61 protein-coding genes, 1 tRNA gene and 2 pseudogenes (1 of these 64 cut by a window edge) are annotated in these 56,647 nt (G+C 37.6%); 31 read left to right on the top strand and 33 right to left on the bottom strand.

Features of this window, described 5'->3' with window-relative positions; genetic code table 11:
• The first annotated feature begins 132 nt into the window (after positions 1–132).
• From H6G44_RS11025 to H6G44_RS11035, 4 genes are all read left to right on the top strand, one after another.
• Positions 133–1,338: an AAA family ATPase gene (locus H6G44_RS11025; RefSeq protein WP_190386715.1), complete on the top strand. Its 1,206-nt coding sequence runs from the start codon at positions 133–135 to the stop codon at positions 1,336–1,338.
• The gene (locus tag H6G44_RS20290; RefSeq protein WP_242031731.1) at positions 1,335–1,877 is read left to right on the top strand and encodes a DUF4435 domain-containing protein; all 543 of its coding nucleotides are present in this window, start codon (positions 1,335–1,337) and stop codon (positions 1,875–1,877) included. The genes H6G44_RS11025 and H6G44_RS20290 overlap by 4 nt, the downstream gene beginning before the upstream one ends.
• Positions 1,878–2,005: 128 nt before the next feature.
• Positions 2,006–2,200: a hypothetical protein gene (locus tag H6G44_RS20295; protein ID WP_242031730.1), complete on the top strand. Its 195-nt coding sequence runs from the start codon at positions 2,006–2,008 to the stop codon at positions 2,198–2,200.
• A gap of 137 nt (positions 2,201–2,337) precedes the next feature.
• Positions 2,338–2,742 (top strand): hypothetical protein, encoded by a 405-nt coding sequence (locus H6G44_RS11035; protein WP_242031729.1) that lies wholly within the window; start codon positions 2,338–2,340, stop codon positions 2,740–2,742.
• A 76-nt stretch (positions 2,743–2,818) separates the two neighbouring features.
• On the opposite strand, the gene H6G44_RS11040 is transcribed toward H6G44_RS11035, so the two are convergent.
• Positions 2,819–3,928: a hypothetical protein gene (locus H6G44_RS11040; RefSeq protein WP_190386714.1), complete on the bottom strand. Its 1,110-nt coding sequence runs from the start codon at positions 3,926–3,928 to the stop codon at positions 2,819–2,821.
• A gap of 206 nt (positions 3,929–4,134) precedes the next feature.
• On the opposite strand from H6G44_RS11040, the gene H6G44_RS11045 reads away from it, so the two are divergent.
• From H6G44_RS11045 to H6G44_RS11060, 4 genes are all read left to right on the top strand, one after another.
• Complete coding sequence (locus H6G44_RS11045; RefSeq protein WP_190386713.1) at positions 4,135–4,353, top strand: type II toxin-antitoxin system HicB family antitoxin; 219 nt, start codon at positions 4,135–4,137, stop codon at positions 4,351–4,353.
• Positions 4,350–4,571, top strand: coding sequence for a type II toxin-antitoxin system HicA family toxin (locus tag H6G44_RS20300; protein ID WP_168632642.1), 222 nt, complete (start codon positions 4,350–4,352; stop codon positions 4,569–4,571). Before H6G44_RS11045 ends, H6G44_RS20300 begins: the two co-directional genes overlap by 4 nt.
• Before the next feature lie 85 nt (positions 4,572–4,656).
• Complete coding sequence (locus H6G44_RS11055; protein WP_190386712.1) at positions 4,657–5,709, top strand: dipeptide epimerase; 1,053 nt, start codon at positions 4,657–4,659, stop codon at positions 5,707–5,709.
• A complete protein-coding gene (locus tag H6G44_RS11060; protein WP_190386711.1) occupies positions 5,693–6,739 on the top strand; it encodes a DUF1611 domain-containing protein in 1,047 nt (348 codons plus the stop codon). The genes H6G44_RS11055 and H6G44_RS11060 overlap by 17 nt, the downstream gene beginning before the upstream one ends.
• A 160-nt stretch (positions 6,740–6,899) precedes the next feature.
• Here H6G44_RS11060 and cobM read toward each other — a convergent pair whose 3' ends face one another.
• Both cobM and lgt read right to left on the bottom strand, forming a co-directional pair.
• Entirely contained in the window at positions 6,900–7,739 is an 840-nt protein-coding gene (gene cobM, locus H6G44_RS11065; RefSeq protein ID WP_190386710.1) for a precorrin-4 C(11)-methyltransferase, read from the bottom strand.
• A 123-nt stretch (positions 7,740–7,862) separates the two neighbouring features.
• Entirely contained in the window at positions 7,863–8,738 is an 876-nt protein-coding gene (gene lgt, locus H6G44_RS11070; protein WP_190386709.1) for a prolipoprotein diacylglyceryl transferase, read from the bottom strand.
• A 162-nt stretch (positions 8,739–8,900) separates the two neighbouring features.
• Between lgt and coaD the strand changes: the two genes are divergently transcribed.
• From coaD to H6G44_RS11090, 4 genes are all read left to right on the top strand, one after another.
• Entirely contained in the window at positions 8,901–9,434 is a 534-nt protein-coding gene (gene coaD / locus H6G44_RS11075; RefSeq protein WP_311138839.1) for a pantetheine-phosphate adenylyltransferase, read from the top strand.
• Positions 9,362–10,084 (top strand): DivIVA domain-containing protein, encoded by a 723-nt coding sequence (locus H6G44_RS11080; protein WP_190386708.1) that lies wholly within the window; start codon positions 9,362–9,364, stop codon positions 10,082–10,084. The genes coaD and H6G44_RS11080 overlap by 73 nt, the downstream gene beginning before the upstream one ends.
• 394 nt (positions 10,085–10,478) lie before the next feature.
• Positions 10,479–11,193, top strand: a protein-coding gene (locus tag H6G44_RS11085) for an IS1 family transposase (protein WP_242031727.1) whose coding sequence is annotated in 2 segments (ribosomal slippage) — positions 10,479–11,138 and positions 11,140–11,193 — 714 coding nt in all. Because the reading frame shifts where the segments join, the coding sequence is not laid out codon by codon here.
• Positions 11,194–11,325: 132 nt separating this feature from the next.
• On the top strand, positions 11,326–11,754 hold the full coding sequence (locus H6G44_RS11090; protein ID WP_190386706.1) for a hypothetical protein: 429 nt from the start codon (positions 11,326–11,328) through the stop codon (positions 11,752–11,754).
• Between the two features lie 15 nt (positions 11,755–11,769).
• Here H6G44_RS11090 and H6G44_RS11095 read toward each other — a convergent pair whose 3' ends face one another.
• The 3 genes from H6G44_RS11095 to H6G44_RS11105 all read right to left on the bottom strand — a co-directional run bounded on the left by H6G44_RS11095 (position 11,770) and on the right by H6G44_RS11105 (position 13,764).
• Positions 11,770–12,876 carry a helix-turn-helix domain-containing protein gene (locus H6G44_RS11095; protein ID WP_190386705.1) on the bottom strand — a complete coding sequence of 369 codons (1,107 nt, stop codon included), beginning with the start codon at positions 12,874–12,876 and terminating at the stop codon, positions 11,770–11,772.
• Positions 12,866–13,063, bottom strand: coding sequence for a hypothetical protein (locus H6G44_RS20305; protein ID WP_242031726.1), 198 nt, complete (start codon positions 13,061–13,063; stop codon positions 12,866–12,868). The genes H6G44_RS11095 and H6G44_RS20305 overlap by 11 nt, the downstream gene beginning before the upstream one ends.
• Before the next feature lie 290 nt (positions 13,064–13,353).
• Entirely contained in the window at positions 13,354–13,764 is a 411-nt protein-coding gene (locus H6G44_RS11105; protein ID WP_190386722.1) for a thiol-disulfide oxidoreductase DCC family protein, read from the bottom strand.
• Between the two features lie 160 nt (positions 13,765–13,924).
• Between H6G44_RS11105 and H6G44_RS11110 the strand changes: the two genes are divergently transcribed.
• Positions 13,925–14,641 carry a pirin family protein gene (locus tag H6G44_RS11110; RefSeq protein WP_190386703.1) on the top strand — a complete coding sequence of 239 codons (717 nt, stop codon included), beginning with the start codon at positions 13,925–13,927 and terminating at the stop codon, positions 14,639–14,641.
• A gap of 190 nt (positions 14,642–14,831) precedes the next feature.
• Here the strand turns inward: H6G44_RS11110 and ureC are convergent, their stop codons facing one another.
• The 6 genes from ureC to H6G44_RS11140 are packed head-to-tail and all read right to left on the bottom strand — an operon-like array spanning position 14,832 to position 19,957.
• Entirely contained in the window at positions 14,832–16,538 is a 1,707-nt protein-coding gene (gene ureC / locus H6G44_RS11115; protein ID WP_190386702.1) for an urease subunit alpha, read from the bottom strand.
• Positions 16,539–16,589: 51 nt separating this feature from the next.
• Positions 16,590–16,895 (bottom strand): urease subunit beta, encoded by a 306-nt coding sequence (locus H6G44_RS11120; RefSeq protein ID WP_190386701.1) that lies wholly within the window; start codon positions 16,893–16,895, stop codon positions 16,590–16,592.
• Positions 16,896–16,913: 18 nt separating this feature from the next.
• Positions 16,914–17,570, bottom strand: coding sequence for a DUF4276 family protein (locus H6G44_RS11125; protein ID WP_190386700.1), 657 nt, complete (start codon positions 17,568–17,570; stop codon positions 16,914–16,916).
• Positions 17,567–18,736: an AAA family ATPase gene (locus H6G44_RS11130; RefSeq protein ID WP_190386699.1), complete on the bottom strand. Its 1,170-nt coding sequence runs from the start codon at positions 18,734–18,736 to the stop codon at positions 17,567–17,569. Before H6G44_RS11130 ends, H6G44_RS11125 begins: the two co-directional genes overlap by 4 nt.
• Positions 18,737–18,780: 44 nt before the next feature.
• Positions 18,781–19,083: an urease subunit gamma gene (gene ureA, locus H6G44_RS11135; protein ID WP_190386698.1), complete on the bottom strand. Its 303-nt coding sequence runs from the start codon at positions 19,081–19,083 to the stop codon at positions 18,781–18,783.
• Positions 19,084–19,117: 34 nt separating this feature from the next.
• On the bottom strand, positions 19,118–19,957 hold the full coding sequence (locus tag H6G44_RS11140; RefSeq protein WP_190386697.1) for an urease accessory protein UreD: 840 nt from the start codon (positions 19,955–19,957) through the stop codon (positions 19,118–19,120).
• A gap of 399 nt (positions 19,958–20,356) precedes the next feature.
• On the opposite strand from H6G44_RS11140, the gene H6G44_RS11145 reads away from it, so the two are divergent.
• The 3 genes from H6G44_RS11145 (at position 20,357) to pheT (ending at position 25,271) form a co-directional block, all read left to right on the top strand.
• Positions 20,357–20,821 carry a hypothetical protein gene (locus H6G44_RS11145; RefSeq protein ID WP_190386696.1) on the top strand — a complete coding sequence of 155 codons (465 nt, stop codon included), beginning with the start codon at positions 20,357–20,359 and terminating at the stop codon, positions 20,819–20,821.
• Between the two features lie 47 nt (positions 20,822–20,868).
• Entirely contained in the window at positions 20,869–22,749 is a 1,881-nt protein-coding gene (locus tag H6G44_RS11150) for an ABC transporter ATP-binding protein (RefSeq protein ID WP_190386695.1), read from the top strand.
• An 86-nt stretch (positions 22,750–22,835) separates the two neighbouring features.
• The gene (pheT, locus tag H6G44_RS11155; protein ID WP_190386694.1) at positions 22,836–25,271 is read left to right on the top strand and encodes a phenylalanine--tRNA ligase subunit beta; all 2,436 of its coding nucleotides are present in this window, start codon (positions 22,836–22,838) and stop codon (positions 25,269–25,271) included.
• An 82-nt stretch (positions 25,272–25,353) separates the two neighbouring features.
• Here the strand turns inward: pheT and urtE are convergent, their stop codons facing one another.
• The 5 genes from urtE to urtA all read right to left on the bottom strand — a co-directional run bounded on the left by urtE (position 25,354) and on the right by urtA (position 30,770).
• Complete coding sequence (gene urtE, locus H6G44_RS11160; RefSeq protein WP_190386721.1) at positions 25,354–26,052, bottom strand: urea ABC transporter ATP-binding subunit UrtE; 699 nt, start codon at positions 26,050–26,052, stop codon at positions 25,354–25,356.
• Between the two features lie 55 nt (positions 26,053–26,107).
• Positions 26,108–26,881 carry an urea ABC transporter ATP-binding protein UrtD gene (urtD, locus tag H6G44_RS11165; RefSeq protein WP_190386693.1) on the bottom strand — a complete coding sequence of 258 codons (774 nt, stop codon included), beginning with the start codon at positions 26,879–26,881 and terminating at the stop codon, positions 26,108–26,110.
• Positions 26,856–28,031 (bottom strand): urea ABC transporter permease subunit UrtC, encoded by a 1,176-nt coding sequence (urtC, locus tag H6G44_RS11170; protein WP_242031724.1) that lies wholly within the window; start codon positions 28,029–28,031, stop codon positions 26,856–26,858. Before urtC ends, urtD begins: the two co-directional genes overlap by 26 nt.
• 51 nt (positions 28,032–28,082) lie before the next feature.
• Positions 28,083–29,243 (bottom strand): ABC transporter permease subunit, encoded by a 1,161-nt coding sequence (locus H6G44_RS11175; protein WP_190386692.1) that lies wholly within the window; start codon positions 29,241–29,243, stop codon positions 28,083–28,085.
• 210 nt (positions 29,244–29,453) lie between these two features.
• Complete coding sequence (gene urtA, locus H6G44_RS11180) at positions 29,454–30,770, bottom strand: urea ABC transporter substrate-binding protein (RefSeq protein WP_190386691.1); 1,317 nt, start codon at positions 30,768–30,770, stop codon at positions 29,454–29,456.
• A 237-nt stretch (positions 30,771–31,007) separates the two neighbouring features.
• Here urtA and H6G44_RS11185 point away from each other — a divergent pair, with 237 nt between their 5' ends.
• Positions 31,008–31,277: a YciI family protein gene (locus H6G44_RS11185; protein WP_190386690.1), complete on the top strand. Its 270-nt coding sequence runs from the start codon at positions 31,008–31,010 to the stop codon at positions 31,275–31,277.
• A 55-nt stretch (positions 31,278–31,332) separates the two neighbouring features.
• Here the strand turns inward: H6G44_RS11185 and H6G44_RS11190 are convergent, their stop codons facing one another.
• From H6G44_RS11190 to H6G44_RS11205, 4 genes and pseudogenes are all read right to left on the bottom strand, one after another.
• Positions 31,333–31,524, bottom strand: coding sequence for a hypothetical protein (locus H6G44_RS11190; RefSeq protein ID WP_190386689.1), 192 nt, complete (start codon positions 31,522–31,524; stop codon positions 31,333–31,335).
• Positions 31,525–31,717: 193 nt separating this feature from the next.
• Positions 31,718–33,631, bottom strand: a complete 1,914-nt coding sequence (gene sir, locus H6G44_RS11195; RefSeq protein ID WP_190386719.1) for a sulfite reductase, ferredoxin dependent — start codon at positions 33,629–33,631, stop codon at positions 31,718–31,720.
• A gap of 197 nt (positions 33,632–33,828) precedes the next feature.
• Complete coding sequence (locus H6G44_RS11200; protein ID WP_190386718.1) at positions 33,829–34,839, bottom strand: transposase; 1,011 nt, start codon at positions 34,837–34,839, stop codon at positions 33,829–33,831.
• A gap of 18 nt (positions 34,840–34,857) precedes the next feature.
• A pseudogene (locus H6G44_RS11205) lies at positions 34,858–35,544 on the bottom strand (hypothetical protein); the annotation flags it as partial.
• Between the two features lie 507 nt (positions 35,545–36,051).
• Here H6G44_RS11205 and H6G44_RS11210 point away from each other — a divergent pair.
• Positions 36,052–36,125, top strand: a tRNA-Arg gene (locus tag H6G44_RS11210).
• A 7-nt stretch (positions 36,126–36,132) separates the two neighbouring features.
• On the opposite strand, the gene H6G44_RS11215 is transcribed toward H6G44_RS11210, so the two are convergent.
• On the bottom strand, positions 36,133–36,378 hold the full coding sequence (locus H6G44_RS11215) for a hypothetical protein (protein ID WP_190386717.1): 246 nt from the start codon (positions 36,376–36,378) through the stop codon (positions 36,133–36,135).
• A gap of 64 nt (positions 36,379–36,442) precedes the next feature.
• On the opposite strand from H6G44_RS11215, the gene H6G44_RS11220 reads away from it, so the two are divergent.
• The 5 genes from H6G44_RS11220 (at position 36,443) to H6G44_RS11240 (ending at position 40,715) form a co-directional block, all read left to right on the top strand.
• A complete protein-coding gene (locus H6G44_RS11220; RefSeq protein WP_190386687.1) occupies positions 36,443–37,045 on the top strand; it encodes a DUF3318 domain-containing protein in 603 nt (200 codons plus the stop codon).
• A 75-nt stretch (positions 37,046–37,120) separates the two neighbouring features.
• The gene (locus tag H6G44_RS11225) at positions 37,121–38,287 is read left to right on the top strand and encodes a pyridoxal phosphate-dependent aminotransferase (RefSeq protein WP_190386686.1); all 1,167 of its coding nucleotides are present in this window, start codon (positions 37,121–37,123) and stop codon (positions 38,285–38,287) included.
• 34 nt (positions 38,288–38,321) lie between these two features.
• Entirely contained in the window at positions 38,322–38,969 is a 648-nt protein-coding gene (locus H6G44_RS11230; RefSeq protein WP_190386685.1) for a histidine phosphatase family protein, read from the top strand.
• A 75-nt stretch (positions 38,970–39,044) separates the two neighbouring features.
• Positions 39,045–40,070 carry a glucokinase gene (locus H6G44_RS11235; protein WP_190386684.1) on the top strand — a complete coding sequence of 342 codons (1,026 nt, stop codon included), beginning with the start codon at positions 39,045–39,047 and terminating at the stop codon, positions 40,068–40,070.
• 42 nt (positions 40,071–40,112) lie between these two features.
• Complete coding sequence (locus H6G44_RS11240) at positions 40,113–40,715, top strand: hypothetical protein (protein ID WP_190386683.1); 603 nt, start codon at positions 40,113–40,115, stop codon at positions 40,713–40,715.
• A gap of 149 nt (positions 40,716–40,864) precedes the next feature.
• Here the strand turns inward: H6G44_RS11240 and H6G44_RS11245 are convergent, their stop codons facing one another.
• From H6G44_RS11245 to H6G44_RS11265, 5 genes are all read right to left on the bottom strand, one after another.
• Positions 40,865–42,313: a glycoside hydrolase 100 family protein gene (locus H6G44_RS11245; RefSeq protein ID WP_190386682.1), complete on the bottom strand. Its 1,449-nt coding sequence runs from the start codon at positions 42,311–42,313 to the stop codon at positions 40,865–40,867.
• Between the two features lie 429 nt (positions 42,314–42,742).
• Positions 42,743–43,834: a hybrid sensor histidine kinase/response regulator gene (locus H6G44_RS11250; protein WP_190386681.1), complete on the bottom strand. Its 1,092-nt coding sequence runs from the start codon at positions 43,832–43,834 to the stop codon at positions 42,743–42,745.
• Positions 43,835–43,886: 52 nt separating this feature from the next.
• On the bottom strand, positions 43,887–45,065 hold the full coding sequence (locus H6G44_RS11255; protein WP_190386680.1) for an FtsW/RodA/SpoVE family cell cycle protein: 1,179 nt from the start codon (positions 45,063–45,065) through the stop codon (positions 43,887–43,889).
• Between the two features lie 84 nt (positions 45,066–45,149).
• A complete protein-coding gene (gene proB / locus H6G44_RS11260) occupies positions 45,150–46,259 on the bottom strand; it encodes a glutamate 5-kinase (protein ID WP_190386679.1) in 1,110 nt (369 codons plus the stop codon).
• A gap of 72 nt (positions 46,260–46,331) precedes the next feature.
• Positions 46,332–46,838 (bottom strand): DUF2808 domain-containing protein, encoded by a 507-nt coding sequence (locus H6G44_RS11265; RefSeq protein WP_190386678.1) that lies wholly within the window; start codon positions 46,836–46,838, stop codon positions 46,332–46,334.
• Between the two features lie 613 nt (positions 46,839–47,451).
• Between H6G44_RS11265 and H6G44_RS11270 the strand changes: the two genes are divergently transcribed.
• The 6 genes from H6G44_RS11270 (at position 47,452) to H6G44_RS11295 (ending at position 52,742) form a co-directional block, all read left to right on the top strand.
• Positions 47,452–48,606: a Re/Si-specific NAD(P)(+) transhydrogenase subunit alpha gene (locus tag H6G44_RS11270; RefSeq protein ID WP_190386677.1), complete on the top strand. Its 1,155-nt coding sequence runs from the start codon at positions 47,452–47,454 to the stop codon at positions 48,604–48,606.
• A gap of 147 nt (positions 48,607–48,753) precedes the next feature.
• Positions 48,754–49,047: an NAD(P) transhydrogenase subunit alpha gene (locus H6G44_RS11275; protein WP_015081070.1), complete on the top strand. Its 294-nt coding sequence runs from the start codon at positions 48,754–48,756 to the stop codon at positions 49,045–49,047.
• Entirely contained in the window at positions 49,044–50,447 is a 1,404-nt protein-coding gene (locus tag H6G44_RS11280; protein ID WP_190386676.1) for an NAD(P)(+) transhydrogenase (Re/Si-specific) subunit beta, read from the top strand. Before H6G44_RS11275 ends, H6G44_RS11280 begins: the two co-directional genes overlap by 4 nt.
• A gap of 235 nt (positions 50,448–50,682) precedes the next feature.
• A complete protein-coding gene (locus H6G44_RS11285) occupies positions 50,683–52,203 on the top strand; it encodes a phospholipase D-like domain-containing protein (RefSeq protein ID WP_190386675.1) in 1,521 nt (506 codons plus the stop codon).
• A 129-nt stretch (positions 52,204–52,332) separates the two neighbouring features.
• Positions 52,333–52,539 (top strand): hypothetical protein, encoded by a 207-nt coding sequence (locus H6G44_RS11290; RefSeq protein WP_190386674.1) that lies wholly within the window; start codon positions 52,333–52,335, stop codon positions 52,537–52,539.
• A gap of 38 nt (positions 52,540–52,577) precedes the next feature.
• Positions 52,578–52,742, top strand: coding sequence for a hypothetical protein (locus H6G44_RS11295; protein WP_190484333.1), 165 nt, complete (start codon positions 52,578–52,580; stop codon positions 52,740–52,742).
• Between the two features lie 109 nt (positions 52,743–52,851).
• Here the strand turns inward: H6G44_RS11295 and H6G44_RS11300 are convergent, their stop codons facing one another.
• From H6G44_RS11300 to mazE, 6 genes and pseudogenes are all read right to left on the bottom strand, one after another.
• Positions 52,852–53,172 carry a type II toxin-antitoxin system RelE/ParE family toxin gene (locus H6G44_RS11300; protein WP_039203371.1) on the bottom strand — a complete coding sequence of 107 codons (321 nt, stop codon included), beginning with the start codon at positions 53,170–53,172 and terminating at the stop codon, positions 52,852–52,854.
• A 5-nt stretch (positions 53,173–53,177) separates the two neighbouring features.
• Entirely contained in the window at positions 53,178–53,426 is a 249-nt protein-coding gene (locus H6G44_RS11305) for a ribbon-helix-helix domain-containing protein (protein WP_027401323.1), read from the bottom strand.
• Between the two features lie 439 nt (positions 53,427–53,865).
• Positions 53,866–54,207, bottom strand: coding sequence for a XisI protein (locus H6G44_RS11310; RefSeq protein ID WP_190386671.1), 342 nt, complete (start codon positions 54,205–54,207; stop codon positions 53,866–53,868).
• Positions 54,195–54,611 (bottom strand): annotated as a pseudogene (locus H6G44_RS11315) (XisH family protein). Before H6G44_RS11315 ends, H6G44_RS11310 begins: the two are co-directional and overlap by 13 nt.
• Positions 54,612–54,936: 325 nt before the next feature.
• Positions 54,937–55,296, bottom strand: coding sequence for a type II toxin-antitoxin system PemK/MazF family toxin (locus H6G44_RS11320; RefSeq protein WP_190386670.1), 360 nt, complete (start codon positions 55,294–55,296; stop codon positions 54,937–54,939).
• Complete coding sequence (mazE, locus tag H6G44_RS11325) at positions 55,283–55,513, bottom strand: type II toxin-antitoxin system MazE family antitoxin (protein ID WP_190386669.1); 231 nt, start codon at positions 55,511–55,513, stop codon at positions 55,283–55,285. Before mazE ends, H6G44_RS11320 begins: the two co-directional genes overlap by 14 nt.
• A 380-nt stretch (positions 55,514–55,893) precedes the next feature.
• On the opposite strand from mazE, the gene H6G44_RS11330 reads away from it, so the two are divergent.
• Together H6G44_RS11330 and H6G44_RS11335 are read left to right on the top strand one after the other, a co-directional pair.
• Positions 55,894–56,553, top strand: coding sequence for a DUF488 domain-containing protein (locus H6G44_RS11330; protein ID WP_190386668.1), 660 nt, complete (start codon positions 55,894–55,896; stop codon positions 56,551–56,553).
• On the top strand, positions 56,546–56,647 hold the start of the coding sequence (locus H6G44_RS11335; RefSeq protein ID WP_190386667.1) for a DUF488 domain-containing protein. Its footprint extends 345 nt past the window's final position; 102 of the gene's 447 nt are visible here — the first part of the coding sequence; its start codon is at positions 56,546–56,548; its stop codon lies beyond the right edge, outside the window. The genes H6G44_RS11330 and H6G44_RS11335 overlap by 8 nt, the downstream gene beginning before the upstream one ends.

Here is a 56,647-nt window from a genome sequence, read left to right on the forward strand (position 1 = left end):
AATCAGTTATGTTCATTGGATGGAAGATATTATGAAATGTTGACATTTTTACCCTTGATAATACTAGTATACTTAAATATGTAAAGTTTTGTAACGACATTCAACATTTCTGGAACATGAGAGTTAATTATTATGCGAATTAAGCAAATTTCGGTTAGCGGCTTATTTGGAATTTTTGATCATATAATTCCGTTAAATATGGATGATAGAATCACTGTTATTCATGGACATAATGGTTTTGGAAAAACAGCAATGTTGAGAATTTTAAATGCTTTTTTTAACTCCCGATACCCGGAATTGCGAACTATTCCCTTTAGTAAATTTTGCGTTGAATTTGATAACGGTAGCAATGTTGAGATCATAAAAAATTATGATGATTCTGACAAGGTAAATAGTAATATTGTTTTCAATTTTTATTACCTAAATTTAGACGACATAGATGACGACTTAAAGTCGTTTAGTTATTCATTGCCCTTAAAGGGGATATCACAAGAAGAACCTAATTGGTTAGAAAAATTAAAGAAAAATATCCATATTCGCTTAATACAATCCCAACGTTTGTTAAAATTACCTCTTGTTTATTCCAAATCAGATAAAAAAAGATTTCCAACGTTGTCAACTGTATCTGAATATTCTTATGAACTTGCCACCCTAATGCAAGATAAGTTTAAGGAATATGGAACAATTTCCCAATCTCTTGATAGAAGTTTCCCCATAAGGGTAGTAAAACAACAGTTATCATCAGATATAACAGATGAACAACTGCGTAATCAACTTAATGAACTTGAAGAAACTCGTTCTCGTCTGATAGAAGTAGGTCTTTTAGAGCAAGATGAAGATTCGGAGTTTCAAATTCAACTACAAGATATAGATGAAAGTACAAAAAATACTTTATCCGTATATGTTGAAGATGTAGAAAAAAAGCTCAATGTTTTTACTGAAATAGCCACAAAAATTAACTTATTAAAAAGAATTATTAATAATAAATTTTCTTATAAAGAAATAAATTTTAGCAAAGAAAAAGGGTTCATTTTTACAACGCTTTACAATTCCTCCTTATCTGATTCAAAAACTCTATCGGCCACAGATTTATCATCAGGTGAACAACATGAATTAGTGCTGTTATATGAACTACTATTCAAAGTTGAACCTAATTCCTTAGTTTTGATTGATGAACCTGAATTATCTCTTCATGTAGGTTGGCAAGTGCAGTTTTTAAAGGATTTGCAAGAGATTACAAAGCTTGCTGATTTAGATATTCTCATAGCTACTCATTCACCAGATATTATACAAGACCGCTGGGATTTAACAGTTGAATTGAAAGGTCCGGTAAAATGAGAGAATTTTTAACCGTTGACCGTGTTGCTAACCAAATAAGATTACGACGTAGCACTTATTCAGGAACTTTCTTATTAGTTGAAGGAAGTTCTGATAAAACTTTCTATGAGCAATTTGTTGATAAATTAGGTTGTGAATTAGTCATTACTGCGGGGAAACCTTCTAGTAAACAGCGTGCTATTGCCATTTTAGAAATTTTAGAAAAATCAAATTTTCGGGGAGTTTTAGCAATTGTTGATGCAGATTTTGATCGTCTGCAAAATACATCAGTCACAAGTCCCAATCTACTCCGCACCGATACTCATGATCTGGAAACTATGTTAATACAATCACCTGCTTTAGAAAAAGTAATTAGTGAATTTGGTTCTGAAGAAAAAATTGCCCAGTTGAATCGAGATATTAGAGAAGTATTAATTTCAGTTTGTATTGCAATTGGTTATTTACGTTATATTTCTCAATCTGATGGATTGAACTTGACATTTGAAGGTATAACTTTTAGTAAATTTATTGATGAAAAAATTGGCAATTTAATGAAGTAAAACTCATTCAAGAAATCAAGAATAAATCTCAAGCTTTTTATTTAAAAGATGAAGATTTAGAAAAAAGATTAATTACCGAAAGAAGTAATAATCAAGATCCTTGGCAAGTCTGCTGTGGTCATGATTTGGTGGAAATCCTATCACTTGGTTTACGAAAAGCTATTGGAACTAATAAAACGGTTGATGTTGAAGCAAATAGCCTTGAGCGTAATTTACGACTTGCTTATGAAGTAGCTTATTTTTACAAAACTCAGCTTTATTTAGCAATTCGTCAATGGGAAACCAACAATCAACCATTTCATGTTTTACAGATTCTTGAATAAGAGGATGTTTTAAAAGTCATTATTGATGTATAAAAAACTTTTATATCCCCTAATCAACATAAATACCCCTTTTTGATACAATTGATGCTAACACCCCATCACTTTTATTGCCGTTATACCCTTCCCTGGATAGTATTATGACTAAGAATGTAAGTATTTATAATCAGTCAACTTCCGAGGTAGAAGAAAAGTATCTAGAAGCATCCCAACAGTTGCAGTTAGATAAACAAAATTATGGTTCTGATTATATTCATCTTTATGTTGATGATATAGAAGGTGATTGGCTGGAAAATTGGGATTGGGAAGATGATTTAAACGACTATATTGATGCTTTTTATCATCATTGTGAACAGGGAAATTATCAATTTGCTTTAGATACTTTAAAGGCTGGTGATGATTTATTGAATCAGCCAGAGAATTATGAAAAATCTTTAGAACTTTATAGTTATTTAGTTGAAAGGTTAGAATTACAATATCCAAAACAATCAGAAATAAATCATCAAGAGATTTTGAATTTAGCTAAATATCGTCTTCATTTGTGATAAACCGTAATGTGGTGTTGGGTTTCCTTGCGTCAACCCAACCTACTACTAAAATTTTGGTAAAACAAAAGGAATCTTAGTCAGTTTTATTTTCATTTATGCAATCAATATATTCACGCCACGCTGTAGAGGTTGTTTCTTTAAGATCAATTTCTAAATAATTTTCCCGAATGTAATTTAGAAATTCATTAAATACTAATTGAAGCTCTCTTAAAGCTTCTTCAATATCATTCCAATCTTTTTGTTGTTTGTCGGTTAATGGCATATAGTCATGAACTTCAAAAAAGAGACAACGCCCCCCTGAAAAACCATAATGTTCACCGTAATCGTCAGGAAGAGTTTTACCCCATGTAACATAAACTTTCTCCACTAAATCTTTAAGCTTATCGTCATAAAGGTAGTAATTTCCGCTGGTTAGTTTTCCCTTAAAACTGTTATAAAAGTGGAATATTTCAGTATAAACATTTTTTGGAGCTTCATTTATATGGTTTGTCATACTCGTTATATGAATTGTTTCCAGAATAGTTTTGATGGTTAAAATATCACTGTTACGCTTCGTTTCTTCCGGTGTAATTTCAGTTTTGTATCTTGGTTTCTTTGGTGATTTTTCAATGATTAGTTTTAAGGCTTCATGAATTTTTTGGCTGAGTTGTTTTTGATTTCCTTGCAACTGCTTTTCGGTAACATCTTCTGGTTTAGGACTTAACTTATAGTCAGTAATGCGATTTACTACTATATCAAAAGGTGCATCTTTTAAATCACCATATGATGTATTAAATAACATAATTATTCTCTCCCAACCCAGATGTGCAATTGCATATCCTAGTTCAATCATTACATTTGGGTTAGGAACAGTTCTTACTTCTTGTGGCTTTTTTCTACCTTCTGTAGCTTGCAGATTTTTGATAGCTTCTATAACTTCTTTTTCTCTAACTTCTTTATTAATTGTCCTTATGTCACAAATAAAGGCATCAGCAGATGCAATTTTATCAAAAATAGCAGATGGTATATGAGGGCTTCCAGGTAGATTACTTGTTGCTTCATCTAGAGTAATACGTAACTCAGTTTCTTGAAACTCATTTTGCAGTTTAATCTTTGCTAGTTCGATAGCCCCTAGAATTAGTCCTTGGTTAGTTTCTTTTGGTAAATCAGACTGCCAAGAGTAGAATACTGTAAATTGCATCATAATGTATATTTTTGGAAGTTTCTTTATATCGTAAACATTTTACATCACGGTTTGTAATTTGCATAATCAACATAGGGTTTTAAACATCCAACTCAATGTAAAGTACATCAAGCAAACTAGCAAATAAAGTTATATGATATAAATGATTTACCAGAATAAAATATTTGTAACTAGGTTTGTTATTTCATGGAGAAACTGCTCGAACTATGGTAACAAGAAAATCTCAACGTAAAGTGCTATTATCTCATGGTGAAGATGGGTATTTTGTTGTCGAAGTACCCAGTTTACCCGGTTGTATCAGTCAGGGTAAAACCCGTGAGGAAGCTTTAGCTAATATAGAAGAGGCAATATCTCTCTACATTGAAGTTTTGCAAGACAGAAATGAACCTGTTCCAGAAGATACGGTTGAGGTTGTGCTGGTGTGAGTAAATTACCTATAATCTCAGGTTTAGATTGTGTAAAAGCACTAGAAAAAATCGGATTTGTTGTGGATAGGCAAAGAGGAAGTCACATTATAATGGTTCGTGAAGAACCTAGAACCACAATATCTGTACCAGATCATAAAGAACTAGATAGAGGTACTTTGCGTGGGATTATTCGACAAGCGGGTTTGAGTGTGGATGAATTTATTGAACTATTGTGACACCGCAACAAAGCCATAACCTGAATATTTCCCCACTCATTTTATAATTTCTATTTCTCGTAACTATTCTCTATCTAATATATTTATGCAAATCAACTTTCAAACCTTTACCGTCAACAAACGATTTCCCCTCACAATTAGTCGCGGCACAACAGCACAAACAACAAATATCTGGTTACAAATTACCGCAGAAGGAATTACAGGTTGGGGAGAAGCATCTCCTTTTGGTGTCGGCAACCATAGGCAATCTACTGAGAAAATTCAAGAAACTTTGCAGCAAATCATACCTGCTTTACAAAAATATAGCCCTTGGCAACGGCAGGAAATTGAGGCACTATTAAAACAAATGCAAATTCCCTCCGCAGTTAAAGCGGCTGTCGATATAGCATTACATGATTGGTTAGGTAAGCGCGTAAATTTGCCATTGTGGCAACTGTGGGGACTAAATAAAAATGCTATAGTACCAATATCAGTAACAATTGGTATTAATTCCCCAGCAGGTGCAAAGGCAAGGACGCGAGATTGGTTAGAATTTATGGACGTGCAGTTATTAAAAGTAAAATTAGGCTCTACTGAAGGAATAGAAGCAGATCAAAAAATGCTCTTAGCAGTCCGGGAAGAAGCCATTGGAAAAGATGTATTTGTTGATGCTAATGGAGGTTGGAATTTAACCAATGCCATAAATATGTGTAATTGGTTAGCTGATTTGGGAATAAAGTATGTCGAACAGCCTTTAGCAAGAGGTGAAGAAGCAAATTTAGCCCAATTAAAAAAACATTCTCCGTTACCAATTTTTGTAGATGAAAGTTGCTTTACCAGTGCGGATATTCCCCAATTAGCTAATTATGTTGATGGCATTAATATCAAATTAATGAAATCTGGAGGAATCACCGAAGCCATACGAATGGTGCATACAGCCAAAGCCCACAATTTACAAATCATGTTTGGCTGTTATTCTGATAGTTGTCTTGCTAATACCGCCGCATTACAACTTGCACCACTGGCTGATTATTTGGATTTAGATAGTCACTTAAATTTAATTGATGATCCTTTTAGCGGTGCAGTGGTCGAAAATGGGCGAATTTTACCGAATAATTTACCTGGTTTGGGAGTGAAATATAGTGCGTCTGTCGCTTAATCAAAGAATAGCAATTCTTCTCCATGAAGGAATTAGTGGAGTTCAGGGAAAAACAGGGTTATCAATTTTACGCTACAGTGAGTCGCCCATTGTCGCTATAATTGACAGAGAAACTGTAGGTAAATCTTTAGTCGAATTAACAGGTATTCAGCGAGATGTGCCAATTGTGGCATCTGTAACAGCAGCTTTAGAGTATAAACCCGAAGTTCTAGTTATTGGAATTGCGCCTAAAGGTGGGGCTGTTCCTGATGATTATTGGCTTGATATCAAAGATGCCCTCAAAGCCGGAATGTCTTTGGTAAATGGATTACATACACCAATGGCAAATATACCGGAATTAAATGCTCTCCTGAACCCAGGACAATTAATTTGGGATGTTCGCAAAGAGCCGGCTAATTTAGAGGTAGCATCAGGAATGGCGCAAACTTTACCCTGTCGACGGGTATTGACCGTGGGAACAGATATGGCCATTGGTAAAATGTCCACCAGTCTGGAATTACACCGAGTGGCTAAGTTACGGGGTATCCGTTCTAAGTTTTTGGCCACTGGTCAAACTGGGTTAATGTTGGAAGGAGAAGGAGTGGCTTTAGACGCTGTGCGGGTAGATTTTGCTGCTGGTGCGGTGGAACAGTTGGTAATGCGTTTTGGTCAACATTACGACATTCTGCAAATTGAGGGACAGGGTTCTCTTTTACACCCTGGTTCAACAGCAACTTTACCGCTAATTCGGGGTTCTCAACCTACACATTTAATTTTAGTGCATCAAGCAGGACAAACTCACAACCGTAATAATCTGCATATACCGATTCCACCATTACCGGAAGTAATTCGGATGTATGAAATTGTTGCTAGTGGTGCAGGTGCTTTTCATGACGTTCCTGTGGTGGGAATAGCTTTGAATACTAGGAGTTTAGGGGACTTAGAGGCAAAAAATGCGATCGCTCAAATTATAGCAGAAACTGGGCTACCTTGTACAGATCCTATTCGGTTTGGGGCTGGGTTGCTATTGGATACTGTTATGCAGGGTTAATTTTTTTTTGCACGCAGAGGCGCGGAGGCACGGAGAGTAGGAGTTTTATGGTGGAGCTAATTTAAAATTCGTCAATAAAGACGTGAAAAGTCTACCGGGGACTCTCGGAAAGTTACTATTAGTGATAGTAGAGTCACGAGGAACGAGATAAACTTTGCCTCTACATCCTCAATTCTGTTGTATCTGAACCAAGGCTATGTGATGAACGGAATAAATGATTATGTTCAGGATGATACAAGCATGAGCGACCACTGACTGGCAATAATGCAGGACTAATCACATAAAGTGTCGTTCGTCGTAATTTCTCTTCATGAGTACAATTTGCCATTTGTGCTAAAGTCACAACCCGGATTTTTTCATCTGGCCAACCTAAGCGATAACAAATTGCTACTGGAGTATCTGGATCATAATGTTCTAACAATTTCCCTTGGGCTTCAGTAATATGACTTACACTTAGGTATAAACATAAACTAGCTTGATGTGCTGCTAAAGAAGCTAATTCTTCAGTATCAGGGACATGAGTACGACCGCTAATCCGAGTGAGAATGATAGTCTGTACCAAACCAGGAACAGTTAACTCTATTTTCAGTTTAGCTGCGGCGGATTGAAAAGCACTAATACCAGGTGTAACTTCAAAAGGAATATTAGCATCCGCTAATAACTGCATTTGTTCATGAATAGCACTGTAGAGACTAGGATCACCAGAGTGTAATCTTACCACAGATTTATGCGATCGCACAGCATCAATCATTAGTGGTAAAATTTCTTCCAAAGTCCGATTTGCGGTTTTGATAATTTCCGCATCTGGACGACAAACAGCTAAAATCTGTTCTGGAATTAAAGAATCTGCAAATAAAATCACATCAGCAGCAGCTAACAACTTTTGCGCCCTAACCGTTAACAAATCAGGATCTCCAGGACCTGCACCCACAATATAAACCGCTGGCTCTAGTAAATTTGGATACTTAGAAAAACTTAATACATTAATAGATTCACTCATAAATTTTCTCTTTTAAACCCGTGAAAAAAACTTTTAGCATTTTCTTACTACCCTTCCGGATTCAGCCAATTTGCCTAGTAGAAATAAATGGTAGATGCACCCTGGTTAAGCCCTGGAGATTAATTACTCCGGGGCATTTTTTTCTCCCTTTAAGGGGGTAACAACATCAGGCAAAGAACGGTTAAAGACATACAACCAGACCAAACCAAATAATCCTAAAGTCATTCCTCCTAAACTTACCATCTGTGCTATCCGTAAAGGTCCGAGCATTAAACTATCTGTGCGTAAACCTTCAATCCAAACCCGTCCTAAGCTATAGGATACCCAATAAACTAAAAATAATGTCCCTACTTTCAAACGTGGTTTTTTAGACAAAGCCCGAAAAAACAAAGTTAGTAATAGAGCAAACACCATTAAATTCCACAAGGACTCATAGAGAAAAGTGGGATGAAAATATTCAAAATTAACTAAATCTAAAGGACGACGGTCTGGGGGAATATATAATTTCCAGGGTAAATTAGTTGGTCTGCCAAAAGCTTCAGAATTGAAAAAATTTCCCCACCTGCCAATTGCTTGCCCTAATATTAATGAAGGAGCAACCAAATCAGTTAATTGCCAAAAAGATGTTTTATTGATTCTAGCAAAAATCAATGCAGCTATCAAACCGCCAATAATTGCCCCATGAATAGCAATACCTCCTTGCCAAATCGCAATTATCCGTTCTGGGTGTTGAGAATATTCTGGCCACTGAAATAAGACATAATATATTCTAGCAGCAGGAATAGCCCCAATCACTAACCAAATTGATAAATCACTAATTAAATCTGGGTTCACATAACGACGTTTGGCTAAGTATTGGGAAAGACTCACACCAATTAATACAGCGGAAGCAATTAACAAACCATACCAGCGAATAACAATTGGTCCTAGTTGAACGACAATTGGACCGGGAGAAGTAAATAAAAACCCCAAGGGTAAAGCAGAAAAATCCACAACCATACAAAATTACCTATAGGAGTGTGAAATTTAGGATCATAAAAAATCATAATATATTATTCCTAAATTACTAATCTGGACAGAATACCAATTTTAGGACATTAAATGTTAGATTTAATGAAGTTATGTACAAAATCAGCCAATATAATCACTGAAAATAACATTGTGATTGCTATTTATCCTGGTAGTTTTGATCCTATCACCTTGGGACATCTAGACCTCATTCGGCGTAGTAGTCGTCTGTTTGAACGGGTGATAGTTGCCGTCCTACGAAATCCCAATAAAAGGCCATTGTTTACAGTAGAGCAAAGATTAGAACAAATTCGTCTATCTACAAAGCATTTACCAAATGTGGGAGTAGACAGTTTTGACGGGTTGGCCGTGGAATATGCCCAAATGCAACAAGCGCAAGTTTTGCTACGGGGATTAAGAGCGGTTTCTGATTTTGAAATTGAACTACAAATGGCTCATACTAATAAAACATTGTCTACTCAGATTGAGACAGTTTTTCTGGCAACATCAAATGAGTATAGTTTTTTAAGTAGTAGTGTGGTAAAAGAGATTGCCAGGTTTGGTGGTTCTGTTGATCATCTTGTTCCCCCACATATTGCCCTAGATATATACCAATGCTACAACCAAAAATCTCTAGCATCGAATCCAAACGCAACGAACATAACTCTACCCTGCGAGAGTCCGTGAATGATATCCCCCACATTGGAAATTCAGTCCCAGCAGCAGCTTTAGAAGTGGATATTCAAGAAGAGCTCAACCGCTTGGAGGATATGGTTCTTTCTAGTATGAGAATTCCACTCACGGGACGGACTTTAATTGATGAGGATAAATTACTCGAACAACTTGATTTTATTCGTCTGTCTTTACCAGCAGTGTTTCAAGAGGCAATAATTATTTTGGCACAAAAAAATGAAATTCTCCTGGAAGCAGAGGAATATGGTCAACAGGTTGTCGATGTAGCTCAAACTAAAAGAGCGCAGATTTTGGCGGAAAGTGATATTCTCAGGCAAGCACAGCGAGAAGCTGACCAACTGCGGCGACAAGTTGAACAAGATTGTGAAACAATGATGCAAGATACTCTGGCAGAAATTGATCGTCAACGTCGTACTTGTCAGCAAGAATTAGAGGAAATGCGTCAAACTGCAATTTCTCAAGCTGAAGACATTGAGGACGGCGCTGATAAATATGCCGATAATGTTCTGGCAAATATTGAACAGGATATTCAGGAAATGCTAAAAATTATTACTAATGGTCGCAAACAATTACATTCTGGTGGGGTCTCCAATAGTGGAAATCATTCTCCACAACACTTTCCCCATAATTCTAAAAAAAGATAGCTGATTTTGCATTTTTACCTCTACCTCGTTCCCGGTCTCTGACTGGGAATGCTATTACAGAGGCTCTGCCTCTTAATTATTATTCTCATCTAGAATATACAAATATTATATAGCAGTTCTTGTGATCTTAGGTACAAAGGTTTTTAGTTTTAGGGAACAGGGAATAGGAGATAAGGAATAAATTAATGGTATATAACAGTTCTTATTTAATGTTTTAAAAGAAAGTATTAAACGCTGATAAACGCTGATAAACGCAGATTGTTTTGTTCTCTTCATAGATAATTTTTTCAGCAAATTCGGCGTTGTTGAATTGGGGTATGATATTTATTTATTAGCGATAGCTTCCCTCGCCGTAGGTATCGCTAAAAACTAACAACGCTCAGAATCAAATATTATGCAGTGTCCTGAATGTAAGTCAAGTCATATCAACAAAAATGGTCATAAAAAAAGGAAACAGAACTATATTTGTGTAAACTGTGATCGCCAATTTATAGACTGTTATGAAACCCAGAGAAATTACTGCGAAGTAGTTAAAAGAGAATATTTAAAAATGTATGTTAATGGCATGAGATTTAGAGGAATTAAAAGAATCAAAAATGTACCTACTAGGACGATTATCAATTGGGTTAAACAAGTAGGAAAACTGTTGCCAGATTATTATGACCCGCAAACAATTACTGATGTGGGAGAATTAGATGAGTTAGAAACTTTTGTGGGGTCAAAAGAACAAAATTTAGCTACGGCTGTAGACAACTTTAAACAGGGTATTTTAGGATGGGTTTTAGGAGATCATAGTGGTGAAACTTTTGCTCCATTATGGCAACTCGTTAGTCAATGGCAATGCTATTTTGATGTGACAGATAGATGGAAAGTTTATCCAAATTTTATTCCTGATGGTGATCGAGTTATCAGCAAAGTCTACATGACTAGAGTAGAAGGTGAAAATACAAGACTAACACATTATTTTGACAGACTACATCGCCAGACTCTTTGTTATTCTAAATCTGAGGAAATGCTCCGATATTCTATTCAATTATTAATTCACTATCTCAAATAGAGCAGATGTGCCAACTCCTTATCCAAATAATAGGAATTATTCTCCTGGTTAGCGATCTGCTTGCAGCAGAGCTTTGCTATCACTATAGGAATGGCACTTTTCCCCTATCATACCCGAAATAAGCAACGCCGTTTTTCTGTTTTTATCTTCCCCACAGACCAACCGCATATAGGAGCATGATTGAGTGAACGCAGCCGAACAAGCCACAAACCTGGAATTTGCCAGTAAAATTGCTACGGTAGTAAATTTGTTTAAATACGAATTTCCTGATGTCAAATCTGATCTTAAACCCTGGCATAATGACTTAGAAACCAGAGAGTTAGTAGATCCAGATTCCATTGATATCGGGTTTCACTTCCCCGGTGTCAGCAAATCTTGGCGCTGTCGCAGTATTTTAATTCAAATTCGATTTTATCAAGATCCGATCACTAATCACCGTCGCGCTATTGGTGTGGAAGCCGCTGGATTTGATCATCGTGGTGAGGTTTGGCGACTTTCTACGGTGGAAACTTGGAGTTTTATCGGTGACTCTGTACCCTTGGCTGTTGTTGGGGAAAAGCTTAAACAGGTTTGTCGGCAAATTTTAGAGGTGTTTAATCAACCAAGTCAGTAAAAAAAATTAGTTTTCCTACTTATCTAACGCCCATTCCCACCTTTGCTTTAAGTCATTACAGTGGCTAGAGGGTAAAACTTGATCATGTTGAAGTCTACCAACAACAATTCCCGGTGCAATATCAATCTCATTAGCAAACTGGATAATATTGGTTTTACTAATTTGTGAAACTGAGTCCAGAAATCGTTGCAAATCTCCAGGAGGAATGAGTATATCCGCAGAGAATTTGTTAGCTTCCTTCTCTTTTTCTTGATCCTCAATGGAGATAATACCTGTTCCCTCAAGAAAGAAATCCCGCTTACCATGTAATAAAATATGACCAGCTTCGTGGAAGAATGTAAACCACAAATGATCATCAGTTTTATACCGCAAACTCAGTTGAATTAGTGCTTTGTCAGCATTCAACCAATGAGTTGCACCACTAGTTCGCGTTCTTGGCAGTTCTGGCACAAAAACCACAGCCACACCAGCTTCCGCGCACAACTGTACCAGTTTTGGTTGGAATATTTCTGGTAGTTCCACAGTTAAAGCACGGATTTTTCGCAATGCTTCCCTAAAATTGTTTGCATTGTAGGGAGCGCAAGTAATTTTAGATGCTTCAATTTCTCCTCGACGTAACCAAGCAGATATAGCTCCAGGGTCGCTTTGAAATGCTTGAGATTTACGAAAATCTATCTGATTATTCAACCATATACCCTCCCATTGTTCAGGGGAGGCGACGGCGAAAAAATTTAGCACTTCCCGCAGTTGCTCTAATTTATCGCTATACTGGCTAATCCAGTCAAATTTAATCATAGCTTTGACAGGAATTCCTTTCAGCCAGGGTATATGTTTGGCTAAATGCTTTTTTTCTTCCTGTTGTGCTAAAAATTCCCGGTAGTGTCGCTCGTGATTATTCCAAAAACTAGCTGGGATATTGAATACCCGTTCTAGTTGTAAAGCTGTTTCTGGAGTAATTGCGGCTTTACCCTTAATAATTTCATTAATTGTTTTTTTTGGTCTTCCTGTGCGTTCCGCTAGTTCTGCTTGGGTCATACCCCTATCTTCCAGCACTTCTAACAGAGTATCCCCAGGAGGATAAACATAATCTGGATTGTACCGATTTTGGATCTTACTTTCCATGATAATCCTCCACGCCGATTATTCTCACGGCAGTTACTTGATTCCAATCGAGACCACCATCTGATTTTGTAGGAATTGGTTCATCTGCTGGCTCAAATATAAGCCGATATGGATGATCCAAATCGAGTGCTAATTTACCCGCGTGATCATGAAGTAATTCGTGGCAACGTCCAGGAACATTTCGCATATCCTCTAGTACGTTGGCGTAAATTAAAGAATTTAGACGTTTTTGAATGCGTTTTGCTCTGTCTGCGCCATGTTTTTTTACTAGAAGCCGTTGGTTATTGCACTCTTCTTCAAACTTGCTACTCTCGAATACAATATCCATTGTATCACGGTTTTATAAATATTGTTAACCCTAAAGGTTAAATATATTTTAGGATCTAAATGCAAAAATGGCAGCAATAGCCCAGAAATGAGGTTTAAATTCTTACATAATAGAACTTCTGTACTAAATCAGGGTCAGGCTCAATATTGCTAGTTATCAGTTTTGCAACTACCATCTACACAGTATGCTGATTGATAGGTTTGGGAACGCTTACCAAACAAGGTGTAACGGTTATCCCGGATTTGTTCATAAAATCTATCTCCTGCCCATTTCATCCCCGGTAACACCCGATACGCATCTACAAATATACTACCCAAAGGCAATAGTCGCCCAATTTCCTCAGCCGCATTACTACCTTGCCAACGTTTCTCTGTGGCATTACTATCAATTAAAATCATCCCCTGTTCACAATCTATTGAAGTAATTCCCCATTGGCATAATGCCTCTTCATCTTGCATAGAAACGTAGCGAAACAGCTTCCCTTGGTCTAAAGTTTCCAACAATTGCACTAAAGTTACACAAAGATTACAGTTGCCATCATAGATCACGTAGTAATTCATAAAATCATTAGCCATAGTATATTTTTGGTAAGTATCTTACTTTTTAGTGTGTACTTGCAAATTTAGCTGTGTTTACTTTACTATATAAACAGTGGAAAAATACTTCTGTTTTGTTAATTATCTAGTACAAACAACTAACTATTAATAACAAGGTGAAATCATGACTCAAAATACCATTAACTATGTAATTCATGATGGTAAGGCCCGTGGACATTATCATATGGGCTGGCTGAATAGTTATCATACATTTTCCTTCAGCAGTTTTTATGATCCCCAGCGGATGGGATTCCGTTCTTTGCGAGTAATTAATGATGATCGAATTGCTGCTGGTGCAGGATTTCCAACTCATGGACATAAAGATATGGAAATTCTTACCTATGTTCTATCAGGTGCTGTTGAACACAAGGATAGCTTGGGTACAGGTTCGGTAATTCTTCCTGGTGAAGCACAGGTTATGAGTGCAGGAACTGGAATTATGCACAGTGAATTTAATCCTTCTCAAATTGAAGAATTACACCTACTGCAAATCTGGATTTTACCAAATCAGCAAGGACTAAAACCTAGATATGAACAAAAAGCTTTTCCTATAGAAGAGAAGCAGGGAAAACTGCGGTTAATTGCGGCTGAAGATGGACGAAATGGGGCTGTAATTATTCACCAAGATGTCTCTTTATATGCGGGAATTTTAGCACAAGGTGATGTCGTAAATTATCATGTTCAGAATCATCGTTATGCTTGGTTACAAATAGCTAAAGGGGAAGTTATGTTTAATAATCATGAATTAAAAGCAGGAGATGGTGTAGAAATTACAGGAGAAGAAAAATTAACAATTAGCAGTAATTCAAGTGCGGAAATATTACTCTTTGATTTAGCTTAGACTATAAAAATAATCGTATTTGATTTGTGAAAATTGCTAAACTCAGATCCCCAAATTGTCTAAAAAGTCGGGGATCTTGTTTTTGATAACTAATTTAGGTTTAGAGTCCCTATAGCACTAGGAGATATTCAAACTTTGTGAAATAAAAAATTCAGACTTGAGAATTTTTTATTTTGAATCATTAGGCATTCTAAAATAGAAAGTATCTTTGTGCCATTGGTAAAATCGTTGCCGGTTCACAAGTTAATAATTCACCATTTGCACGAACTTCGTAGGTTTCAGAATTTACTTCAATGTCAGGTAAAGCATCATTTAATTTCATGTCTCGTTTAGTAATTTGACGAGTTCCTGAAACAGCAATTGCTAACTTTTTCAACCCTAATTGTTGAGGAATTTCTCTTTCTAAAGCTGCTTGAGAAACAAAAGTTAATGATGTCGCATTTCTTGCACCGGCAAAAGTGCCAAACATAGGACGCATATATACAGGTTGAGGTGTAGGAATACTGGCATTTGCATCGCCCATTTGTGACCATGCAATCATGCCTCCTTTAATGACAATTTCCGGTTTTACACCAAAAAATGCCGGTTTCCACAAACATAAATCCGCTAATTTTCCCGCTTCTACAGACCCCACATATTCAGAAATTCCATGAGTAATTGCTGGATTAATAGTGTATTTAGCTACATATCTTTTTGCTCGAAAATTGTCTGCATTCCTATCATTACCAAGACTTCCACGTTGAATTTTCATTTTATGGGCGGTTTGCCAAGTTCTAATTATTACTTCACCGACGCGCCCCATTGCTTGGGAATCGGAAGCAATCATACTAAACGCGCCTAAATCGTGGAGGATATCCTCAGCAGCAATAGTTTCTCTACGGATACGAGACTCAGCAAAAGATACATCTTCAGGAATAGCGGGGTCAAGATGATGACACACCATTAACATATCTAAGTGTTCATCTAGGGTGTTGACTGTGTAAGGACGGGTAGGGTTGGTGGAAGAGGGTAAAACGTTACTTTGTCCGCAAACTTTAATAATATCTGGTGCGTGTCCCCCTCCCGCGCCCTCCGTGTGGTAAGTGTGAATAGCACGATGTTTAAAAGCCGTAATAGTATCTTCGACAAATCCGGCTTCGTTGAGAGTATCAGTGTGAATTGCTACCTGGATATCATATTCATCAGCCACAGTTAAACAAGTATCAATTGTGGCGGGAGTAGTTCCCCAGTCTTCATGAAGTTTTAACCCCATCACCCCAGCTTCAATTTGTTCTATCAGTCCTTGGGGTTGACTAGTATTACCTTTTCCTAAAAATCCTAAATTGACAGGGAAAGCGTCAGCAGCTTGCAACATTCTGTAAATATTCCATGGTCCTGGAGTACAAGTTGTGGCATTTGTTCCCGTAGCTGGTCCTGTACCACCACCGATCATTGTTGTAATACCTGATGCAATAGCTACTTCAATTTGTTGGGGACAGATAAAATGGATATGGGTATCAATTCCTCCCGCAGTGAGAATCATTCCTTCTCCGGCTAAAGCTTCCGTTCCCGGTCCAATAATGATATCTATATTATCTTGAATATAGGGATTTCCGGCTTTACCAATTTTGTAAATTTTACCATTTTTAATCCCAATATCTGCTTTGATAATACCCCACCAATCGAGAATTAAAGCATTAGTAATAACTAAATCTACCGCACCATCACTATTAGAAATTGGAGATTGTCCCATACCATCCCTAATCACTTTTCCTCCCCCAAATTTCACTTCATCTCCATAATTTGTGAAGTCTTTTTCTACTTCAATAAATAATTCTGTGTCTGCTAATCTAATTCTGTCTCCTACTGTTGGTCCGTAGGTTTCAGCGTAGGCTTGGCGGTTCATTTTGTATGACATATTTTTATCCTTTTTTTATTACGCTTAAGGCGCAGAGGTGCGGAGATAATTTTATAGGCTTCCGTTAATTTTGTTGTTGAAGCCGTAGATTTGGCGGCTACCAACTAGGGGAATTAATGTGATTTCTTTTTCGTCTCCTGGTTCAAATCTGACTGCTGTTCCTGCGGGGATATCTAATCTCATTCCTCGCGCTTTTTCTCTGTCGAATTTTAAAGCGGTATTAACTTCATAAAAGTGAAAATGTGAACCGATTTGAATTGGTCTATCTCCTGTATTTGCTACTATTAATTTTGTTGTTGGACGATTTGCATTTAATTCTATTTCTCCTGTTGGGGTAATAATTTCTCCGGGAATCATAATCTCATTTCTCCTAAGTTACAAATTTTCTAAGAATTGCACAAATGGTTTCAAAGCTTGAGGACATAGTTCGGCTATATCTTGATATCTTGCATTTGCTAATATTTTTGGTGCATCTAAACGACCATCATACTTTTTACCACATTCTCGAAATATTTTTTCTACAATATCTCTAGGTGGAACATTATGATTTTGTTCCTCAACTGGTATTGTCCATATTCGACGAAGAGAATCAACACCAAGGACGGTTCTTAATTCTGATTCAGCGGCTAAAATTAAGGCTTCTAAATCATGTTTAAAACAAAAAACTTTAAAATGGTCTCTTAAGCGATGATCATTAATTCCTTTAGACTGTAATACCTGATTAAAATTATCGAAAATACCATTTTCTAGTTCCTGAATTGTTTCATGCTTAAAACCCTTGTTTTTTGGATAGAGGTCTGGTATAACTACAACAATTGAATCTGGTTTATCCCGTAGAATATCTACTGCTTTAATTGGAATCTTTGTTAGTAAATCTTTCTTAGCATCTCCTCCTTTATCATTATCCTTTCCCTTAACTGGAAAAAATCTGATATTAATACCATGCTGTAATTTATGATCAATTAATGTTTTTAGCAATACTTCCATTGCTAACTTGTCAGATAGACCTTCTACATAAATTTCAACTCTCATGGAAGTCTCTCTAATTCATCACTACGGTGTAATTGTTCTATTTCATCTGCACCAAAATCATTAAGCATATCAATTAAAATTTGCGAATGTCCAGGCTTAATAAATTTTGCTTCTCCATTTTCTTTTCTGAGTACAGCAATTTGCGAAATATCAAACTGTGTCAGAAAATAAGATGAGTGAGTTGCTAATAAAATTTGCGTGCGTTCAGAGGCTTTTTCAAATAAAGCAGCAAGTACGGGAAGGGTGCGAGGGTGTACACCTTGATCTGGTTCATCAATACAAATTAAAGATGGTGGATTTGGGTGTATACATAAACAAATCCAACAAATTAAACGCAAAATTCCATCGGATAAATCAGCTAAACTTAATTCTTGATCAATTCCTGATTCTTGCCAAAAAGCGATCACTTCTCCTGGTCCACCACGTGCTTTTACTGTCAATCCTTTAAAACCAGGAATTACAGAACGTAAATGTTGTTGTAATTCATCAAATGCTGGACGATGTTCAGTCATTAAACAAAAAAGAACTGAACTCAAATTACCTGCATCTTCATGTAAAATTGGTTCTTGTTCAATGGGAACTGATTGACGAATTTTCTGATTTGCTATGTTGAAGGAACTATAAAATCTCCATTCACGAATATACTCACGTAAGTCATATAAAGCTTCTAATGATGGATTTGTCATTGTGCTTAAAGCAAGCTGATTAGACCTTTTTAATGCTATTTCTTGCTGGGTAAATTTTTTTGTATCCTGGTTTTGAACTACTCCTTTATTACCTCGAATATCCATATATATGTATGGATTTTTGTATTTATCATTAAATGGTTTAGATGATTCTACTCTTTCATAGGAAACTTGAGTTCGACCAACCGGACCCATAAGTTCCCCTAAATATCTAATACCAATTGGACGACCAGTATCAATTTCTATATCCCATTCAAAGGAAGCTAGTCCTGGAATATGAAAAATCTGCTGACCAATAGAACCAGAAATAATTTCTGGAGGGATATCATAATAAAGACTATCTCGTAAAAATTTGAGAAATTCAAATAAACTTGATTTCCCAGCACCATTAGCACCAACAATAATTTCTAGCGGTTGTAACTGTGCTTGAAAATTTTTGAAAGGCCGATAACCTTGGATATTAACTGATTTTAATCTCATATTATTGTTCCCTTGATTTGTACTTTCTCCTATTTTAATCGTTTCTAACGAATGGGATTATGTACAGTTACTAACTTAGTTCCGTCAGGGAAAGTGGCTTCTACCTGAACATCATGAATCATTTCTGGTACACCTTCCATAACATCATTATAAGTTAATAATGTTGTCCCATAACTCATTAAATCTGCCACAGTTTGACCATCTCTTGTACCTTCTAAAATAGCAGCAGAAATAAAAGCCACTGCTTCAGGATAATTCAATTTTAAACCTCTATTTTTCCGTCTTTCTGCGACTAAAGCAGCAGTAAAAATTAATAATTTATCTTTTTCCTGGGGTGTAAGTTGCATTTTTCTTTCCTCCGTGTTCTCTGTGCTGGTTAGTTTAAATTTGCCATACTCTAGGAATACAATTACCACGATTTTGATAATTTATTCGTAAATTTTGCCAAATATTTGTAAACCAATTTCTCACTTCTGATATAGAATTACCTCGATAGCGACATAAAAATCCTTGTTGTAAGCGAGTTAGTCCAGCAAAATTATTTTCAATTATTAAAGAACGGGCTTTGTCAATCATTTCTTCAGAAACGGAATTTCCTAACCAAATTAAAGTTCCCAGAACGGGGTTTCCTCCTAACCCGTGGGGACTGTGAAATACTTCTTCATTACCAGGGATGATTTGTCTATCAATCCATAATGGTATACCATTTTGCCATATTTCTGTGTGCGATCGCATCTCTCCCTCTAAAAATTTTTCACCTCTAGCACTGCGCCCAAATCGCATAATTTCCCAGCCTAAATAATTCGCATTTTTAGCTAATTCTATCCGCAAATCTTGACGATAAATTGCCCCATTAAATAAAATAGTTTCTTGGGGTAAATATTCTAAATGAGCATGATCATCAACTTGGATATTGACAATTTGTCTTGCTGGTAAGCCCTGACTACGATATATTTTACTTGCGGCTGCGGTGGTAATTAGGACGTTTGTCTGGGGTTGGAGGTGAATATCAGATGTCAAGCGATCGCCCCCGACAATGCCCCCAGCCGTGTGTAAAATGACAGTATGACAAATTTCTTGTCCTTCAGGGTAAAAGGGGCGTTGTACCTTCAAAGGTGCTTGATAGTGAGTATAAATTAACCGCGTAGAATCTTGGGAATTAGTATAGACTAAGTTAAGTTTGCCATGCCAAGCCTTGACCATATATGAGTTATCAATCATTAGTGTTAAATGTTAAGATTTTAATAATCTTTTCTAAGTTGTACATTGGTATTAATGATATGCAGATACTATTGAGAATTTTAAGGCGTATATTCAGCAGACTGATGATAAAAAAGTAAAAAGCGCGACCCCAATCGACTTGTAAAAGAGAGGGGACTTGATTTTCCGGTTTTTTATTTTCTCGTTCTCTGGTTTCCTCATGCTCTTCCTCCTTGGCAAGGGGTAATCTTGGGATATCAAAATAAATCCCATTCTATTGATCTTCATATCATAACATAACTTTATCATAAAACATCAGAACAAGAAAACGATCGCTTTATCAAAGTACAGGGGATTAAAAAGATGGCTGATTTAGTGTATATTAATAATTGACAAAATCATTAAAGGATAATTTATCCCATGAACAAATTATTAGATGAAACCCTATCTAGGGAAATTGCGAAAACCATCAAAAGTAAAGCTAAAAAACCTTTTGATAATGCCTATAAAGCTGTTCTCATTACCGAAGGTGCAAAGTATGTTCAAGGCTTTTTAGTATTTGCGGGTCAACCATATAAACCAGTGGAACATGGTTGGATTGAAGTTAATAATGTTATTATTGATCCAACACTGCCTTATTTGCCCAAAAATCACCAGGAATTTTATTATTTTCCCGCTGAAAGTCTCAGTAGTAAAAAGCTTAAAGCCATTGTTGAAGAATCTAAGGAAGATTATCCAGAAGATGATCCTTTACCTATTTATGGAAAAGCCCCTTATGATTATTATGGTGATGTAATGTTAGGAGGTGTAGAATATTTGGCAGCTTATCAAGCAGCACAAGCTAAATGTCAAGAAATCAATGACTTAAATTTTGAGAAAAATTAGTACCCAGGGCAGAATTTCAAATTATTTTCCTTCTGTATCTTGAATTTATGAGCATCTTACCATCTCCAACCAAAACCAATTCCGAATACCGTCCTCGAGAAAATGACTGGCGGTTATTTTCGCGCTTAATACCTTATGGTCGTCGTCATGGAAAACTATTAGCATTATCCATGTTCCTGCTTGTTCCTATTGCTGTTGCTAGTGCTATTAAACCCCTATTAGTAGGACAAGCAATTTCTTTAATTAGGCAAGAACCTAATACATATCAATTCCTGCAAAATATGCCCTTATGGCAAGGTTTAAATATTCTCATTGGGATGTTACTAATTGCAACTAGTGTCCGCTTAATATTAACAGGTGTTCAAGGTTATTTAGTTCAAAAATTAGGACAAAAAATCACAGCGGCTATTCGTGAGGATTTATTTCATCATGTAACATCTTTATCTGTACGCTTTTTTGACAGCACACCTGTAGGTAAATTAATTACTAGACTAACCAGTGATGTAGAAAGCTTAGGAGATGTTTTTTCCACCGGGGCTGTAGGCATTATTTCTGATTTATTGTCCATGATAGTCATAGTTGGTTTGATGTTTTCAATTCAATCACAACTTGCTTTTTTATTAGTATTGATTCTGATTCCAGTAACTTGGTTGATAATTTATTTTCAACAGCAGTATAGAGACGCTAATTATAAAACCAGAGAAGAACTTTCTGGACTCAATTCTCAACTGCAAGAAAATATTATCGGTATTAATGTAGTCCAATTATTTCGCCGCGAAAAATTTAATGCCGAATTATTTCGAGTTACCAATCAAAATTATGTCAAACAAGTAGATAATAGTATTTGGTATGATTCAGCAGTTTCGGCAACTTTAGAATGGGTTGGTTTAGTAGCAATTGCTGGAGTATTATGGTTAGGTAGTGGGTTACTTTTAGAGAGACAAATATCTTTTGGGATTTTATCAGCATTTATTTTATATGCCCAACAATTTTTTGAACCATTACGGAATTTTGCCGAAAAATTTACGGTAATTCAATCTGGTTTCACCGCTATTGAACGGGTAGTAAATATTTTGGAAGAACCTATCGAAATTAAAGATTACCCTCAACCAGAGAGTACCAAGGTAGATTTTGAATTTGGCTATATTAATGAGATAGTTGCTAGGTTAGAATCTCAAGAGTTTACTCCCATACCAACTTTAGGGGAAATTAAGTTTGAAAATGTTTACTTTGCTTATAAAAATGATGATTACGTCATTAAAAATTTAAACTTTACCATTCACCCAGGGGAAAAGATAGCTTTAGTTGGTCCAACGGGTGCGGGTAAAAGTTCAATTATTCGTCTGTTGTGTCGTCTTTATGAACCAACTCAAGGACGTATTCTCATTGACGGTGTGGATATCCGCAAGATTCCCCAAATAGAACTACGACGTTATATGAGTGTGATTTTGCAAGAGGCGTTTTTGTTTGCTGGTGATGTTAAAAGTAATATTACTTTAGGTGATAATTACAGTTTTGCAGAAATTCAACAAGCCGCAGAAAAAACGAATGTGTCCACATTTATTAACCAATTACCTCACGGTTATGATACTCAATTACGAGAACGGGCGACTAATCTTTCTAGTGGACAAAAACAACTTTTAGCCTTTGCGCGGGCGGCTATTCGTAACCCGCAAATTTTAGTTTTAGATGAAGCTACAGCTAGTTTAGACGTAGGAACAGAAGCCTTAGTTCAAGAGGCTTTAAATAAGTTGTTAATCAAACGAACTTCAATTATTATTGCTCACCGTCTATCTACAATTCGTAATGTAGACCAAATTTTTGTGTTGAAACGGGGAGAATTAATTGAACAGGGAAGTCATGAAGAATTATTACAACAACAAGGATTTTATGCGACCTTGCACAATTTACAAATGTTAAAAGCTTAACAACGGGTGTGAAAACTCTTGTTTAAGCACCTGGTTTTGGCGACAAAAGTTCTAGAATGAAAGACAAATCCAAATAAACAGACTTCATGCGTATTTCTCTAAACTGGTTACAAGAACTCGTAGAAATCAAACTCACCCCAGAAGAACTAGCAGAAACCTTGACAATGGCCGGGTTTGAAGTAGAAGATATAGAAGACCGTCGCACTTGGGCCGCGGGGGTAGTTGTGGGGAAAGTCCTGGAACGTCAACCCCACCCCAACGCAGATAAATTAAGCGTTTGTACCGTAGATATTGGCGCTGCTGAGACTGTGAATATCGTTTGTGGCGCGGCGAACGTCCGCTCAGATATCTATGTTCCCGTAGCGACCACAGGAACTTATTTACCCAACATTGATTTAAAAATCAAACCCGCCAAACTGCGCGGTGTTCCCTCTAATGGAATGATATGTTCCTTAAAAGAACTCGGTTTACCCACTGATATTGACGGTATTCATATCTTCCCAGCAGAAAATATAGTTATCGGTAGTGACGTGCGCCCCCTGTTAGGTTTAGAGGACGTGATTTTAGATGTCACAGCGACCGCTAACCGTGCTGATGCTTTGTCTATGGTGGGTATTGCGCGGGAAGTAGCCGCTTTAACCGGGGGAAAATTATCAATTCCCGAAATTGCGAAAGTAGAAAATACTGAAACCGCAAAAAATGTCACTTTGAAAATTTCCGAAACCCAAGCTTGTCCAGCTTATATTGGTACGGTTATTGAAAATATCAAAATCGCGCCCTCTCCTGAATGGTTACAACAACGGTTACGGGCTGCGGGAGTGAGACCAATTAATAATGTAGTTGATATCACTAACTACGTTTTATTAGAAAGAGGACAACCCCTTCACGCTTTCGACAAAGACCGTTTGAAATCTCTTTCTGGAGAAGAACAATTAACAATTGGTGTGCGGTTTGCACAAATGGGAGAAACCTTAAAAACCTTAGATGGAAATAATCGCAATTTATCACCCCAAAATTTATTAATTACTGCTAATAATCAACCGGTGGCTTTAGCAGGAGTTATGGGTGGTGAAGCCACAGAAGTTCATGAAGGTACACAAAGTTTAGTTTTAGAAGCAGCGTTATTTGATTCTGTAGCTATTCGTCGTTCTTCTCGCAGTGTGGGGTTAAGAAGTGAAGCCTCTGGAAGATATGAAAGGGGCGTAAATCGCGCCGAATTAGAAACAGCTTGTAACCGGACTTTATCGCTAATTCAAGAAGTAGCATCCGGGGTAATTGTTCAACAAGAAATTTCCGATTATCGTCCAGATATTTCTACCTGGTCTCATTCTATTTACCTGCGGTTAGATAAAATTAATGAAGTATTAGGTCCAATTGAATTAGGACAAGAAACAGGAGAATTACAAGGATCAGATGTAGAAAAAATTCTCACGGCTTTAGGATGTAAATTAGTAAAAACTGATGAACGGAATTGGACAGTTACAGTACCTCCCTATCGTTACCGAGATTTAGAACGGGAAATTGATTTAATTGAAGAAATCGCTCGGTTATATGGTTATGATAAATTCTGTGATACCTTACCAGAAAAATCCGAAGCTGGTTATCTATCTTTAGATCAAGAATTAATTCGCAGGTTACGGGGTTACTTACGGGCCGAGGGTTTGACAGAATTAATTCATTATTCCTTAGTCAAACCAGGAGAAGATAAACAGATTGTTTTAAGTAACCCTTTATTTGCGGAATATTCAGCCTTACGCACTGATTTAATTTCTGGTTTAATTACCGCCTTTCAATACAATTTAGAACAGGGAAATGGGGCGTTAAATGGTTTTGAAATCGGGCGAGTTTTCTGGAGTGAAGAAGACGGTTTACAAGAAGCAGAAATGTTAGCTGGAATTATCGGAGGTGATATAACTTCTGGTAAATGGTCACGGGGTGGTAAAGAAAAAGCCATGACTTGGTTTGAAGCTAAAGGTATTTTAGAAAGTGTCTTTAAACAACTCAAATTAGTAGTAGAATTTCAACCAGAAAATCGAGATTCTCGTTTACACCCTGGACGGACAGCTTCATTGTGGATAAAAGGTAATAGATTGGGAACATTTGGACAAATTCACCCCCAATTACGCCGCGAAAAAGATTTACCAGAAGCCGTTTATGTGTTTCAATTAGATTTAGATACTTTGTTAGATGCTTGGGATCATGATGATTTATTAATTCCCAAATTCAGTTCCTATTCTACCTATCCAGCAAGTGATAGAGATTTGGCATTTTTCGCACCTGTAAAAGTGACAGTTTCCGAACTAGAAAAAGTCATTAATAAAGCTGGAAAAGGCTTATTAAATTCTGTAGAATTGTTTGATGAATATCGCGGTGACAATGTACCCACAGGACAACGCAGTTTAGCCTTTCGTTTAGTATATCGTGCCAGCGATCGCACACTTACAGAAAATGAAATTGAACCAGTTCATAATCAAGTGCGTTCTGCTTTAGTAGAGAAATTTGGTGTCAACTTAAGAAGTTAATAACAGCGGTTTTTGTTTCGCGCAAAGACTCTCCGCACCTCTGCGTCTCTGCGTGAGACAAAACTCACTCTAACCTCATAAATCAAACCGCCAAAAATCTTTGAATCACATCCTGACTAAGCTCCTGAGTTAGACCAGAAGCAACAATCCCACCTTTTTGCATAGCATAATAGTAATCTGCCTGACGGACAAAATGCAAGTGTTGTTCCACCAATAAAACAGAAATCCCTGTAGCTTCAATAATCTGACGGACTGCGGCTTCAATTTCCAAAATGATTGAGGGTTGGATACCTTCCGTCGGTTCGTCTAATACGAGTAATTGTGGTTTTCCCATTAAAGCACGCGCAATTGCTAATTGTTGTTGTTGTCCACCACTTAAATCTCCACCCATACGAGAAAGCATAGTTTTTAAAACTGGAAATAGGCTAAAAATTTCTGGAGGAATTTCCGGTTTTTTGACTAATTTTTGTCTAGCTTCCAATCCTAAAAGCAGATTTTCTTTAACTGTTAATCGCGGTATAATTTCCCTTCCTTGACTTACATAACCAATACCCATTTTCGCCCTTTCATAAGTCGGTTTAGGGTTAATTATCTCCCCTGCAAAATTAATAATTCCGCTGCTGGGTTTAAGAAGTCCCATAATTGTTTTTAGCATGGTTGTTTTTCCCACCCCATTACGCCCAATTAAACATACCATTTGTCCTGGTAATACAGTCAAATCTACATTTCTGATAATATGACTTTCACCATAATGAACATTAAGATTAGAAATTTTTAGCATCATCAAATTAACCTGATTAACTATTTTAATTTTCCCCAATTCTTGTTTCCCCCCTTTATAAGGGGGGACTAAGGGGGGTGTGATTCTCTTCCTGTTTTCCTAAATATACTTCAATAACGCGGGGGTCATTTCTCACGTCCTCAAAAGCACCTTCACACAATACCGAACCCTCATGTAATACTGTCACCTTCTTAGCGATTTGTCGCACAAATTCCATATCATGTTCAATGACTAAAATTGAATGACTTTCCGCTAATGTTAATAATAAATTACCAATATTATAGGTTTCTTCATCTGTTAAACCAGCTACAGGTTCATCAACAAGTAATAAATCGGGAGATTGCGCTACTAACATTCCAATCTCCAAACGTTGCTTTTCTCCGTGGGATAATAAAGCCGCTGGAATATTTGCTTTTGCAGTTAAACCAATCGTTTCTAATAAGCCTTTCAGACTATTTTTTTCCGCAGAATTGATAGAATGAAACAAAGTTGAAAAGACATTTTTCTGACGATTACTAGTGATTTCTAAATTCTCAAAAGGTGTTAAATTCAGATAAATTCGCGGTGTTTGAAATTTGCGGCCAATTCCCAACCGTGCAATTTGATGTTCAGCTAAAGAACGTAAATTTTTACCCTTAAATAATACCCTTCCTATGGTTGGTTGCACCTTACCCGTAATTACATCTAAAAAGGTAGTTTTTCCAGCCCCATTTGGACCAATTACTACCCGCAATTCCCCAACATTCATACTAAAATTTAGGCGATTTATGGCCTTAAAACCGTCAAAACTAACGGTGACATTTTCAGTTTCCAAGATTTTGGCGTTCATGTTTCACTTCCATATCTTCTTCTAAACTAGGATAGGTATTAGAGAATTTTAATTGCTGACGTTTCCAAAAAGGAATATTTTGTTTATTTAACCATCCCATGATGCCGTCAGGAAGCAAAATAACGATAGTTAATAATAGTATACCCTGAAAAAATAGCCATATTTCCGCAAATTGTTCACTTAAAAAAGTCCGGGCATAATTAACTAATAAAGTGCCAATAACTGCCCCAGTTAACGTCCCTCGTCCCCCCACAGCCACCCAAATCACCATTTCAATAGAAAAGCCAATATCCATGGATCTAGGGGATACAGAACCACTTTGAACGGTGTAAAATGCCCCAGCTATACCAGCAATTGCTCCCGAAACTGCAAATACTAATACTTTAAAATCCGTGGGGTCATAACCAGAAAATCTGACCCGACTTTCATCATCACGAATAGCTATTAATAATCGGCCAAAACGTCCACTAGTTAACCAGCGACAAAGCCCATAAATAGCCGCCAAAAATATCACCGTCAAGACATAAAAAACAAATTGAGTTTTGCTATCACTAACTATAGCACCACTGCCATTAATTCCCCAAGATAAAGGCGGAAAAGTGGTAAAATCTATGAGTCCATTTGTGCCATTAAAAAATTGTTGTTGTCCATTAAAAAAATTGAAAAATACAATAATTGCAGCTTGAGTCAAAATCGAAAAATAAACCCCCTTAATGCGATTACGAAATACTAAATATCCGAGTAATCCTGCTAACAAACCCGGAATCATCACCACAGCAGCCATAGACAGGGGAAAAGAAGAAAAAGGCCGCCAAAATCCAGGAAGTTCCACCACCCCATAAAGCGCCATAAAATCCGGTAATTCACCCATAGGAACTTGCAATTTTAGGTACATAGCGATCGCATATCCACCCAAACCGAAGAAAATCCCATGTCCCAAACTCAATAAACCAGCATAACCCCAAATTAAATCAATTCCTAAAGCCACAATAGCCAGAGACAAAAACCGTCCCAATAAATTCAGACGAAAATCTGAAAGTAACACCGGCATAATCAAAATCAAAATTAAAGCGATTGCACAAACCACCCCAACTTCAACTAATATTAAATTTCGCCCCTTTTTAATTTTCATCATTCCTAACTTATCCATTTTCTAAAATCCGCGTTTATCTGCGTTTATCTGCGTTAAATTTCCCATAATTTAAACATCAACATGACGACCCTTTTGAGGAAAAATCCCTCCTGGCTTCCATTGTAAAAACACAATAATTAAAGCAAAAACCATTACCTTAGCCATACTTGTTGTCGCAAAAAAACTAAATAAATCAGCCAAAGGCTTAACCGGACCCAACAACAAAGCTAAAGTTCCCGAACCAATCAAATAATTAGTTGTTCCAATTCCTAAAGCCGCCAAAATTGTACCAGCTAAATTACCCACACCACCAACAACCACCACCATAAAGGTGTCAATAATGTAATTTTGTCCGGTATTTGGTCCAACAGAACCGAGTAAACTAATTGCACATCCAGCCACACCAGCTAACCCTGAACCCAGCGCGAAAGTAATCGCATCAACTTTTTGAGTAGGGATACCCAAACAGGCGCTCATGCTGCGATTTTGCGTTACAGCCCTAATTCTTAATCCCCAAAGAGAACGCTGCAAAAATAGATAAATTCCCCCCACACAAATAATCGTCAAAGCAATAATAAATAACCGCGCATAGGGTAATTGTACACCAGCTAAAGATACACCAGCTTGTAACCAACTAGGCGCTGTAACATCCACATTTTGAGCGCCAAACCAAGGTAAAGTTACTCCTTGCTGATAGATTTTACTTAACAAATTACAGATTGTAATTGTTAATCCTAATGACAAAAATAGTAAAATTCCCATAACCCAATTACGAATTTTCTGCAAATTATTCCGAGAATTTAAAATCCATAAACCTCCAAAAAACAGAACAGAAAACAAAGCTATTGCTATGATCAGTAATAAATTCACACTGCGGACAAACTGCTGAAAAATTAAACTCACTCCCCAGGTTGCTAACAGAGTTTCTAAAGGTCTTCCATAGAGATAACGAATTACACTTTTTTCCAGAATTAATCCCACACCAGCAGTGAAAATAAAAGCGATAATCAAAGCCAAAAATATATAAACTTCAAACCAAACCCCACCCAATTGTTTACAAACATTTTGCACCACAAAAGTCGTATAAGCACCAAACATCATTAGCTCACCATGAGCCATATTAATGACACCCATTAAGCCAAATATGATAGCTAATCCTAGCGCAGCAATTAATAAAACAGCGCCAATACTAATACCATTAAAGACAGCTTCTAAAAAACCTGTTAACATTTTCTCCCCACAATTATCAATTTATTCCTAATAGTCAGTTGTCAGTTATTAGTTATTTTTTAGTTATTTTCACATCACAGCAAATTGCCACTAAACGAAGTACAAATATGAATAGTAAAACCCTTGTGGGGTGGGCATCTTGCCCGCCCATACATACCTCATCGAGATGCAATTTGTTGTATAACTAACTCCTGACAACTGATCATAAAATTAACCTTTCTTGTATTTACCACCTTTTGCGGGATCTGACCAATCACAAGCGAATCCTTTAGTCTCTTTCACAAATTGATTCCAGGGAACTGGTTCAACTGGTGCGGGGGTAGCATAAACAATGTCAAATAGGCCATCCTGTCTGACTTGACCAATCCGCACAATTTTTGATATGTGATGATTGACATTAACTGTCACTTTTCCTTCAGGTGCATCTATAGTTTGACCATAGGCCGCAGCCCGGACTTTCGCCAAGTCAGTTGTAGTAGCTTTTTCTACCGATTGCTTCCACAAATATACGGCAATATAGGCTGCCTCCATTGGGTCGTTTGTTACTCTATCTTCACCGTATTCTTTCTTAAAAGCCGCCACAAATTTCTTATTGGCGGGTGTGTCTACTGTTTGAAAATAATTCCAAGCAGCATAATGTCCTTTTAGATACTCTACACCAATGGCTTTAACTTCCTCTTCCGCAATACTCACGGACATGGAAGGATATTTTTCTGGTGTCAATCCCGCTCCCTTCAATTGTTTGAAAAAAGCAACATTACTATCACCATTTAGAGTATTATAAATCACTCCACCATTAGGCAAAACTTGCTTAATTTTCGTGATAATAGCTGTTACTTCCGTATTACCCAAAGGTAAGTAATCTTCCCCAACAGTTTTCCCACCTAAAGCCTCTAATTGAGCTTTAATAATGTTATTAGCAGTGCGGGGGAAAACATAGTCAGAACCTACTAAAAAGAACTCTTTACCCTTATTTTTTAACAACCAATCAACAGAAGGTTCAATTTGTTGATTTGGTGCAGCACCAGTGTAAAAAATGTTTTTAGAACATTCTTGACCTTCATACTGCACAGGATACCACAGCATATGGTCTTTACTCTCAAAAACCGGCTTGACATTTTTGCGACTAGCGGAAGTCCAACAACCGAAAACTACCGCTACTTGATCCTGGTCAATCAATTTGGTAGCTTTTTCTCTAAAGGTATCCCAATTAGAAGCGCCGTCTTCCACAACTGCTTCAATTTGTTTACCTAAAAGACCCCCAGCAGCGTTAATTTCCTTAATTGCTAGTTTTTCCGCGTCTACAACGCTTTTCTCGCTAATGGCCATTGTCCCACTGAGAGAATGTAGAATACCTACCTTGATGGTTTTACCACCCGTACCAACTACGGGAGATGTACTGTTTGATACCGCTGGACTATTCGCAGTATTGGGGGTATTATTAGCACAAGCTTTTAAGAAAATGCTACTACCAACACCTACCGCACTATACAGCAGAAATTTACGTCGGTTAAATTGTCTACCCATATTTTTAATTTGGTGATATTTTAAACTGAAATATTAGTTCTATATTTAACCATTAAACTGTGATCTGTTATACAAAATATTAATTTATTTTCACAATACTTAACTAAACTTGCGTAAGTCTTCATTGTCTGGTAGTATCTTCTGTTAGATACAAGAGTAGAGAATTAAACGCAGATAAACGCAGACAAATTTGTATTTTAGTGGTATCTTTTTAATAAATATCAATAATCAGAAATTATGACAAAATACATAATGTGGGGAAGCTATTGTGAAGACGTTCTTGCTAAACGCGAACCCTATCGTCAAGGACATTTAGCAGGATTAGCAAAACAGAAGGAAGAGGGGATTTTAATTACCATTGGACCCACAAAAGATGTAACTCAAGTTTTTGCTATTTACGAAGCTGAAAACGAAAATACCGTTCGTCAATTAGTGGAATCAGATCCCTATTGGCAAAACGGCATTTGGACAGAGTATTCTATTAAAGAATGGATTCAGGCTTTTTAGTCAAGGACAATTTTAAGCACAGATAATTAATTCCTGATTGTTCACTACGAATTAATTATCCCTTTAATGCTCTTTGAAAGTTACGACGATAGGATGGGTTAACCAAAAATAAAGCAGGCCATAACAAAGCTAACCCGATCCGGTTGGGTAAAGTTTGGTTAAAATTGGTCTTGTTAAATCCAGTCCAAAATTTCCACACACCAGCAATATAAACTACGATTAGTCCAAAAATAAGTAACTTCATCATTACCATCAACTCCTTTAATGACTGACATAATTTTAGTAAAATTACCTAAAAACCGCCGTAAATTTGATCTCACACAAAAACCTCAAAAATAAGCTGTTACAAAACTTTGTGGTGCGGGACGAAAAGCCCGCTATAATTATACAAACTCAATGCACAACAGCTTAACTTTGCGTCTTTATGTGAGAAAATCTATCTAGAGAGTTTGGAAATACTTCTCCAAAGCCTCATGTACCAAATCAGTCATTGGCCGTTCTTGTTTTTCAGCCGTTTCCTTGAGTTGCGCGTAGAAATCATCGCGGAGACTGACACGGTGACGGGATTTACCGCTACTAGTAGGATCTCCTGGGGTGTAGTTAGCTACAAATTCCCTAATCGCATCAAAACCCAATCTGTCACAAAAATCGCCAAAACTTTCTTTCGGTGACCGCGACTTTTTAAAGAAGACAAAAATCGGTTCCAGGAAACTTTCAATGTCATTATGATGCAGTTTTTCGACAAAAGGTTGAGCTAATCGGGTTTGATTTGGTGAACCCCCCAACCACACTTGATAAGATTCCGCAGCACTACCCACAAAACCCAATTCTGCCATATAAGGACGAGCACAACCATTAGGACAACCGGTCATTCTCACTACAAAATGCTGATTTTGTAAACCCAGTTTATCTAATAAAGCCTGAATTCTGGCTAAAATTCCGGGAATGGCTCGTTCAGACTCAGTTATTGCTAAACCGCAGGTAGGCAAGGCTGGACAAGCCATAGCATATCTTGTTAGTGCTGCTATTTGATCAGGGTCAGCAATAACTCCACATTTATCCAAAATCTCTTGAATGGCTGCTTTATCCGTCGGTGCAATATCGCAAAATAGCAGGTTTTGATTACCTGTGAGGCGAATAGGGAGATTAAATTGCTCAACAATGGTCCGCAAAGCAGTTTTTAATTGAAAATCACCATCATCTTTGACACGCCCGTTATCAATGGAAATACCTAAAAACAGTTGACCATCGCCTTGTTCATTCCAGCCCAGAAAGTCCTTATATTTAAACTGAATCAGCGGTTTAAATGGTTCGAGAGGTTTACCAAGGTATTCTTCAACTTGGGTGCGGAATTTATCTACACCCCAATCATTGATTAAATATTTTAATCTTGCGTGTCGTCTGTCCGTACGATCTCCATAATCCCGTTGTGTAGCGACTATAGCCTTGACAAGATTATATACATCAGCTTTGGACACATAGCCAATAGGGTCAGCGCTTCTAGCAAAGGTTTCCTCTTTATTGTGGGTTCTACCCAAACCACCACCAGCGAAAATATTAAATCCTGCTAAAACGCCCTTTTTATTGGTAATCACTACCAAAGTCAAATCTTGGGAATATAAATCAACAGAATTATCACCGGGAACAGTGACGCAAATTTTAAATTTGCGGGGCATATAATAAGTTCCATAGATAGGTTCTACGGAATCATGAAGAATAGTACCATTACTATTACTTTGTCGGGCTGCTTTGACCTCTGGATGTTCTTCCCCACTAATGGCTTTTTCCCCATCTAACCAAATCTCATAATAAGCGCCAGTTTGGGGAGAAAGCAAATCAGCGATATTTTGGGCATATTCCCAAGCATATTGGTATTCTGAGCGATTTTTAAAGGGGGCTGGAGGAGCCATCACATTGCGGTTAACATCACCACAAGCGCCCAAAGTTGAACCAAGATTTTCGACAATTGTAGCGATAGTGGCCTTGAGATTCTTTTTCAGGATACCATGTAATTGGAAACCCTGGCGAGTAGTAGCTCTGAGGGTTTGATTACCGTATTCATCAGCCAATTTATCCAAAGCCAAATATAGCTGAGGGGGTACTAACCCGCCGGGATTTTTTGTCCGCAGCATCATTTGGTAATCTTTTTCCTGTCCTTTGACGCGGTTATCACGGTTATCTTGTTGATAAGAACCATGAAACTTGAGAATCTGAATTGCGTCTTCGCTAAAGTGGGTGGTGTCCTGGAGGATTTCCGTGGCTACAGGTTCACGCAAAAAATTACTATTTTCTTTGATACCTTCAACTTTAGAAGGTTTACGGTTAGTAACAGAAGAAGCAGCAGAGTTAACCATCACAGTAGATACGTTTCTGAATAAAGCGGTAGATGAAACCTAAATTAGGCAATTAATAGCACTGATTGGCCAATTAAACTACTTGAATTTGGTCGGAATTATGAATATTATTTTCATCCTAACATGATGAGAGGCCAGCTTGATCAAGGAGCGGTTAGAGCATTTAACTACTCTAACCAGCAAATGTCCACATACCTTTACACCAAAGACAAAGAGTAGACTTGACCATCAATCAATAGTCGCGTAATCCCTTTAGCTTGTAAATGACTACTGGCCTTATGAAGCATTTGACTATCGGGGACTTTGATGACGCGATCGCGCTTAGTAGAAAAGCGTTTAGCTACGCGGTGGTTATCAAAAATCGGCAGTGTTTTCTGTTGATTTTCCAGACTAGGAATCAGACCCAAATCCCCAAAATCCTTGAGTGGACGGGTAATTAACTCCGCAGAACGATCAATTACCAAATAACAAGTTTTCGGTAAATGGGCAACCGACAATGGTAAAACTTGAACAGACACTTCTCCATTTCCCCGTCTAGTAACTAGGGGTTTTGGTGCTTCATAGTCCTCGTCCTCAAAGTCCTCCTCGTCGTCATACAAATCATCATCCAAATCATCATCTTCTAAATCATCAGATTCATCCAGCAAATCCTCATCCAATATTTCCGCAAATAAACTTGACTGTGAATGTAGGGTTTCTACATCTAACTTGGTTTTAGAAATAATTGGTGTTTCCGTAGGCTTGTGTCTAATAATTTCCAATTCTTTAACAACTGGAACTTCTTTGACCATAGGAAGCTTGGGTTTTTCCACTGCGGAGGAGCGTGTTTTTAAGCGTCTATTAGCCGGAATAGGTTGAGCAAAATCAGGATCATGATCTGGTTCTGCTGGTATCTCTAGCTTTTCTGGTTCTGGTTGTGATAACTCCTCACGACTGCTGACACCACTGGAAACCTCTACTTCCAATAGTGGTTGAGTCAACAGAGGTAACTGCTCATAGTTTACCTGCGCTCTGCCTTCAGGGGTTCTAGCAGCACGTTTTAAAGAAACGAGAAATTCATACTCTTTTTCTGGTAAGGTACCTTTGAGCAGTCGGCTAATTGTGGAGTTGCTAACACCATAGCGTTCCGCTAAAGTCGAGGTTGTTTCCGCAGTTTCTCGATATAGCTTGAGAATTTCTTGTTTGTCAGAATCTGTTAATTTTCTCACGGTAGACACCAAAATTTGTTAAGTTCCCTTGCGTCCACGGTCTCGGCCTTTAAGACTCAATGATGCGTCATATTCTAGAACAGTGCCCAGACCGAATAAAACTCCACTAAACACCCAGAATACTTCTAGTATGTCCCCACTTTGATAATTGGGACTTTGTTGAGCGAATTTAAACCACATATATGCAATGTAGAGTGAAAATGCGGCTGCGGCAATTATTCGCCAAGATAGGGAGACTTTACCGCCCCAAAAAGCCAGTAGCATCATTATGGCAATAATTAATGGCAGCACATCGCTAACCATGTAAAATAAGTTGAGAAAAAAGGCTACCTGTTCGGTTGATGCTTGTTTTTGAGACATCAACCAAGTTGGAAAACTGCCTAATCCGCCAACTGCTGCTACAATTAGCCACTGCCATGGTTTTAGGTGGATTCGGTGAGAAAGCAGGCCTAAAGCCATGCCAGTAGTCAGACATAAAAATGCCATGATAAAAAACACATTAGCTATAGACACATCTGGCTGTTGTTTTAAGCCAATTTCTATGTAGGCGAAAACTAGTCTACCTATAAAATAGGCAAACATTCCTAACCCGATTGAGAGCCAGACTTTTCGACTACTAACCATTTGGGTACTCTGCCAGTTCCTCCAGCATAAGAGACTTGCAACTAAATAAGCCACAGTTTCAAAAATATTTGTTTGACATACTTACCGACCTGAAGGTGCGGTGATTCTTGACACTTCACTGAAACACGCCACAAGTGGTCTTATCGTCCCTCCATGTCCGTTTAAAGTCTCCCAATGCCATAAGGCGACTATGACCAAATTTTAACATAAAGCCGCCCTGGAAGGACGGGGCTTGTGTCCCGTCTTTTCGGTCAATTACATGCCACCCGGCGCGGACTTCTATTCCTCCCTGCCCTAGATCAGGGATCTTAGCACTAAAGAACAAAAAGTATAATACTCCTAAAATAGCCCAGCTAAAACAGAAAAATATTGTTAGCACTGACTTAGAAGGATATGAACTGCTGTAAGATCTACTCATAAGGATTAACTAAGTAAATGCTCTCACAATATATCTGAATATCGTATCTATTTTGTTTCTAATTTGACCTTGACCTCCTAATTATTTGCAGTTGGTGACTGAAAATTAGAAAATTTTTAATTTCCTCTTGTCTTTTCTGAAAATTTCAGTTATAATGATAAAGGCTTCATGGGTACGTAGCTCAGTTGGATAGAGCATCCGCCTTCTAAGCGGACGGTCACAGGTTCGAGCCCTGTCGTACCCATTAAAATTCACTTCCTCCCAGATAAATTCGTGGGTGGTCTATCCTTACTCCAAGCCCACCAGGCATAATCGCAATGACAATGATAAAATTCTTGCCAATAACGACCACGATTTGCGGAGGTGACGGGCGATCGCCTATTTATCCACACACCAACAGCTTCTCGACTAGTAGCGTGGCATTGGGGACAATGAAATTGGTGGGCGTGTACCGCTTGATTAGTCCATTCTGGCGGATTGGGATCAAAAGCGTCCATCTGAATATAAAGTGTAATCTTAGTAGTCATTGAATATACACGATTATGGCTAATAATGGATGTTATGGAACCAAATATTGAAATTCGTCGTTTGTTAGACTTAATGCCCGCTTCTGGGCGAATGATGACTAAAATCGTCAGTAAACCAGAACAAAAACAGGTAATAGATGCGGCTTTTCCCCTGCCCCTGAGCCAAGCCAGACCAATATATATTAATTTTGATTTATGGAGACGATTACCAAAACCCCAACGGGATTTACTCCTATTGCAGAGGGTTTGCTGGTTAACGGGGGTGAAATGGTTACAACCTCATATTTATCAAGGTGTGGTGTTAGCGGGGCTTGTAGGCGGAATAATAGAGGCAGTCCAGTCTGATGTGGTAGGTGTGGTGATAGCTGGGGGATTAAGTGCTGTAGCAGCCATACGGATTTGGCGAATCAATAAATCCCAGGAGTCGGAATTAACTGCTGATACGGCGGCTATTCGTGTCGCCCAAAGACGAGGTTATTCAGAAACTGAAGCCGCCCAACATTTATTAACGGCTATTGAAGCGGTAGGAACAATAGAAGGGCGTTCTGGTTTAAATTTTAGTGAATTAATTCGTTGTCAAAATTTAAAAGTAATTGCTGGTTTATCACAAGTTGGTATTCCTAGAAATTATCAATAGATTTACAGCGAAATGCGGAAAATTGAGGTTTCTATTATTTTACCCAAGTTCTTTTTGATTTAGGAATTACAAGTTATGAATGACAACTTTTCTCGGATGAATGGGATACAATCGCCGATTATTCCCGTTGTGGGAGAATTAATTAAAAACTCTCCTGGGACAATTTCTCTGGGACAAGGTGTGGTTCATTATCAACCACCATTAACAGCGATAGAACTATTAACAAAATTCCTTTCTGACCCCAAAAATCATCTTTATCAATCTGTCGTGGGAATTCCTGAATTATTAACAGCTTTAACGGTAAAGTTATCAATATTTAATGGTATTGATATTAATGAAGAAAACGCTATTGTGGTGACAGCGGGTAGCAATATGGGGTTTATAAATGCTATTTTAGCAATTACGTCTCCCGGTGATGAGATTATTTTGAATATTCCCTACTATTTTAATCATGAAATGGCGATTAAAATGGCAGGTTGTCATCCAGTCTTAGTGGCGACAGATGCAAATTATCAATTAATTCCTCAAGCTATAGCCGCAGCAATTACTAATAAAACCCGGGCTGTGGTGACGATTTCTCCCAATAATCCCACGGGTGTTGTTTATTCTGAAACTGCTTTACGTCAAGTTAATGAAATTTGTCGAGATAGGGGAATTTATCATATTAGTGATGAGGCTTATGAATATTTTACATACAACGATGTAAAACATATTTCTCCGGGGTCATTTGCGGGCAGTAATCAATATACAATTTCTCTTTATAGTTTATCAAAAGCTTATGGTTTTGCAAGTTGGAGAATTGGTTATATGGTAATTCCTGAGCATTTATTAACTGCTGTAAAAAAAGTTCAAGATACTATTTTAATTTGTCCTCCGGTGGTTTCTCAATATGCAGCTTTGGGAGCATTACAAGCAAAAGATGATTATTTAAAAGATCATATTGCGACAATTGCTCAAGTTAGAGAAATAGTAATTAATGCACTACAATCTCTAAAAGATTTATGTACTATTACCACTGCTAATGGAGCATTTTACTTTTTTTTAAAAGTACATAAAAACATGAATGATTTAGAATTGGTAAAACAACTGATTCAAGAATATAAAATAGCGGTAATTCCTGGAATAACCTTTGGTATGGAAAATGGCTGTTATTTGCGGGTTGCTTATGGTGCATTACAAGCAGATACAGCCACAGCAGGTATAGAAAGATTGGTCAAAGGGTTGCAAAGTATCCTATTATAACTACATCACAAAAATTAACACCTGTATTTCCTCCATGAATCAAATAGTTTGGATAGCAAGACACGCTAACCGCCTTGACTTTGTAAATCCTGATTGGTTTCTGACCGCCCAAAGACGATATGATCCACCTTTATCGGATGATGGGATGGTACAGGCGCAGCAATTAGCAAAACGACTAAAGGGGAAAAAAATTGCCCATATTTTTGCTTCTCCCTTTTTGCGAACCATACAAACTGCGAATGCTGTTGCTGAAGTTATGGATTTACAGATTAAACTAGAAATAGGTTTGAGTGAATGGCTAAATCCAGCATGGATGACCGAAGAACCTGAAAAACTCCCAACTTCAGCTTTAGTAAAATTATTCCCTAGAATTGATACTAGCTATACATCACGCATAGCTGCACAATACCCAGAAACCCATGAAAAGGTGCGAGAACGTTCAGCACAAACTGCCAGGTGTCTATCTACTGAATTTTTCCCCCATGATATCCTATTGGTGGCACATGGTGCGTCTGTCTTGGGTGCGGCCATGGGATTAGTGGGAGATATTGCCAAAAGTGAGGTAAAAGCTTCTTTATGTTCCTTGGTCAAGGTCGTGCGTCAAGATTCACAATGGTTGCTAGAACTAAAAGGAGATACTTCCCATTTGACAAAAATTGAAGAATTGGTGCGATTTGTGTAAATATTTAATAGGAATTTTCTCTAAATCGCAACTGACACTAACTCAGCAAAAGTAACCTACTAACTGATAAATTTTATGACATTGCTACTGGCCGGAGACATAGGCGGAACAAAAACAATTTTGCGTTTAGTGGAATCCTCAGAAACAGTAGGTTTAAAAACTCTGTATGAGGAGAGTTTTCGGAGTGGAGATTTTCCCGATTTAGTCCCCATGGTCCAAAAGTTTTTGACTACAGCTAACTCTAGGACTCCAGAAAAAGCTTGTTTTGCGATCGCTGGACCTGTAGTTAAAAATACCGCTAAATTGACCAATTTAACCTGGTTTCTGGATAAAGATCGTTTAATTCAAGAATTGGGTATTCCTTCAGTTTCTTTAATTAATGATTTTGCGGCTGTTGGTTATGGCATTTTTGGGTTAACAAAACAGGATTTACTGACTTTACAAGTTGGTAAATATCAACCAGCAGCACCAATGGCTGTAATTGGCGCTGGAACTGGGTTAGGTCAGGGATTTTTGATTAGACAGGACAAACAATATCAAGTATTTCCTTCTGAGGGTGGACACGCGGATTTTGCCCCCCGCAATGAGTTAGAATTTCAACTGTTAAAATATCTTGTGGATAAGCATGATATTCAACGAGTTTCCGTGGAAAGGGTGGTTTCTGGTTTGGGAATTACTTCTATTTACCAATTTTTACGAGATAGGCAAATAGCCCCCGAATCTCCAGAAATTGCCCAAGCAGTCAGAACTTGGGAACAAGAAGCACAGAAAGCCGAAAAAACCGTTGATCCTGGAGCATTTATTGGCAGTGCGGCACTACAAAAAAGCGATCGCCTTTCTGAACAAACTATGCAATTATTTATAGAGGTTTACGGTGCAGAAGCCGGGAATCTAGCCCTCAAACTCCTACCCTATGGCGGATTATACATTGCCGGTGGTATCGCTCCCAAAATCCTACCTTTAATGGAAAATGGTAGTTTTCTCTTGAATTTTACCCAAAAAGGCAGAATGGGTTCTCTTCTTGAAGAAATACCCGTGCATATAATTCTTAATCAACAGGTTGGATTAATTGGTGCGGCTTTTTCTGCCTCTAGGTTATAACTAGCAACAACGGTAAAATCTGCATCTACAAATTTTTAAGTTATGAATGGCAAAATTTTACTATCTTTGATTGCTACCACTTTTTTATCTGGCACTTATGCTGTTGCTAAAGTGCATTTACCTGAACCGATAACTTCCCAAAAAAAGCCGACAATTCCCCAAGTAGTAAAATCTCAATGGCGGACATTTACAGCACCAGACGGACGTTTTACAGTATTAATGCCCGGAATACCAAGGCGGAAAACTCAAATTCAAAAAACCTATATGGGGAAAATCAAATTAGAAATATTTTTAGCCCAACCATTGAAACAAGAAGCTGCATATCTAGTCACATATAATGAATTTCCTTATAGTTATGTGCAGATGAATAGCCCTGAGAAAATTATGGATGAAGCTCAATATGTGGAATTAACAGCTACTAAAAGTAGATTATTAAATCGGCGAAATATTCGCAGTTCTAACTTTCAACCCGGTAGAGAAATTGAATATGTCAATGTTATTGGCAAAATTACTAAAACTAGAATGTTTGTTGCTCATGGTAGATTGTATAAAGTGATGGCAATAGTTTCTAAAAAACAGCATGATACTTTAAATAAAACTATTACAGGCTATTTAAATTCTTTTCAATTGGTTCTTAGTCCTTAATTGGGAATATAGCGATCAATTTTTTGATATAATGTTCGTGAGGTACAAAGTTTTTTAGTTTTAGGGAACAGGGAACAGGGAATAAATAGAAGTTTCAAATACCCCCTAAGTCCCCCTGAAAAAGGAGGACTTTGATTAATTCATGTCTGTTAGTGATCCATGTAAGGATCTATACTACCAATCTCAAATTCACAAGCTCTAGAAATGGTTTCTGGGGGTAACTTATCAAAACTAACCAATGATAAATAATCAGGATGATTGATTAATTCCCACGCTAATAAATAACCAGTAATTGTCCAAGTTTGGTATTTTCTCGCTTGTTTACCAATTAGTCTCCCCTTCTTACCATCATAATATTCTGGCCATTGATCCTCACTTAGTTTATTAGCAGCAATGTCGATTGCTCTTGCTGCTAATTCTGGTTTTTTGGTTTTTACCGCTGCTGCTGCTAACATCCAGATTAAAACAGGCCAACTACCAGCATTATGATATGACCAAGGAATATTTTTTGGATCACACCCTGTCACAACTCGATATTCTTCACCTTGTAAAGCAGGATAACAGATTTTAATAGGCATATCTCCTACTAAATCCTCCCATCTTTCTTCGATCAAATTCATAATTGCTTCAGACTGTTCTTCTGTAGATAAATCAGAAATTACAGCCATCAAATTTCCGACAGTGAAGAAACGAGTATCCATTTGTGATGGTCCAACATTTCCTGCAAAATAACCCCCTTTTCTGGGTAGCCATTTATCTAAATCATAATAAGGTAAAGAATCTGCATAAATATTGAAAAGATTAACCGCAGCTTTACCATATTCTTCCCCTTTAAAGCGGTAAATTGCATTCAAACGATGAATATCTATCCAATAATGCTGACGAAGATGACCACATAATAAAGGTAAACGGTTATCAATTGCTTGGACAATATCTTGATTACCTTTGCAAATTAGTAGTTCTCGCGCTGCACGTAAGGCCGCAAAAAATAGAACTTGAATTTCTAGAGGATGCCCATAAATACCCATGCGTCTATCTATCATACACGCGCCGTCAGGAACTAATAGCGTCGGGTACATATCAAAACGATTAGCCAAACAGATATCCATAATTAACCTAATTCCTGTTTGGAATTGAGGTTGATAAGCTAGGGAATAATCATTAGTAGCAACTACATAAGCACGTAATAGAATTAACCACCATAAACAAGAATCCACAGGTGTAACTCTAGCAATGGCGTGTTCACCAAAATCAGCTTCTAAAAATTCTTCCCCATTGGCAGAAACTACTTTAAAACTGGCTGGAATTAGACCTCTACCGGGCTTATAAGCCTCTAATGCCTTTTCTTTAGGCTGTAACTTTAATGTTTCTTCTAGGAAGTTTTTGACAATCTCTGTTCTACCTTTAATGAGAAAAATCAACGCCGAAGAAACAAAATCTCTGACAAAACATTGGTCATAATTTAGTGCTTCTACAGATGAATCATAAGCTGCTACAGTACCTACAGGCTGACCTTTATAGTAGAGAATTGAATTCTCTAATGCTTGCCATGCCTCATTTTCTATATTCTTACCTATCTCTAATTTGTTTAGTTGCATGATCAGATTAACTCCAGGTAGTAGATTTGTTGGCAGTAGATATACCTTTAATTGTTGTTGATGCCATTTTCATCGTCACTTTGAAATAGCTAATATTAATCTAGCCAAAATATTCAAACTCAGTCAATATAAAAAACAAACTGCATCATATTTAGCAGTTTTTCCCTGTTCCTGAAAATACACTCAATTATTTGTGTAGAATAACTAAAAGGTTAGTATACCTACTTGATCAGAAATTGGCTATTGATATCAAAAAATAAATTATTCCCCTACAACTTCATAATTTATAACGTTTTTTGAAAATATGCAACACAAACAATCAAAATATTTGGCTCTTCGGTACTTGTTATGCTAAATTGGGAAGTTGAGGGAATCCCTGTTCCCTAGTCCGGGAGGATTTTGTTTTGTACATAACCATTATAAGTTAACCTACCGAGGAAGGACAATTCTAATAATAGTTTGTTTCTCATATATACTCTCAATTAAAAACTCTCCTCCGTGCAGTTCCACTAAGGTTTTAGCAATTAATAATCCTAAACCAGAACCTTGTTGTTCATACATTTTGCGTTCAAACTGGATATAGGCCCCAACATTATTAATTTGCTCCTCAGTCATACCCCGTCCATGGTCTATTATAAATAGACGGAAGGTGTTATTATAGCTAGAACCGATGATTTTTATAGGTGTATTAGGCTCGGAGAATTTGAAAGCATTATCAATTATTTCTTCAACAATTTTACTCAATTTAGCTGAAGATAATTTCACTATTGCATCGGATATATCAATACTTAAATCCGCTTCTCTGTTGGAATTTTTGGCAACATTTAAAGCTACATTTTCAATTATTGATTTTACAAAAGTTTTGACTCCATTGTTTCTAAGCTCTTCTACTTTTTCAGGATTAGATGCTAATAATTCTATATCTGCATACATGAGAAAATTAATTGTTAATTTATGTAATCGTTTACCAGCTTTATAAATTGATTCTAGCATTTCTGAAATTTCCTCATGGGAAAATTCTCGATGTTGTTGAATTAATAATTCTGATATTCCCAGAATATGATTAAGAGGAGTATTAATTTCATGGGGTATTGAGTGACTAATACACTGACTTAAAGTATTCAATTTTTCCTGAGTTTGTTGTTTAGATATTGCTTGTTTATTCAGTCTAACTGTGATAGCTTGTAGTAATTGATCCGGATGAAAAGGCTTAGTTAAATAATCATCAGCGCCGAGTTCCATTCCTCGACGTAAATCAGACCATTCTGATTTAGCAGTTAAGAAAATTATGGGAATTGTGGCAGTATAACTATTCTGTCGCAGTCGAATTAATACACCATAACCATCTAAATCAGGCATCATTAAATCACAAATAATTAAATCAGGATGTTTATCCTGAGCTAACTCCAAACCCTGTAAACCATTTTCTGCGACTAATGTATCAAAGTCTGATAAATATAGTAATTCTTGAATATTGTTTCTAATTTGAGGTTCATCTTCAATAATCAAAATGGTTTTCATGTTATTTTCCTCATTTCATCATAATTAAGTGATAAGAATTAATCTAAAAAAATCATCTTCTGCGGCGATTTTTAGACTGGGTTTTTCGTAAAGTCACTACTTCGGCTTCACTACTTTCTCTAGCTACCCGAATTAGTAAAGCAGAAGATACTAAACTAGAAATCATGGAATTACCACCATAACTAAACATTGGTAAAGGTAAACCAGTAGTTGGTAATGCACCTGTGGTTACACCAATATGTAATAATGATTGTCCGACCATAATAACTACTACACCAATTGCTACTAGTTTGGATGTGAGATTTTTGGATTTAATGGCAATAATTAAGCCTAAAGTGGCAAATATTGCTAACATTAGTAATAGCAAAACACCGCCAATAAAACCAAATTCTTCCGAAAAAATTGCAAAAATAAAATCAGTATCTTGAATTGGTAAATAGAATAACTTTTGTTGAGAAAGTCCAAATCCAACTCCCCAAGTTTGTCCTGAACCTACAGCTAATAAACTTTGTACTAATTGATAACCATCTCCCGTAGCATCAGCCCAAGGATTCATAAAGGACATAATGCGTTTACGTTGATATGATTTGATGCTAATACTGATTATTGCTAACAGTATACCACCGACGGCTGTTCCTCCCAAGTATTTATAAGGTATTCCTGCTGCTAAAGCAATAAACCAAATTGTCATCCCACAAAGTGCTGTCGTACTTAAGTTAGGTTGAGCGATAATTCCTAAGAGAACAAGACAAAAAACACCTAACCAAAATAAACGAATTCCCCAAGGTCGTTTTTCCCACTGTCCAAAAAGTGTAGCACTTTGTAAAACTAAAAAAGGTTTAATTAATTCTGATGGTTGGATAGGAATTGGTCCAATAGCTATCCACCTAGCTGCGTCAAAGGCTTTTTTTCCTAATCCTGGTATTAAGGTGATAAAAATCAACATCAAGAAAAATATCAAAAACCAATGAGATACCCCTAAGATTTTCCGCAATGGTAGATTAACAATGATGTTGAAAATAATTAAGGAAACTATAGCCCAAATAATTTGACGTTTAAAATAATATAAACCATCACCATGACGTTCATCAGCGACAGGATAGGATGCAGAAAAGAGGACGACTAAGCCAATAAACATCCATATTAATGTTAGCCAGCGCAATAATCGAGCTTCTAAACCCCAGCTAGAAACAGAATTATCAAAAATTGGGATTAAACGCAGTAAATTCACAATTTGGTGATTTGTAATTGGTGATTGGTGATTTTCTTGTCTCTTTTCCCGACTCGACGATTTCTGCTATGAGAAATGCTATATTTAAATTAATACTAAATTATCACGGTGAATCACAGTATCCGCACCCTCATAACCTAAAATTGCCGAAATTTCCCGGGAATGTCTTCCGCAAATTTTCTGCAATTCCTGACTATTATAATTCACCAATCCTCTAGCAATTTCATGACCGCTAATATCACATAACTGCACCGCGTCTTGATTGCTAAATTCCCCCTCTACGGCTTTAATTCCTGCTGCTAATAGGGATTTTCCGGCTTTGACAATAGCGGTAATCGCTCCTTCATCTAAATATAATTTTCCCCCTGGAATCAAACCATAAGCTATCCAGCGTTTCCGGGCTGAAGTTGGTTCTGGTTGGGGTGCAAAATGTGTACCAATGGGTTCCCCTTCGATAATTTTTGCAATGTTCCGGGGAAATTGTCCTTGGGTAATGACTGTACGGATACCAGCAGCGATCGCAATTCTGGCTGCAGAAATTTTTGTTATCATACCTCCAGTTCCCCATCTAGATCCCTGTCCACCAGTTTGAATCTGTAATTCTGTTAGTTCTTGCATACTACTAACTAAACTAATCGGTTTCGCGTCAGGTACAGAACGAGGATCGGCTGAGTATAATCTATCAATATCTGTTAGTAAAAATAACCAATCTGCTTCTACTAAACTGGCTACTAGTGCAGACAGGGTATCATTATCTCCAAATTTTAGTTCTTCTACAGCCACTGTATCATTTTCATTAACTATAGGAATCACTCCCAAATTTAGTAATTCTTGAAAAGTGTTATTGGCATTAAGATAGCGGCTACGTTCTACCAGATCTGCTCTAGTTAATAATACTTGGGCAATAGGTTGTTGCAGAATAGTAAATAAATCATCATATATACGCATTAATCTACCCTGTCCTACTGCTGCTACAGCTTGTTTTAAAGCGATAGTTTTGGGACGTTCCGTTAAACCTAACCGCACACAACCAACTCCCACAGCACCCGATGAAACTAAAATTACTCGATGTCCCTGTCGTCTCAAATCACAAAGGGTTTCCGTCAAAGAAGCAATACTAGAAAGGGCTAATTGTCCCGTTTCTGCTTGAGTGAGACTAGAAGTGCCAATTTTAACAACAATTGTTTTGGTCATTGATCAGTTTTATAGAGACATCTGGTAAAAGCTCAGAGATTTTAGCCTCTGAGAGTATTAACTAACAACTTCCTAACTAATACTGATAATCCATGTACCAATGTAACGTGATAGCACATCTCCAGAGTAAAGAACTTTACAGTCAAAATAGAACATTCCACCATTGGGATTTTGAACATTGGATAATACTAACTCTACTTTGGCACGGGCCGGAACTGGTTCTTGAGGAAATATTTCAATCACTCTACCTTCCTTGTCCCATTTTACTTCAGATAGAGGAACGCTTTTGCCCTTAACTCTGACTTCAATATCTTTAGTATCAAAAGTGCCACGGTAATACTCAGGATAAGTAATCTCAAACTTAGTCACTGCAGACCGCGTTTTTTTAGCAGGTAATTTGAGTGTATAACGATCTGTGCTGTTAGCGTGTCCACCAAAATCCAAGCGGTAGGGTAGTTGAGCGTTTCTATCAACGCCGCTAAAAAGTGTTATACCGGGTAAGCTTTGCGCCCAAGTCGTAGCCGAAAAACCTGTTAATAAGCAGCTAGTAATAGCCAATGTAGAAAGTAAGCGTTTCATAAATTAGGTTCTCTCTAGTTGATAGTTTTTAACTAAGTGTTAGTATTTCTAACTAAACATAAGCTTGACAATAGACGTTAGTTAAAAATAAAAGTGCCATTGTTATTAAACATTCCATATATAATAATCATACTTGAGTTCTGCATTTATTGGCGTGGGGAGAGAAGAGGAGTATGGGCTTGTACTTAGTTTTTATAACTACAGCACTTGGACTATGTTATAAAGTATTACTATCATTTAGAATTTAGTGTAACATTCTTAACTCCATGATCTAAAAGAATAATTTTCGTGGGTAATTCCCAACACTCACATATATCACAAATGATTGAATTTTTAATCATGAATCAGAAAAAAGGGGTAGAAATTTTCCCAAATATAAAATAATCTAAAGAACAATATACAAAATGTGAAGATTGTCCTAGGATATGCGATAACTTATTTTACTAATAGCTATTTTACAAAGATGATATCTGTATACTGTCAAGTTGAGGTTGTGACTAGAGAAAGAAGAACGTACAAGTTGAAAATTCTATCTACAAGGGTAATTCATGGTTAACAGCCTAATTAATAGTTAACCGGTGATGTCAACAAGTATTTATATCCAGGAGATTGTATGAAAATAGCAGTTGCGAAAGAAATAGAAATTTGTGAACGGCGTGTAGCATTAATTCCCGACACCGTAGCCAAATTAGTCAAACAAGATTTAGAGGTTTGGGTAGAAGCGGGAGCGGGAGAACAAGCATTTTTTAGTGATGCTGACTATGAAGCAGCAGGGGCTAAAATTATCAGTGATTCTGCCCAATTATGGAGTGAAGCAGATATATTACTCAAAGTTAGTCCACCGCAGACGAGAGAAGATGGCCGGACAGAACTTGAATTACTTAAATCAGGTTCTGTATTAATTAGCTTCCTAAATCCTCTGGGAAATCCCGTAATAGTCCAACAATTAGCAAATCGGCAAATTACCGCTTTGAGCATGGAATTAATCCCCCGTACCACCAGAGCGCAAAGCATGGATGCCCTATCCTCCCAAGCCTCCCTGGCAGGGTATAAAGCCGTACTGATTGCCGCAGCAGCATTACCGAAATATTTCCCCATGTTAACCACCGCTGCGGGGACAATTGCTCCCGCCAAAGTATTTATTATGGGTGCAGGTGTGGCAGGATTGCAAGCCATAGCGACGGCCAGAAGACTAGGAGCGGTAGTAGAAGCCTTTGATATTCGTCCAGCAGTCAAAGAGGAAGTGCAAAGCTTAGGAGCGAAATTCGTCGAAGTCAAACTCGAAGAAGAAACCGTAGCAGCCGGTGGTTACGCCAAAGAAATTTCAGAAGATAGTAAAAAGCGTACCCAAGAACTAGTAGCCAGCCACGTCAAAAACTCCGATATCGTTATTACTACCGCCCAAGTACCAGGAAGACAAGCCCCCAGACTGGTGACAGAGGAAATGGTAGCGCAAATGAAACCCGGTTCAGTAATTGTGGATTTAGCCGCAGAACAGGGTGGAAACTGCGCTTGTACAGAAGCGGGTAAAGATATAATTTGGAACGGTGTCACAATTATCGGACCAATTAATTTACCCTCATCCATGCCAGTACACGCCAGCCAACTGTACGCAAAAAACATTACCTCATTAATGCAACTTTTAATAAAAGACAAAGCCTTGCAAATCAATTTTGATGACGACATAGTTGCTGCTGCTTGTGTTACTCATGGTGGAGAAATTAGAAACCAACGAGTAAAGGACGCTTTGCAAGCAGTAGCGGTTTAGTTGACATGAATAAATTTCACAGAATAACGAACCGCAGAGGCACAGAGTTCACAGAGAAATGAGTGCTTGAGGGATATTTTCCATGATTGTTGTAAATCTTCTCTCTGCGCCTCTGCGTGAGCTAAAAATCCAAAATCCAAAATTAACATGACACAAGCATTACTTCCGGCTTTATTTGTACTCGTCTTAGCCTCTTTTATTGGCTTTGAAGTGATTAACAAAATTCCCCCTACGTTACACACTCCGTTAATGTCTGGTTCAAATGCCATTTCCGGGATTTCGGTAATTGGTGCAATTCTGGCTGCGGGGGAGAAAAACACGAATTTATCGGTAATTCTCGGTTTAATTGCCGTAATTTTGGCAATGGTGAATGTTGTCGGTGGTTTTTTAGTCACTGACAGAATGCTACAAATGTTTAAAAAAAAGGAAGTTAAAGCATGAGCGACTTTTTACCAACTGGGATTCAGCTAACTTATTTAGTCGCTGCGTCATTATTTATCTTAGGTTTGAAAAAGCTGGGTTCTCCCGCTAGTGCTAGAAATGGTAATCTTGTCGCTGCGGTGGGAATGCTATTAGCTATTGTCGCTACGTTGCTAGATCAACAAGTATTAAATTATGAGATGATTTTGGTAGGCTTGGCCATTGGTTCGGTAATTGGTACTGTGATTGCTTACAAAGTGCAAATGACAGAAATGCCGCAAATGGTGGGTTTACTAAATGGTTTAGGCGGCGCTTCTTCCGCATTAATTGCTGTTGCTGAATTTTGGCGGTTATTAGATAGTTCACAGCCTATCCCCCTCGATGTCAACATTTCCATGCTATTGGATGTGTTAATTGGTGGTGTGACTTTAACAGGTAGTTTTCTCGCTTTTGCCAAATTGCAAGGTTTAATCAGCGGTACACCGATTACTTTCCCGTTACAGCAACCTTTTAACCTGTTGCTGTTGGGTTCTTATCTGGCTGGAAGTGCCTATTTAATTATAACACCCGATAGCCTCCCCGTATTTTTAGGGGTGGTGGCTGTTTCTTTGGTCTTGGGTGTAATGTTCGTCCTCCCCATTGGTGGGGGTGATATGCCGGTGGTAATCTCTCTGTTAAACTCCCTCTCCGGTGTGGCTGCTGCTGCGGCTGGGTTTGTGGTGATGAACAATATGTTAATCATCGCCGGTGCTTTGGTGGGGGCTTCTGGTCTTATCCTGACGGAAATTATGTGTAAGGCTATGAACCGTTCTTTGTTCAGTGTCTTATTTAGTGCTTTTGGTTCTGTCTCTACTTCTAGTGGTGGTGCGGCTGCTGGTGCTAGTGATCAACCTGTTCGCAGTATTGATGCGGAAGAAGGGGCGATGATGTTGGGTTATGCCCGTTCTGTGGTGATTGTGCCAGGATACGGTATGGCGGTTGCTCAAGCACAGCATAGCGTCCGGGAGTTGGCTGATCAATTAGAGCGCATGGGTGTGGATGTGAAATATGCGATACATCCGGTTGCGGGGAGAATGCCGGGACACATGAATGTATTATTGGCGGAAGCTAATGTGGCTTATACGCAGTTATATGATATGGAGGATATTAATCCCCAGTTTGAACAGGCTGATGTGGCGTTGGTGATTGGTGCTAATGATGTGGTCAATCCGGCGGCGCGTAGTGATAAGAATAGTCCTATTTATGGGATGCCGATTTTGGAGGTTGATCGCGCAAAGCAAACTATTGTGATTAAGCGCGGTATGAGTGCTGGTTTTGCTGGTGTTGATAATGAGTTGTTTTATAAGGCTAAAACGACGATGTTGTTTGGTAGCGCTAAGGATATGGTGGCTAAGTTGGTTAGTGAGGTGAAGCAACTTTAAGATAAGTTTAGGGGGTGTAGTTTGTTGCTATACCCCTTTTTTTCTCTCGCAGAGACGCAGAGGCGCGGAGAGGTTTGTTTCGCGCAAAGACGCTAAGGAGCAAAGACGCAAAGATAAAAAATATTAAATTTTATTCAGTAACTCTTTTACTTAATGTAGTCTGAATGTTAAATTTATAATTGGTATTATTAAGGATACTTTAAAAACACAAAATTATGGGGGTAATTAGCCTGAGATGGAAGACAAACATAATAGTAATAACAATTCAAATAAGCCACAAACCAATACAAATAAACAGTCATTGGAATGGAGAGAGATAAAGAAATTACAGGATAATTTTGAAAAACTGAACAATTCTTATTCTCAATTATTAGCAGAAAAACAAAGTTTAGACGAGAGATTTGGTAAAATAGAAGAATACTTGTCTAGATTGAATGAGTCGCTAACTGGAATTGCTAAAATAGATGATTTAAAGCAACTGTCATCACAAATATCGGCAGGAAATATAAATCATGAAAATAGTAAATCAAGTTATGAATATAAATTGCTGTTTAATCGGGTAGCTAGTCGAGCAGTTTTAGAACAAGCTTTAAACACAGCGGAAAAGCGATTAATAATGGCTTGTCCTTGGTTAACAACATGGGCAACAGACATTGCTAAATTTGAATTTATTTTAAGTAAAGGTGTACGTATTGATATTGGATGGGGAAGTTTAGAAGATTTAGCACAAGAACAAACTGATAACATTATTTGGTATGGAGCTTTACCTCAACTACAACAACTCCAAGAACAATATCCTGATTTACTACACATGAAAGAATTAGGTACTCATGAGAAGTTTTTAGTATGTGATGAATCTTTTGCAATGTTAGGAAGTCATAACTTTCTCACATCTGGTTCATCCAGTCCAGAGTTTGAAGTAGGAATTTTTACTAAAGATCCGAATATTATTGATCAATTAATTGAACATTTTGATACATCTATCTTTGATAAACAGGCAGCTATTGAGTATTTAAATCGTGAGTATTCAACTTATGGTTCTGCTGAAAGACCTATAGAAATTAGTGTCTTAAATAGAAGTATAAGCAGACTTAAAAATGAAACTGTTCTGCAAGCTGGAGAGGATATAATTATTGAACCTATTAGCAATGAAGAGCATATCTATAATACAATTAATGATGATTGTGTATCAGAAGATATTGTAGTTCATTTGAATTGGAAGCACAACCCTTCGTTAGTTTCACGTTATCCAAAATACAGAGAGCCGATAGACCTTGACCTATGCTGCTTATATGAATTAGAAACAGGAGAAAAAAATGCGATTCAGGCTTTAGGCAGCCATTTCGGAAATTATGATGAATCTCCATATATTCTATTAAATGGAGATGACCGTACAGGAAATGACTTACCTGAAGGAGAAAGTTTAAAAATTAATAGTAGTAAAATTGATAAATTCAAACGAATTTTGATTTATACTTTTATTTATAATGGAGTAGCTAATTGGTCAGAAATAGACGCTATTTTAACTATTAAACAAGTATACAGTCCACCTATTATAGTAAAATTGGATAATCCTAATGATAATCAAACTATATGTGCTATTGCCTTATTAACAAGAATAAATAACACTTTTAAAATTAGTAACAAAATCCAATATTTTTCAGATTCAGTAGAGATGGATAGATATTTTAATTGGGGGATAAACTGGGGTCCTCCTGAGTATAAACGCCGACAGTTTCCACGCCCACAAAGATAATGTAGGTGATACAGCACTTCCCGGTGTTATGAGGTACACCATTAGCGGGCAAGATGCCCGCACTACAAGAGTTTCATGATTCAACTTTGTACCTCATAAGAGCGGAAACCGCTGTATTTACAGTCCGCTATGCTAAACCTCTCATCTTTCTTTGCAGCTTTGCGTGAGATAAAAAGCGATGTTAGGTATTTTCGGAGTGCGATCGCTGTTTGGGAGTTGAGGGGGTGCGATCTCTGTTTGGGGAAGTTGAGGGAGTGCGATCGCTGTTTGGGAAGTGGAGGGAGTGCGATCGCTGTTTGGGGGGTTGGAGGGGTGCGATCGCTTTTGGGAGGTTGAGGGAGTGCGATCGCTGTTTGGGGAGTTGAGGGGATGCGATGGCTATTTGGGAAGTTGGAGGGATGCGATCGCTATTTGGAAAGTTGAGGGGATGCGATCGCTGTTTGGGAAGTTGGAGGGATGCGATCGCTATTTGGGAAGTTGAAGGGATGCGATCGCTGTTTGGGAAGTTGAGGGGATGCGATCGCTATTTGGGAGGTTGAGGGGGTGCGATCGCTCTTTGGGGAGTTGAGGGGGTGCGATCGCTGTTTGGGGAGTTGAAGGGTGCGATAGCGAAGCGCGACCTAGGAATCGCATAGCTGATGACTATAGCTATTCTTCTTCTGCTAAAATCTGTGAAATATCCCGTGCAGAATGAATTAACCGAACAATTTCAATATACTCATCCCCTTCTAAATAAAAAATTAGATGCTTTTCAAATCCTCTAACTCCCCACTTCCGCAAACCAACTAAACGCGGATTTTTAACATTATAAACACTACCAATACCAGGTAGTCGTGCTAATTGTGAAAAAGTCTGCCTCGTAGCATCAAAAAAACTCAATGCTGCATCAAAATTACTGTCAGCAATATAAGCAAACTGTTCATCAAGGTCAACACTAGCCTTTGGTCTAATTACAATTCGTCTAGTCATTGCTATTACTTGCGGAGTCTCTCTAGAAGCTGAGTGCGTTTTTGTTGCCACCACTCATCCGTAATTTCAATCGCTTCACCACTATCTAAGCCTTCTAATAGCAATGTTTCTATTCGGGATTGTGCCACTTTTTCTAAATCTTGACGAATCAAATGTCGAATATATTCGCTTGTGGTACTGTAGCCACATTTTGCAACCTGTTCATTGATAAAGTCCCGCATGGAATCGGGAAGAGAAATATTTACTGTAGTCATAGCTAATAAGTCTTTATATTTCTGATTCTTTAATTATGGCAAATATTGTCAATTTTTGTCAAATGTTTTGTAGGGATGTGGGTGCGTAAGCGTTGCGCTGCTGCAAGCAGTTCTCTGTTTGGGAAGTTGAGGGGATGCGATAGCGAAGCGCTGCTGCAAGCAGTTCGCTATTTGGGAGGTTGGGGGAGTGCGATAGCGTTGCGCTGCTGCAAGCAGTTCGCTGTTTGGGGGGTTGGGGGAGTGCGATAGCGAAGCGCTGCTGCAAGCAGTTCGCTGTTTGGGAAGTTAGAGGGAGTGCGATAGCGTTGCGCTGCTGCAAGCAGTTCGCTGTTTGGGAAGTTGGAGGAAGTGCGATAGCGAAGCGCTGCTGCAAGCAGTTCGCTTTTGGGAAGTTGAGGGAGTGCGATAGCGAAGCGCGACCTAGGAATCGCTATAACATTTAAGCAGTAGCGAATGCAGTATATTTCCTTTCTTCAGGAGGATGAAAAGCTAAGACAATATCAAGATTAGAAATACCTAACTTCATTAATTCATTAGCTATTCCTTCCTCAGTCCAATCTTCTTCAATCCAAATTTTATCATTTTTAATTCTGATATTAACTTGGATATTATTTGTTCTTTTTTTGCCATACCAACCCAAAAACCCCCAAATATAGTGATGATGATTATCATCAAAAATCAAACAACTTTCATCAGTTAAATTTGCCGCACCAGAAACCCAATTATGATATTCTGTGAGAACTTGTTTAATTGCTATTTGATATTGCTCTAGTTTATCCATTGTAATATCTCCTCCTTTTCGACATTAACTACAATCATCAAAATTTGATTTAATTCGACAATCTCTTTGATTGAATCTCTAGTAAAAAAGTTTTCGTATGTACTTTCTTTAATAGCCAAATAAATTATATATTCTGGTTCTGTGAGGTTAATTAAATTACGATATAAAATATATTGCCCTAAAGCTAGTTCAAAATCTCTCATGGGAGAAGGACTAAGAAAACTCTTGATTTCAACAACTATTTTTCGTCCATTTTGTTCTGCTGCAATCGGTTTTTCTGCGGATAAATCGGCAAATTATTCAGCATCTTTATATTTAATTTTATACGGATCAGCCGTAATTGTCCAACCATCGTTAATTAAAGCGTTTTTAACAGCATCGTGGTAAATATCTTTTGCTGGCATTGTTTTCTTGATAATATTTAGTAAACACGAATTAATCTTAACAGTACAATTATATCCACAAGTGTTGAATGTTAAGATTTTGAGGATTGTGTCCAAGTTGTGCATTGGTATTGGTGATACCAAATTTGGTCAATTAATGACTCTATTCTCAATAGACAATGGATTTTACCTGGGTAAAACGCAAAGATTGTAAAGTTTTATTGCAGGATTCAACACTTGTGAATTATATCATATACTCAGGCGTTAGCGTAGCTCACTAAAGGAATCGCTGTTTGGGAGTTGAAGGGTGCGATAGCGAAGCGCTGCTGCAAGCAGTTCGCTCAAGTTAAACCCCAAAACCCAAAACCACATCCAAAGCAGTACGAATTTCTTCCCAATATTCAACTTCTAAAATCCCCACCAACCCTAAAACCCGACGATAATCAACAGAACGAATTTGAGCAACATCAATAAAACGATCTTCATCTAATCCATTAGTTGCTGTTGCTTTGATATTGACAATATAGGGAGCTTGCTTACTTCCTGGTCGAAATGGCATCACAATTGTTAATAATCCATATTGATTCATAATATCATTTTGAACTATCAAACAAGCACGGATTTTTTGTGCTTCTGCTCCCACCGTTGGATCAAGATTTACCCAGCGAATTTCACCCCGTTTATAAGTTAAATTACCCTCTGGCATTAATACCATCTCCAGCTACATTATCCCAATCAGAAATCTCATTTTGATATTCTAAATCTTTGGCATCTTCTTGGAGAGCAGCTATTATTTCTGCTTCTAAAATTTTGCGTCTTTGTTCTGCTAATAGTGCATTGATATAGCCACTACGATTACCTTTTGCTTGTTGATCAATAAATCTGAGAATGTCTTCTTCTAAAGTAATTGTGACTTTCATCATTATGTATGACTCATTCATCTTACCAATTAATCATACCACTTTTTTGACATTGCGTGAGGTAAAAAGAGATTTTGAGGGGTTGAGATCGCTGTTTGGGAGTTGAAGGGGTGCGATAGCGAAGCGCTGCTGTAAGCAGTTCGCTTTTGGGGAAGTTGAGGGGGTGCAATCGCTTTTGGGGGAAGTTGAAGGGGTGCGATCGCGTAGCTTACCGTAGGTATCGCAGTTTGGGAGGTTAGTTAGTGATGTGAAGGAACTTTAGGTTATAGTTAGGAGTTAAGGGTATATCATTGCTATGCCCTTAACCACCGAGAGGAGCAGAGAGTTTTGTTTCTTACGATATCTCTTAGAGGACTCCACAAAAAAGATGATCTTATAACTATATGAAACTGCTTACCATTGGTCATTCAAATCATAGTATAGAAACTTTTATTGAGCTTTTGCTGGAGCATAATGTTACAGCATTGGCAGACGTGCGATCACATCCCTACAGCCGTTACTTACCCCATTTTAACCGCGTTCAACTGAAAAATTCACTTAAAAGCGCAAAAATCAACTATGTATTTTTAGGACAAGAACTAGGTGCTAGACCAAAAAACCAAGAATGTTATATTGATGGTAAAGCTATATATGAAAAAATTGCTGCTACTGAATTATTTGCAGAAGGAATTAAACGTGTAATTAAGGGTTTAAAAAATTATAGAGTTGCTCTTATGTGTGCGGAAAAAGATCCCATTGTTTGCCATCGTGCGATTTTAGTTTGTCAACATTTACGAAATGAGCGTGATTTAGAAATCAATCATATTAAAAGTAATGGTGACTTAGAATCGCATTATAAACTTGAAGACAGATTATTGGCTAGACATGGTTTAAACCAATTAGCTCTTGTAGCAGCATCAGTGCAATTATCTCTCTTTGCTGATAATTCACAAAATCATCAACCTTCTAAACCACTTTCAAGGGAAGAGTCTATAAAAGAGGCTTACAGATTGCAAAGTGATGAAGTTGCTTATGTAGAAAAAATAGGAAATGAATATGAGTAGTTATGTTGACTTATTTACAATTGGCTTTACCCAAAAAACTGCCCAAAAATTTTTTGATACTCTTGTTAAATCTGGCGTTAAGCGGGTTATTGAT

The organism is Aphanizomenon flos-aquae FACHB-1287, assembly GCF_014698755.1.
In the GTDB taxonomy this organism is placed as follows: Bacteria; Cyanobacteriota; Cyanobacteriia; order Cyanobacteriales; family Nostocaceae; genus Dolichospermum; species Dolichospermum flosaquae.

Coding starts and splice junctions, on each gene's coding strand:
- H6G44_RS11025 (WP_190386715.1), top strand. CDS start 133: ATGCGAATTAAGCAAATTTCGGTTAGCGGCTTATTTGGAATTTTTGAT.
- H6G44_RS20290 (WP_242031731.1), top strand. CDS start 1,335: ATGAGAGAATTTTTAACCGTTGACCGTGTTGCTAACCAAATAAGATTA.
- H6G44_RS11035 (WP_242031729.1), top strand. CDS start 2,338: ATGACTAAGAATGTAAGTATTTATAATCAGTCAACTTCCGAGGTAGAA.
- H6G44_RS11040 (WP_190386714.1), bottom strand. CDS start 3,928: ATGATGCAATTTACAGTATTCTACTCTTGGCAGTCTGATTTACCAAAA.
- H6G44_RS11045 (WP_190386713.1), top strand. CDS start 4,135: ATGGTAACAAGAAAATCTCAACGTAAAGTGCTATTATCTCATGGTGAA.
- H6G44_RS11055 (WP_190386712.1), top strand. CDS start 4,657: ATGCAAATCAACTTTCAAACCTTTACCGTCAACAAACGATTTCCCCTC.
- cobM (WP_190386710.1), bottom strand. CDS start 7,739: ATGAGTGAATCTATTAATGTATTAAGTTTTTCTAAGTATCCAAATTTA.
- lgt (WP_190386709.1), bottom strand. CDS start 8,738: ATGGTTGTGGATTTTTCTGCTTTACCCTTGGGGTTTTTATTTACTTCT.
- H6G44_RS11080 (WP_190386708.1), top strand. CDS start 9,362: ATGCTACAACCAAAAATCTCTAGCATCGAATCCAAACGCAACGAACAT.
- H6G44_RS11095 (WP_190386705.1), bottom strand. CDS start 12,876: ATGGAAAGTAAGATCCAAAATCGGTACAATCCAGATTATGTTTATCCT.
- H6G44_RS20305 (WP_242031726.1), bottom strand. CDS start 13,063: ATGCGAAATGTTCCTGGACGTTGCCACGAATTACTTCATGATCACGCG.
- H6G44_RS11105 (WP_190386722.1), bottom strand. CDS start 13,764: ATGAATTACTACGTGATCTATGATGGCAACTGTAATCTTTGTGTAACT.
- H6G44_RS11110 (WP_190386703.1), top strand. CDS start 13,925: ATGACTCAAAATACCATTAACTATGTAATTCATGATGGTAAGGCCCGT.
- ureC (WP_190386702.1), bottom strand. CDS start 16,538: ATGTCATACAAAATGAACCGCCAAGCCTACGCTGAAACCTACGGACCA.
- H6G44_RS11120 (WP_190386701.1), bottom strand. CDS start 16,895: ATGATTCCCGGAGAAATTATTACCCCAACAGGAGAAATAGAATTAAAT.
- H6G44_RS11125 (WP_190386700.1), bottom strand. CDS start 17,570: ATGAGAGTTGAAATTTATGTAGAAGGTCTATCTGACAAGTTAGCAATG.
- H6G44_RS11130 (WP_190386699.1), bottom strand. CDS start 18,736: ATGAGATTAAAATCAGTTAATATCCAAGGTTATCGGCCTTTCAAAAAT.
- ureA (WP_190386698.1), bottom strand. CDS start 19,083: ATGCAACTTACACCCCAGGAAAAAGATAAATTATTAATTTTTACTGCT.
- H6G44_RS11140 (WP_190386697.1), bottom strand. CDS start 19,957: ATGATTGATAACTCATATATGGTCAAGGCTTGGCATGGCAAACTTAAC.
- H6G44_RS11145 (WP_190386696.1), top strand. CDS start 20,357: ATGAACAAATTATTAGATGAAACCCTATCTAGGGAAATTGCGAAAACC.
- H6G44_RS11150 (WP_190386695.1), top strand. CDS start 20,869: ATGAGCATCTTACCATCTCCAACCAAAACCAATTCCGAATACCGTCCT.
- pheT (WP_190386694.1), top strand. CDS start 22,836: ATGCGTATTTCTCTAAACTGGTTACAAGAACTCGTAGAAATCAAACTC.
- urtE (WP_190386721.1), bottom strand. CDS start 26,052: ATGCTAAAAATTTCTAATCTTAATGTTCATTATGGTGAAAGTCATATT.
- urtD (WP_190386693.1), bottom strand. CDS start 26,881: ATGAACGCCAAAATCTTGGAAACTGAAAATGTCACCGTTAGTTTTGAC.
- urtC (WP_242031724.1), bottom strand. CDS start 28,031: ATGGATAAGTTAGGAATGATGAAAATTAAAAAGGGGCGAAATTTAATA.
- H6G44_RS11175 (WP_190386692.1), bottom strand. CDS start 29,243: ATGTTAACAGGTTTTTTAGAAGCTGTCTTTAATGGTATTAGTATTGGC.
- urtA (WP_190386691.1), bottom strand. CDS start 30,770: ATGGGTAGACAATTTAACCGACGTAAATTTCTGCTGTATAGTGCGGTA.
- H6G44_RS11185 (WP_190386690.1), top strand. CDS start 31,008: ATGACAAAATACATAATGTGGGGAAGCTATTGTGAAGACGTTCTTGCT.
- H6G44_RS11190 (WP_190386689.1), bottom strand. CDS start 31,524: ATGATGAAGTTACTTATTTTTGGACTAATCGTAGTTTATATTGCTGGT.
- sir (WP_190386719.1), bottom strand. CDS start 33,631: ATGGTTAACTCTGCTGCTTCTTCTGTTACTAACCGTAAACCTTCTAAA.
- H6G44_RS11215 (WP_190386717.1), bottom strand. CDS start 36,378: ATGGACGCTTTTGATCCCAATCCGCCAGAATGGACTAATCAAGCGGTA.
- H6G44_RS11220 (WP_190386687.1), top strand. CDS start 36,443: ATGGAACCAAATATTGAAATTCGTCGTTTGTTAGACTTAATGCCCGCT.
- H6G44_RS11225 (WP_190386686.1), top strand. CDS start 37,121: ATGAATGACAACTTTTCTCGGATGAATGGGATACAATCGCCGATTATT.
- H6G44_RS11230 (WP_190386685.1), top strand. CDS start 38,322: ATGAATCAAATAGTTTGGATAGCAAGACACGCTAACCGCCTTGACTTT.
- H6G44_RS11235 (WP_190386684.1), top strand. CDS start 39,045: ATGACATTGCTACTGGCCGGAGACATAGGCGGAACAAAAACAATTTTG.
- H6G44_RS11240 (WP_190386683.1), top strand. CDS start 40,113: ATGAATGGCAAAATTTTACTATCTTTGATTGCTACCACTTTTTTATCT.
- H6G44_RS11245 (WP_190386682.1), bottom strand. CDS start 42,313: ATGCAACTAAACAAATTAGAGATAGGTAAGAATATAGAAAATGAGGCA.
- H6G44_RS11250 (WP_190386681.1), bottom strand. CDS start 43,834: ATGAAAACCATTTTGATTATTGAAGATGAACCTCAAATTAGAAACAAT.
- proB (WP_190386679.1), bottom strand. CDS start 46,259: ATGACCAAAACAATTGTTGTTAAAATTGGCACTTCTAGTCTCACTCAA.
- H6G44_RS11265 (WP_190386678.1), bottom strand. CDS start 46,838: ATGAAACGCTTACTTTCTACATTGGCTATTACTAGCTGCTTATTAACA.
- H6G44_RS11270 (WP_190386677.1), top strand. CDS start 47,452: ATGAAAATAGCAGTTGCGAAAGAAATAGAAATTTGTGAACGGCGTGTA.
- H6G44_RS11275 (WP_015081070.1), top strand. CDS start 48,754: ATGACACAAGCATTACTTCCGGCTTTATTTGTACTCGTCTTAGCCTCT.
- H6G44_RS11280 (WP_190386676.1), top strand. CDS start 49,044: ATGAGCGACTTTTTACCAACTGGGATTCAGCTAACTTATTTAGTCGCT.
- H6G44_RS11285 (WP_190386675.1), top strand. CDS start 50,683: ATGGAAGACAAACATAATAGTAATAACAATTCAAATAAGCCACAAACC.
- H6G44_RS11290 (WP_190386674.1), top strand. CDS start 52,333: ATGCTAAACCTCTCATCTTTCTTTGCAGCTTTGCGTGAGATAAAAAGC.
- H6G44_RS11295 (WP_190484333.1), top strand. CDS start 52,578: ATGGCTATTTGGGAAGTTGGAGGGATGCGATCGCTATTTGGAAAGTTG.
- H6G44_RS11300 (WP_039203371.1), bottom strand. CDS start 53,172: ATGACTAGACGAATTGTAATTAGACCAAAGGCTAGTGTTGACCTTGAT.
- H6G44_RS11305 (WP_027401323.1), bottom strand. CDS start 53,426: ATGACTACAGTAAATATTTCTCTTCCCGATTCCATGCGGGACTTTATC.
- H6G44_RS11310 (WP_190386671.1), bottom strand. CDS start 54,207: ATGGATAAACTAGAGCAATATCAAATAGCAATTAAACAAGTTCTCACA.
- H6G44_RS11320 (WP_190386670.1), bottom strand. CDS start 55,296: ATGCCAGAGGGTAATTTAACTTATAAACGGGGTGAAATTCGCTGGGTA.
- mazE (WP_190386669.1), bottom strand. CDS start 55,513: ATGATGAAAGTCACAATTACTTTAGAAGAAGACATTCTCAGATTTATT.
- H6G44_RS11330 (WP_190386668.1), top strand. CDS start 55,894: ATGAAACTGCTTACCATTGGTCATTCAAATCATAGTATAGAAACTTTT.